Origin of the sequence: Veillonella parvula, from assembly GCF_032472435.1 — a bacterium.
Taxonomy (GTDB): Bacteria; Bacillota; Negativicutes; order Veillonellales; family Veillonellaceae; genus Veillonella; species Veillonella parvula_N.
Genome location: NZ_JAWEGM010000004.1, coordinates 230,687 through 272,245, shown reverse-complemented (window position 1 = coordinate 272,245; position 41,559 = coordinate 230,687). Strand labels below are relative to the sequence as shown.

General features: G+C 40.4%; 39 protein-coding genes (1 of these 39 running past the window's edge). 34 read left to right on the top strand and 5 right to left on the bottom strand.

Annotation, left to right across the window (positions count from 1 at the left end; translation table 11 throughout):
- Positions 1-230: IS3 family transposase (locus E7A03_RS07450; protein ID WP_287509817.1), on the top strand; the 230-nt coding region annotated here is incomplete at its 5' end.
- A 171-nt stretch (positions 231-401) separates the two neighbouring features.
- Here the strand turns inward: E7A03_RS07450 and E7A03_RS07445 are convergent.
- From E7A03_RS07445 to ygiD, 3 genes are all read right to left on the bottom strand, one after another.
- Entirely contained in the window at positions 402-668 is a 267-nt protein-coding gene (locus tag E7A03_RS07445) for a hypothetical protein (RefSeq protein WP_287509815.1), read from the bottom strand.
- Positions 669-708: 40 nt separating this feature from the next.
- Positions 709-909 (bottom strand): hypothetical protein, encoded by a 201-nt coding sequence (locus tag E7A03_RS07440; protein ID WP_008602123.1) that lies wholly within the window; start codon positions 907-909, stop codon positions 709-711.
- 582 nt (positions 910-1,491) lie between these two features.
- Complete coding sequence (gene ygiD / locus E7A03_RS07435; protein WP_008602125.1) at positions 1,492-2,283, bottom strand: 4,5-DOPA-extradiol-dioxygenase; 792 nt, start codon at positions 2,281-2,283, stop codon at positions 1,492-1,494.
- A gap of 340 nt (positions 2,284-2,623) precedes the next feature.
- On the opposite strand from ygiD, the gene E7A03_RS07430 reads away from it, so the two are divergent.
- From E7A03_RS07430 to E7A03_RS07415, 4 genes are all read left to right on the top strand, one after another.
- Positions 2,624-2,980, top strand: coding sequence for a winged helix-turn-helix transcriptional regulator (locus E7A03_RS07430; protein WP_008602127.1), 357 nt, complete (start codon positions 2,624-2,626; stop codon positions 2,978-2,980).
- Positions 2,981-3,170: 190 nt separating this feature from the next.
- On the top strand, positions 3,171-3,872 hold the full coding sequence (locus E7A03_RS07425; protein ID WP_039965200.1) for an MBL fold metallo-hydrolase: 702 nt from the start codon (positions 3,171-3,173) through the stop codon (positions 3,870-3,872).
- A 96-nt stretch (positions 3,873-3,968) separates the two neighbouring features.
- A complete protein-coding gene (locus E7A03_RS07420) occupies positions 3,969-5,204 on the top strand; it encodes a DUF445 family protein (protein ID WP_287501676.1) in 1,236 nt (411 codons plus the stop codon).
- On the top strand, positions 5,201-6,514 hold the full coding sequence (locus E7A03_RS07415; RefSeq protein ID WP_058948265.1) for a DUF445 domain-containing protein: 1,314 nt from the start codon (positions 5,201-5,203) through the stop codon (positions 6,512-6,514). Before E7A03_RS07420 ends, E7A03_RS07415 begins: the two co-directional genes overlap by 4 nt.
- Positions 6,515-6,681: 167 nt before the next feature.
- On the opposite strand, the gene E7A03_RS07410 is transcribed toward E7A03_RS07415, so the two are convergent.
- Positions 6,682-8,097, bottom strand: coding sequence for a sensor histidine kinase (locus tag E7A03_RS07410; protein ID WP_004694649.1), 1,416 nt, complete (start codon positions 8,095-8,097; stop codon positions 6,682-6,684).
- Positions 8,075-8,749, bottom strand: coding sequence for a response regulator transcription factor (locus tag E7A03_RS07405; protein WP_004698139.1), 675 nt, complete (start codon positions 8,747-8,749; stop codon positions 8,075-8,077). The genes E7A03_RS07410 and E7A03_RS07405 overlap by 23 nt, the downstream gene beginning before the upstream one ends.
- Positions 8,750-9,635: 886 nt before the next feature.
- Between E7A03_RS07405 and E7A03_RS07400 the strand changes: the two genes are divergently transcribed.
- The 29 genes from E7A03_RS07400 to E7A03_RS07260 all read left to right on the top strand — a co-directional run.
- Positions 9,636-11,354 (top strand): FAD-binding protein, encoded by a 1,719-nt coding sequence (locus E7A03_RS07400; RefSeq protein WP_287509813.1) that lies wholly within the window; start codon positions 9,636-9,638, stop codon positions 11,352-11,354.
- Position 11,355: 1 nt separating this feature from the next.
- Positions 11,356-12,318: a succinate dehydrogenase/fumarate reductase iron-sulfur subunit gene (locus E7A03_RS07395; protein ID WP_008714753.1), complete on the top strand. Its 963-nt coding sequence runs from the start codon at positions 11,356-11,358 to the stop codon at positions 12,316-12,318.
- Complete coding sequence (locus E7A03_RS07390) at positions 12,318-13,193, top strand: CoB--CoM heterodisulfide reductase iron-sulfur subunit B family protein (protein WP_004698224.1); 876 nt, start codon at positions 12,318-12,320, stop codon at positions 13,191-13,193. Before E7A03_RS07395 ends, E7A03_RS07390 begins: the two co-directional genes overlap by 1 nt.
- Positions 13,194-13,654: 461 nt before the next feature.
- Complete coding sequence (locus tag E7A03_RS07385) at positions 13,655-14,401, top strand: BUD32 family EKC/KEOPS complex subunit (protein ID WP_221741182.1); 747 nt, start codon at positions 13,655-13,657, stop codon at positions 14,399-14,401.
- Positions 14,402-14,626: 225 nt separating this feature from the next.
- Positions 14,627-14,833, top strand: coding sequence for a DUF1659 domain-containing protein (locus E7A03_RS07380; RefSeq protein ID WP_316073944.1), 207 nt, complete (start codon positions 14,627-14,629; stop codon positions 14,831-14,833).
- A 220-nt stretch (positions 14,834-15,053) separates the two neighbouring features.
- A complete protein-coding gene (locus E7A03_RS07375) occupies positions 15,054-15,275 on the top strand; it encodes a DUF2922 domain-containing protein (protein ID WP_221741183.1) in 222 nt (73 codons plus the stop codon).
- 305 nt (positions 15,276-15,580) lie between these two features.
- Positions 15,581-16,192, top strand: a complete 612-nt coding sequence (locus E7A03_RS07370) for a MotA/TolQ/ExbB proton channel family protein (protein WP_278618274.1) — start codon at positions 15,581-15,583, stop codon at positions 16,190-16,192.
- Positions 16,189-16,593, top strand: coding sequence for an ExbD/TolR family protein (locus E7A03_RS07365; protein ID WP_004698134.1), 405 nt, complete (start codon positions 16,189-16,191; stop codon positions 16,591-16,593). The genes E7A03_RS07370 and E7A03_RS07365 overlap by 4 nt, the downstream gene beginning before the upstream one ends.
- An 8-nt stretch (positions 16,594-16,601) precedes the next feature.
- Entirely contained in the window at positions 16,602-17,405 is an 804-nt protein-coding gene (tolA, locus tag E7A03_RS07360) for a cell envelope integrity protein TolA (protein WP_287509811.1), read from the top strand.
- Positions 17,406-17,571: 166 nt separating this feature from the next.
- On the top strand, positions 17,572-19,635 hold the full coding sequence (locus tag E7A03_RS07355; RefSeq protein WP_316073942.1) for a TonB-dependent receptor plug domain-containing protein: 2,064 nt from the start codon (positions 17,572-17,574) through the stop codon (positions 19,633-19,635).
- Positions 19,636-19,778: 143 nt separating this feature from the next.
- Positions 19,779-20,762 (top strand): ABC transporter substrate-binding protein, encoded by a 984-nt coding sequence (locus E7A03_RS07350; RefSeq protein WP_128114115.1) that lies wholly within the window; start codon positions 19,779-19,781, stop codon positions 20,760-20,762.
- Positions 20,746-21,747 (top strand): FecCD family ABC transporter permease, encoded by a 1,002-nt coding sequence (locus E7A03_RS07345; RefSeq protein ID WP_077707770.1) that lies wholly within the window; start codon positions 20,746-20,748, stop codon positions 21,745-21,747. Before E7A03_RS07350 ends, E7A03_RS07345 begins: the two co-directional genes overlap by 17 nt.
- Entirely contained in the window at positions 21,744-22,532 is a 789-nt protein-coding gene (locus E7A03_RS07340; RefSeq protein ID WP_128114116.1) for an ABC transporter ATP-binding protein, read from the top strand. Before E7A03_RS07345 ends, E7A03_RS07340 begins: the two co-directional genes overlap by 4 nt.
- 252 nt (positions 22,533-22,784) lie before the next feature.
- Positions 22,785-23,372: a DedA family protein gene (locus E7A03_RS07335; RefSeq protein ID WP_004694680.1), complete on the top strand. Its 588-nt coding sequence runs from the start codon at positions 22,785-22,787 to the stop codon at positions 23,370-23,372.
- A gap of 11 nt (positions 23,373-23,383) precedes the next feature.
- Positions 23,384-25,015: an ArnT family glycosyltransferase gene (locus tag E7A03_RS07330; RefSeq protein ID WP_316073939.1), complete on the top strand. Its 1,632-nt coding sequence runs from the start codon at positions 23,384-23,386 to the stop codon at positions 25,013-25,015.
- A gap of 322 nt (positions 25,016-25,337) precedes the next feature.
- The gene (locus tag E7A03_RS07325; protein WP_287509806.1) at positions 25,338-26,291 is read left to right on the top strand and encodes an ABC transporter substrate-binding protein; all 954 of its coding nucleotides are present in this window, start codon (positions 25,338-25,340) and stop codon (positions 26,289-26,291) included.
- Between the two features lie 10 nt (positions 26,292-26,301).
- A complete protein-coding gene (locus E7A03_RS07320) occupies positions 26,302-27,054 on the top strand; it encodes an ABC transporter permease (RefSeq protein WP_195394719.1) in 753 nt (250 codons plus the stop codon).
- Positions 27,055-27,065: 11 nt separating this feature from the next.
- Positions 27,066-27,839: an ABC transporter ATP-binding protein gene (locus E7A03_RS07315; RefSeq protein WP_004698211.1), complete on the top strand. Its 774-nt coding sequence runs from the start codon at positions 27,066-27,068 to the stop codon at positions 27,837-27,839.
- A 416-nt stretch (positions 27,840-28,255) separates the two neighbouring features.
- On the top strand, positions 28,256-29,053 hold the full coding sequence (locus tag E7A03_RS07310; protein WP_316073938.1) for a uracil-DNA glycosylase: 798 nt from the start codon (positions 28,256-28,258) through the stop codon (positions 29,051-29,053).
- A 51-nt stretch (positions 29,054-29,104) separates the two neighbouring features.
- Positions 29,105-30,181, top strand: a complete 1,077-nt coding sequence (locus E7A03_RS07305; RefSeq protein ID WP_287509993.1) for a DUF805 domain-containing protein — start codon at positions 29,105-29,107, stop codon at positions 30,179-30,181.
- 395 nt (positions 30,182-30,576) lie between these two features.
- Positions 30,577-32,745 (top strand): ribonuclease J, encoded by a 2,169-nt coding sequence (locus E7A03_RS07300; RefSeq protein ID WP_083791382.1) that lies wholly within the window; start codon positions 30,577-30,579, stop codon positions 32,743-32,745.
- Positions 32,746-32,938: 193 nt separating this feature from the next.
- Positions 32,939-33,898 carry a DUF2232 domain-containing protein gene (locus tag E7A03_RS07295; RefSeq protein WP_120054991.1) on the top strand — a complete coding sequence of 320 codons (960 nt, stop codon included), beginning with the start codon at positions 32,939-32,941 and terminating at the stop codon, positions 33,896-33,898.
- 16 nt (positions 33,899-33,914) lie between these two features.
- Positions 33,915-35,936, top strand: a complete 2,022-nt coding sequence (locus tag E7A03_RS07290; RefSeq protein WP_316073936.1) for a DHH family phosphoesterase — start codon at positions 33,915-33,917, stop codon at positions 35,934-35,936.
- 2 nt (positions 35,937-35,938) lie between these two features.
- The gene (gene rplI, locus E7A03_RS07285) at positions 35,939-36,385 is read left to right on the top strand and encodes a 50S ribosomal protein L9 (protein WP_004694699.1); all 447 of its coding nucleotides are present in this window, start codon (positions 35,939-35,941) and stop codon (positions 36,383-36,385) included.
- A 69-nt stretch (positions 36,386-36,454) separates the two neighbouring features.
- On the top strand, positions 36,455-37,813 hold the full coding sequence (gene dnaB / locus E7A03_RS07280; protein ID WP_008714774.1) for a replicative DNA helicase: 1,359 nt from the start codon (positions 36,455-36,457) through the stop codon (positions 37,811-37,813).
- Positions 37,814-38,022: 209 nt separating this feature from the next.
- Positions 38,023-38,442: a hypothetical protein gene (locus tag E7A03_RS07275; protein WP_287531515.1), complete on the top strand. Its 420-nt coding sequence runs from the start codon at positions 38,023-38,025 to the stop codon at positions 38,440-38,442.
- A 224-nt stretch (positions 38,443-38,666) separates the two neighbouring features.
- Positions 38,667-39,950 carry a Y-family DNA polymerase gene (locus E7A03_RS07270; RefSeq protein WP_316073935.1) on the top strand — a complete coding sequence of 428 codons (1,284 nt, stop codon included), beginning with the start codon at positions 38,667-38,669 and terminating at the stop codon, positions 39,948-39,950.
- A 56-nt stretch (positions 39,951-40,006) separates the two neighbouring features.
- Positions 40,007-40,333: a YolD-like family protein gene (locus tag E7A03_RS07265; RefSeq protein ID WP_316073933.1), complete on the top strand. Its 327-nt coding sequence runs from the start codon at positions 40,007-40,009 to the stop codon at positions 40,331-40,333.
- 167 nt (positions 40,334-40,500) lie between these two features.
- Positions 40,501-41,559 carry the 5' portion of an ABC transporter permease/substrate-binding protein gene (locus E7A03_RS07260; protein ID WP_316073932.1) on the top strand. 474 nt of this gene lie beyond the right edge of the window, so 1,059 of the gene's 1,533 nt are visible here — the first part of the coding sequence; its start codon is at positions 40,501-40,503; the stop codon falls past the right edge of the window.

Sequence of the window (41,559 nt, the reverse complement as noted above, 5' to 3'; positions counted from 1 at the left end):
TCATCCAAAGTATGTCTCGAAAAGGAAACTGTTTGGATAATAGCGTGATGGAAAACTTCTTTGGCTTACTAAAATCAGAGTTGTTATATTTAGAGGAATTTACTTCCTATGAAGATTTTATCAACAAATTAAGAGATTATATTGATTATTACAATACAAAACGTATTAAGCTCAAATTAAAAGGAATGAGTCCGGTAGAATACCGAACTCATTCCCAAAAAGTAGCTTAATTATATCTGTCCAAGAAAATGGGTGCAGATCATAAAACCGCATTCTGTTACAGCTCTCTTTTTGTGCATCTTTGATTACAGGTTGGAAAGAAAATCGTCACCTTGATTAATAACCAATTCGTGCGTTGGCGAGGATAATTTTCGTTTTGACATAAATCTCTTATTGGCAAATTAATAATACAGACTTTGGTTATATTCGTCTATTGTGTTTTGTCTGTTGTAGTATTCAGACTGTCCATCATAATATCCGTCATTGTACCCTTCGATATAATCGTAGTTACGACCATAATTAGATTCTGCCCAACGTCCAAACGAACCATGTATATATCCAGAGTTATACCCTATGTCATAGGCATAACTACCATTTGGATTATTGTAGAACGCATTGGATGAAAAAGCACAAGATAATAACACAATTAAAGCAACTAAAAATTTCATAATACAATACCTCCTTTTAAGGCCAGTATAATACGTATTATTATTTAGTGCAATATATTGCTTGTGCTAGGATGATATTAATATTGCCTTTTTTACCGATTTTAAAAATTTTATCAGAATCAGGTTCAGATGTATGAGTTAGGGCAATATATTCTGTAGTATTTAACTTAATAGTATAAATATTTTGTACATTATCTACATCATATGTAACTATACTAACAACTTTACCTCTAAGTTCCATAGAATCATCTATAAACCACTAACATCTAAAATAACATGACTATAGGTATTAATATTGCCAGAGCTTTTTATCTTGTCCTTCTGTACCATCTATTGGTAATGATAAGCAACTTGAGGATGGATCATTAATCTCATTGTCGTCTGCCTAAGAGAATGTTTGTCATGTATTAGTATATATAGATTTTATTTTTATATCGCCATTTATTAAATATGGAAATTTTTTGTCGATTTTAGTCACGCTATGTATTTCCAAAATAGCTATAGTTTTCCAAACTGTTTCTTGTCTAGATACGTTATTCGTAATCCATCTAGACGCTAATCTAGTTTTGTGATAGAGTCTAATGCTTGCTTAGTTATAGTGACAGGAACTATGTATGGTCTAGTAATCCACATTGGTATTCGTATTTACCATTTACAAGTTTATTTTCGCAAACGCTATACGATATATTCCAGCAATACGACTATGATGATTTTATATTTTGATATACAACAACTAGATATACATTTGATAATATTCGTTAGTCCTAAAAACAAAATGTCAAAGCACGATTATAAAGAATGCTTGCATACGTTACACTGACTTTTATTTTTCTCTATTCTCATCCTCAAAAATAAAGCCCGTCATGGATAGGGAGCCTAAATTATAAGTTTGATTAAATACAGTCGGTTTTGCACTTTCACTCGCACCCATAATATAAATTAATGGCAGATAGTGATCTGGTGTAGGTGCTGCATAGCTAGCCTGAGTATGTCGAGTGTAATTAACAATAGCATTTATATCGTTTTCTAAGACTGCCTTAGAAATGTATTGATCAAACTCAATTGTGGCGGAGGTGCCGGATGGACTGTCCCATTCTATGCGCCTTAGATTATGAACGATATTACCGCTGCCCATGATAAGATAGCCTTCATCGCGTAATGACTGAAGCTTTGTTCCTAGTTGATAGGCTTCTTTTGGGCTCAGGTATTTGTTGATAGATAGTTGGACAACGGGAATTGATGCATCAGGGAACATGTGAACTAACACGGTCCACATGCCGTGATCAACGCCCCAAGTGTCATTTATAGAAACGGAGTTACCCAGTAATTTTTGTACTTCTTTCGTTAAATTGCTGTCTCCTTTGGCAGGATAGACAACCTCGTAGAGATCTTGAGGGAATCCATACATATCGTAAATTTGTTTTGGATTCTCTGCACTTTGAACATAGGTACCATCTGCATACCAATGGGCAGAGATGGCAAGTATGGCTTTTGGTTTGCCATAGTTGTTGATTATATTTTGTCCCACACTTTTGAAAGTAGTTGTTGTTTCTGTATGTTCTAAGGCCATCATGGGACTGCCATGGCCTACGAATAATGTTGGCATGCGTTTCATAATACCACCTAATCCTTCAATTGATAATGTGTAATCTGTTTAATGCTGTAAAATTGATACAATTGTTTAGCTATAAATGTTGATGACTAAATCTAATAGTTATTGATTTACCAACCGATAATTGTATTTAGTTAGTGAGTTTATTATATATTGGTGCAAATATTTTGAATAGTAGAATTATTTTAGATAGGTACTATCAAAAGTGATAGAATTATGATAAATACTGATTAAAATTTTTTCAAAATAATTTGTACCCTAAAAAAAGATACTGTAAAATGCTTGCAATATGATAAATTTGTGATATGATTTGAACTAAATTAGAAAGAAAAGGAGAATGACAATGGCAGAGCAACTCGTAAATGTTCATGATTTAGTAGGCCGCTGTCCTTTTGCGACAAGCCAAAAGTTATTGGCTGGCAAATGGTCTTTGTTGATTATGCATGAACTATCTGAAGGTCCCGTGCGCTTTCGTGAATTAGAACGGAGATTATATCCAATCACACAAGCCACTCTAACTAGAGCTTTACGCCAATTAGAGGATGATGGTCTTGTACATCGTGAAGTATATGGTACCATTCCACCAAAGGTTGAATATAGCCTTACCGAAGTGGGAGCTGGTTTTAAAACTGTGTTAGCTTCCCTCGAAAACTGGGGTAACCAATATATTGACTATATGAAAGCCGCTGGTCGCATCTAAGAAATGCCAGCGGCATTTCTGCCCTTATTATGATTATACATATGGGGCCCTATATATTTGATAAGACTTAAAAAAGGCCTTTCTATGTGTTATGAATAGCTATTTGTTTATGCCATGTATTTAGAAAAATATGATATAATAAAAAATACGAATGATATAAATTCTCAATAATTTAGAGGTATTGATAATAATGTTACATGTTACTTTCTTAGCGCATAGCGGATTCCTCGTAGAGGATGGTAAGCGTTGCTATGTGTTTGATTATTATAAGGATCCTAATAATATTGTTTGGCAGTTGGCTAAACGAGGCCGTGAGCTTTGGTTCTTTGTCACACATACTCATGGCGACCACTTTAATCCGTCCATTACGGAATTTGATGGTCCTCAAACGCGCTATATTTGCCATCAAGATGTGCCGTTAGAGGGCAAGGTGAAAAAATGTATTACCATGCGCCCTGGCCAAGATGCGTCGTTAGATGATGTAGGCATCCATATGTATGGCAGCACCGATGAAGGTGGTTCTTTTTACGTAAAGACAAATACGGCGAATATCGACTCTGACTCTATCTTCCATGCAGGCGATCTTAACTGGTGGCATTGGCTTGGTGATACGCCGGAAAATAATGCGGATGCAAAGCGCATGGCTTGGCGTGAGTTCAAGGAATTAGACGGTTTGTCCGTAGATGTAGCGATGTTCCCTGTAGACAATCGTTTGGAAGACGCTATGGAATGGGGCAGTATTGAATTTTTGCGCCGTGTACAGGTGAATAAAGCCTTTATTCCAATGCATTTGAATGGTCCATTATGGACACCGTCTGTATACTTTAAAGCTCTCTTTGGGGAGGTGCCGATTTGGGAACCTCAAAAAGACGGCGATGAGGCTACTTTTTAGATTATAGATATAATTTGTGAAAGTCCGTAGACCTCGAGGTCACTACGTTATATAGGGATAGTCTATATGCGTAATTGAGTAAGTTAGGATCAAGTGATGATGAAAACTAAACCAGTGGCAACCACCCTGTTGGTTGTCATGGCTATTATATTTTTAATTTCATATCCGCAGCGACATGATACATTTTGGGCCTTTATCATGCATATCTCTGGGGCAGCTATGATAGGTGGCCTCGCGGACTGGTATGCAGTAACGGCTCTCTTTACGAAGCCTTTAGGCATTCCTTTCAAAACGGCAATCTTGCCGCGCAGTAAGGAACGATTAATTCAGATAGGCCGCACTATGCTCAGCGAAGAGCTATTGCGCGTGCCACAGATGTATTATGCTATCAAAAAAGAACGCGTTATGGTCCGTATCGTTGAATACGGCATGAGCGATGTGGGACAAGTTCAAATTAGAAATCTCTTGTACGGTGTGGGCAATCAAGTTTTATCTCATATGGATATTGAACCGATGCGCCAAGAGATTAATAAGGCCATTTATAAGGGGGTTACAAACTGGAAAGCAACACCCCTTGTTATTCTCTTTGGCCGTTGTATGCTAGAACGTCACACAGCAAGCGTGTTTTGGCTTTATTTTAACCGCACATGTCAGCGTGTTATCGCATCAAATCAGGTATATCCGTATTTGTATCGCGTCATGCTAGACATTATGAAAACTTATACAAAGGATTCTTTCTTTCGTGAATTGGCCATCGCCTTTGGTGGAGATGGACTTTCACCAGAACGATTGGTAGAAACGGTACAGAAAAAAGCCGTTCAATTCTTGAAGGAAAATGAATCTATTGACTCTGCATTGGGGCGCTATGTATGGGGCCAAGCCATTCGCTTTTTCAATAATTTGGAAACTAATACAGAGTGGCAAGCTTTCATCGAAGAACATAAAAATCAGTGGATTAGAATGGTTCTTGAAGAATGGGAAGGCAAACTTATCGATGGGGATACATTGGATTGGAAACGCCTCATGGACATCGTTATGGAGCGCTTTAATGTGCTCGGCACCGAAATTTTGTTGAATCCAGACAAGCAGGCGCCGTTTGAGCGGTTCTTCTTGTTGCGTAGTATTCCGTGGTTGCAGAAATTGAACCCCCTCATCGACAGTGTGGTAGGTCAGGAATTATCTCGCTATTCGCCTGATGAAATCACTCAAATTGTGCGCGGCAAAATGTACTATGACCTTCAAATGGTGCGTATTAATGGTTCCCTCATAGGGGCTGTCCTTGGGGGCACCTTATACGGTTTGACCATCATTGTAGAGGGGGTGCTCAAATGATTAGTTATTTGAAATCCCTTACCTTGAAACAGCGTGCTAATGGCATTTTAGGCTTGACTGCCGTATTGTATTGTTTTGCTTTTGTAGGACAATTTTTCTTTGGTTATGAAAGTTGGTATCAACCGTTGTACTGGGCTGTCCAATCTGCCCTCATCGGTAGTGTGGCCGACTGGTTTGCTGTAACGGCATTATTCCGTAAGCCACTAGGTTTCCCATATCATACAGCACTAATTCCTCGCAATAAAGATCGCCTCATTAATGGTGTTATTAAACTTGTAGAGACGAAGATGCTTACCAAGGAGCGCTGTAAAGTATTATTGAAAAATGTGCAATTTGTGCCATTGTTTGAGAAGTTCTTGTTGTCTCCTGAGGGGCAGCGAGCAGCACGCCTTGTGATTCATCAAGGACTACACCTTTTATGGAAATCTCAAACTAATGAAGAATGGGCACAATGGGGGGCAAAACGCATTCGTGGATTGCTTCAACAACATTCTCTCGTGCCCGTTTTGAAACACGTATTACTTGATTTATGTGAGCATAATCGCTATGAAAGTATGGTTGTGCAAGTTCTAAACGTGATTCAAGAACGGATTAATCATCCGGCTATGGTTACTTGGCTTACCGCTGTCGTAGCAGAAGAGGCACATAAGAAAAAGCGAAAAGGCTTCTGGTCTGATTTCCTTATTTCTATGTCCGAAGCTACCGATGTAGTAAACTATCAAGAAATGGCAGAGGCTATTGTTCAAGAGGCCTATGCGATGCTGGAAAGTTGGAAGCGTCCAAATAGCCCCGAACGAACTGCTTGGTTGCGACAATGGGTAGAACCTATTCGTAATATTGAAGAGAACCATGAAGTCTGCGATGCTCTTAACGAAGCGTGGGAACGCTGGATTCGCGAACAAGATTGGGAATCTGTTATCGAAAACCATTTATGCCCTTATATAGAAGAACTATTGCTCGTAGGGGATGAAAACGGAGAAACTCCGGCTCAGGTTTTAGTTAATATTGCTCTTGAATTATGGAATGTATACGGTCAATCGGAAGATCTTAGAAATCGTATTGAAAAAACCTTACACGATATTGGCGACTACGTACTTGAACAAGGGTATGACCTCATTGAAACTATCATACGTCAAGTATTAGGTGGCCTCAGTACAGATAAATTTATTTACTTTATTGAATCTAAGGTGGAGGACGATCTCAGCTGGATCCGCATTAATGGTGCTATCGTTGGTGCTGTAGCGGGTCTGCTTGTATGGACCTTCTTAGAATATGTATATATGCCGTTTTGGCAACAATTTGTAGGCTAAAGTTAATTATCTATAATAAGTTGCTTTAAAATTAAATACACAAAAACTAGCATATAGAAGGAGCTTCTATATGCTAGTTTTTTATGGTTTAATTAATTCTACATTATGGGCTTTTGGATTAAAATTGATATAGAAACGGGACTGACCATTGGTCAGTCCCGTTTATGTTATTCTTCCCTTGTATTGTACGGCAATCGCACGGTAAATGTAGTTTTTACTTGTGGTTCACTCGTGGCCGTTACTGTACCATGGTGTAAGTTAATAACTTTATTTACAAAGTATAGGCCTAGGCCGATGCCGTGATTAGACTTTTTATTTCGCGATTGTTCCGTCTGATACATACGATCCCAAATATGATCCAGAGCTTCAGGTTCGATGCCAATACCATTATCTGTTACGGTAATGACTAAGTCTCTGCCTACGAGTTTAGCCGAAATATCAATAGTAGAGTTTGTAAACTTAATAGCATTGTCCACTAGGTTTGTGATAGCTCGACGTAATGATACTTCGTGAGCATTCATATGTAAATTAGGTTCAATATGAGATGTAATTGTAATCTGTTTATCTGTATTTTCTGTACAGAGTCTTGTATAGTCGTGGACCATATTGGATAACATCAATGATACATTGACAGGTGCAAAGCTTAGACCTTGTGCATTTTCAAGGCGGGCTACATCAAGCAGTTGACTTACGAGGTTAGTCATGAACTTAGCTTGCTCTAAGATATGTGTTAAACCTTCCCGTAGATCTGCTTCCGTACGACCGTATTTTAAAGCAAATTCACTTTCTGCTTTAATAACGGCAATTGGTGTACGTAGCTCGTGAGATACGTCAGAACTAAATTGTCTTTCACGATTGGAAGAATCCTCAAGACCTGAAATCATACGGTTAAATGTTGTAGTTAGTTCGTAGATTTCATCTCTCGCTGTGCGAGCAGGAATGTCGATACGACGGCTCAAGTCGTTGTTCTTACCGATGACTTTAGCTGTTTTCGTCAAGGTTCGGACCGGTTTAAGTCCTTTTTTGATGAAAAGATAACCGCCTAGGGAGGAAATTAGTAAGAATATGATATTCCCTAACAGTAAACTGTATAAAAGGTTTTCCGTCTTTTTAGAGGCTGTTTTTACTTTTGTAACAGCACGCAAAATACCACGATAGTTTGGTTCGTTAACCGGTGTATCGTAGTAGTAGAAGGTATCATCACCAGCAGCAATTTCACCAACTTGCCCTAAGGAAAGGATTGTTTGGTTTGGAAACCCATCTGGCAAGGCGCCTTTAATAATATAGCCGTCTTGAGTTGATACAAAGAAGAATGTATTATCTTGGTACGGTTTAAACTTGCGGATATCCGTAGCCATAATCATCGCTTGTTGTTGTAAGCGTTCGCGCACTTCTTTGTTGTCGGATTCATGTGTATATGCGTAAATCCATGCGGATGCAACCATCAAAATGATAAGCAAAAAGATGGTATACCAAGACATAATTTTAAAGGTTAGGGGCAGCCGATTAAATAAATCGGTGGCTGCCCCAGACATGGTATCTAGATCTCGGTGAGGATCATTAGTTTTCTGTTTTGAGGACATACCCTACTCCACGAACCGTTTGAATGAGTTTTACATTCTCATCAGTATCAATTTTCTTGCGCAAATCTTTAATGTATACGTCGATAAGGTTAGAGTAGCTTTCATAATCGTATTCCCAAACATGGTCAAGGATTTGTTGACGAGATAATACGATATTTTCGTTACTTGCTAAATAGAATAATAGGTCGAATTCTTTTGCAGTCAATGTAATTGTTTCGCCGTCGCGTTTAACTGTACGTTGAGGAACATTGATGGTAAGTGGACCTACATGGATATCGTTTTGTGCATGACGCGCATTACGACGAGCCAATGCATAAATACGAGCGGTTAACTCCTCAAGATCGAAAGGCTTTACAAGATAATCATCTGCACCAGTGTTAAGGCCTGTAACTTTATCTTGCAAGGAATCCTTTGCTGTTAAAAGCAATACAGGTGTTGTATTACCGTCGTTACGCATTTGTGCAAGAGCACTGATACCATCGAGGATTGGCATCATAATATCCATTACGATAACGTCATAGCTAGATGTGTTAACGTAATCGATCGCTTGTTGCCCATTGAAGCATGTATCAACTGTCATATTTTCTGCACGTAAATATTTAGCCGTGATACCATTCAGCATTTCTTCGTCTTCTACAAGTAAAATTTTCATTCTCTGTTCTCCTTATGTATGATTTAAAAATATAGCTCTCCAACTACATTAATTATAGTCATTATATATATATAAACTTTCTTTTTTTGAAAGCCACAACACCATATAAGGTGACTATATATATAATATTATATAACTTATTTATCTATTATCATACCTTATACAATAGTAATGAGCAAAAGATGAATGTACATGCGAGTTTACAAGACTTTTCTTCATCTTTAAAAGCCTTAAAAATGGTGAAAGACAGAAACTTAATGAATTCTGCTAATGAATAAAATCTAACTATATCGAAGATTGCCGTATGCGCATAGATGAGGATGATTTTATCGATTTTAGATGATGTGCGATAAATCACTAAAAAAACTTATGATAATTATTATCACAGGAATAAATACTTGTTATGAGCGTAGAAAAACGATAATTTTCGATAATTAAATTCTAGGTGAATTTGGTAGGAATTTAATGGATATTAATTATTATAAACTATTAGTAATGATTAAAAAGCTAGTTTTTATGCGGATTATATAGATACCAAAGGAAATAAAAAAGTAGAAAAATTTCGGAACCGAATTACTTTCGTAAAATTCTTAACTTCTTGTAAAAATTATTCATATAGGTATTTTTTTGACTCCTCTTTTTACCTTAAAAATACTAAGTGAAATAAATTATCAATTAGATTAATCAAAATTAATTATGCATAATAGGGTTTAGACATGACCTGAAATGCTCTCTATAATTATAGGTAAAGGAATAAGAAAAATCGCATAAGTATGGGGTTTTTCTTGAAAGAAAAATGATTAGGTTATCAAAAATTTTTATAAGTTTTTGAAATGAGATAGTCTAACAAGTTTTCTTATTAATAGGTAGTTATGAGGAGGTCATTATGGAACAGTTTGATGTTCTAGTAGTAGGTAGCGGTGGCGCTGGTCAACGCGCGGCTCTTGAAGTAGGTCGTCGCAAAGGCTTAAAAGTAGCTCTTATTACTAAAATTTTCCCAACTCGCTCTGCAACAGCAATGGCGCAAGGCGGTGTAAATGCATGTTTGAACAACGTTGCAGCTGAAGATACAGTTGAAACTCATACTTTTGATACTGTAAAAGGCTCTGACTATCTTGGCGACCAAGATGCAATCGAATTCTTCTGCTCTCGTTGCCCAGAAGGCGTACTTGAAATGGACCACATGGGTGCTCCATTCTCCCGTACTGAAGAGAATAAAATTGCGCAACGTAACTTCGGTGGTCAATCCTATCCACGTACTTGCTACTCTGCAGATAAAACTGGTCATGTTATTTTGCACACAACTTACGAACAATGCTTGAAAGAAGGCGTACACTTCTTACAAGAATGGTACCTTTTAGATCTTGTTAAAGACGCAAATGGTCACGTTGGTGGCGCAGTTGTGTGGAACATGAAAGAAGGTAAAGTAGAGCAAATTAAAGCAAAAGCAATTATCTTGTCTACTGGTGGTGCAGGTCGTATTTTCTGGACTCGTACTACAAACCCATTCCTTTCCACAGGCGATGGCATGGCAGCAGCATTCCGCGCTGGTAATGGCTTAAAAGATATGGAAATGATCCAATTCCATCCAACAGGTCTTGGTCGTACTGGTATCTTGATGTCTGAAGCGGTTCGTGGTGAAGGTGGTTACCTTCTTAATGCTGAAGGCGAACGTTTCATGAAAAAATATGCGCCTAATAAAATGGAATTGGCATCCCGTGACGTTGTAGCGAAAGCCATCGAAGATGAAATCGCTGCAGGTCGTGGTTTCGGTTCTGGTCTTAACGCATACGTAGTAGCTGACCTTCGTCACTTAGGTCCTGAAGTTATTATTGAAAAACTTCATGGTATCCGTGACTTGGCTATGACTTTCGAACATTGCGATCCATTGACTCAACCGGTACCTATTCGTCCTACATGTCACTATACAATGGGCGGTATCGACGTAGTGGATTACAAAACTTGTGCATGTGAATTGCCTGGTTTGTTCGCTTCTGGCGAAGCATCTTGTATCTCTATCCACGGTGCGAACCGCTTGGGTGGTAACTCCTTGGCAGACGGCGTAGTATTCGGTAAAGTATCTGGTGCTGGCGCAGCTGATTATGCTGAAACACATGAACAACCTAACGTAGATGCGGAACTTGCTGCAGCTGCAAAAGCTTGGGAAGCTCGTTTCACAGAAGTAACATCCCGTGAAGGCGGTCGCCCGGTTGTAGAAATCCGCGATGCATTGGCTGATGCAATGTGGAATAAAGTAGGTATCTTCCGTAATGAAGAAGGTATTACTGAAGCCTTAAAAGAAATCGAACAATTGATTGAAGATTATAAAACTTGCTATGTAGGTGACCCTGAACGTACTTACAACATGGCATTCGTAAACTATTGTGAAATCGGCTCCATGTTAACAGTAGCAAAAGCTATTGCTATGGGCGCTTTACACCGCCGTGAATCTCGTGGTGCTCATATACGTGAAGACCATCCTAAACGTAATGATGAAAGATACTTAAAACATTCTTTGATCAAATTAGGTGCTGACGGTCAATACGAATTAACAGAACGCGACGTAGTGTTCACTAAATACGAACCACAAGAAAGGAAGTACTAAGATGAGACAAATCACCTATCATATTCACCGTTACCAACAAGGTCGCGCGTTTGTACAGACTTTCAAATTCGATTACGAACCTGACCGTACAATCCTCTGGGGCCTTCAAAAAATTAAAGATACACAGGATCCAACTTTGACATTCTTGGCAGCTTGCCGTTCCGCAGTTTGCGGCGCTTGCTCCATTCGTGTAAACGGCGAAGCGATGCTCGGCTGTGAATCTAAAATCGATGAATTAACAGAACGTTATGGCACAGACGAATTGACAATCGCTCCGATCGGCAACTTCCGTGTTATCCGTGACTTAGTTGTTGACTGGGAATCCAAAGTTGATCGTTTGAAAACAGTTGCTCCTTGGATTTTCCTTAAAGCTGAATTCAACGAAGGGGACAAAATCGTTCGCCAAACTCCAGCTGACTTCAAAAAATTCGTTGCTGGTACAGAATGTATCCTTTGCGGTTGCTGTGCGTCTGAATGTAACAAATTGACTGCTCGCGAAGACGACTTCTTAGAACCATATGTATTCACAAAAGCTAACCGTTTCGTATTGGATAGCCGTGATGATGCACCTATGGCTCACATTCAACCTGCATTCGACAACGGTCTTTGGAAATGCGTTCACTGCATGAACTGTATCTCCCGTTGCCCTAAACACTTAAAACCTGCTCAAGACATTTCCAACTTGCGTAAAGAAGCTACAAAAGCTGGTCTTACTAATAGCAAAGGCGTTCGCCATGCAGTTGCTTTCAAAGAGGATCTTTACAAAACTGGTCGCTTGAAAGAAGTTTCTATGAGCTTGAAATCTGATGGTGTTGTAGATTCCGCTAAACAAGCATTCTATGCATTGCGTTTGTGGAAACACAGCAAAATCAACCCATTTGAACTTGTAGTACCTCAAAAACCTGTAAACGGTATTGATGGTGTTCGCAGACTTATGAAAGCAGCTGAGGAGGTAAGCAAATAATGAAATACGCATTTTTCCCAGGTTGCGTTCTTGAAAGCGCTGCCAAAGAAGATTACTTAGCAACAGTTGCTGTAGCTAAAAAATTAGGTATTGAGTTGGAAGAACTTGACGGCTGGACTTGCTGCGGCGCTTCCCACGTTCAAGATATCGCTCCAGAAGTTACACTCGCTACAAACGCACGTAACATTGCATTAGCAGAAGAAAAGGGTTTAAACCTTTTAACTGTATGTAATACTTGTACTTTGATGCTTCGTGAAGCTAAAAATGAACTTGATGCAAACGAAAAAGAAAAGAACGAAGTTAATAAAAAATTAGCTCAAATCGGTAAACAATACCGCGGTACAACTGATATTACTCATTTCTTATGGGTATTGATCCGCGATTACGGTTTGGATAAATTGAAAGCTAAAGTTGTTAAACCGTTAACTGGTTTACGTGTAGCTGAATACTATGGCTGCCATATTCTTCGCCCTCAAACTGAATTGGGCTTCGAAGATTATCAAATGCCTACATCCTTAGCAGATTTGATTTCTGCTATCGGTGCTACACCAATCGACTTCTCCCGCAAACTTGATTGCTGCGGTTTCCATGCAGTATACCCTGCACATGATTCCGTAATGCAAATGACTGGCTCCATCAATAAAGATGCGGCTACAGAAGGCGCAGATTGCGTAGTTACTCCTTGCCCACTTTGCCAAATGCAACTTGATATGTTCCAAAAAGAAGCTAAAGAAGTTGTAGGCGGCGGCAAAGATATGCCAATCTTGCACATGTCCCAATTAGTAGGTCTTGCTCTTGGCATTTCCCCTGCTGAAATGGGTATGCCTAAACGTCACTTAACTGATACTGCAGCAGTGACAAAATTTGTAGGTTAATTCGTTTGATTTGGACATGATCAGAGTTGGTCTATATAGTAGTCTGAATCTAAACCTATTATCATAATTACCAGAAGAACCCCCTAGCTTAGGCTAGGGGGTTCTTCTTTTCTATAAATAGATTTTTAGTAATGTTAATGGTAATAGGTTTGGATTTAATTGTACTGAATTATAAATCGTGAAATATATATAAATCGATAAATGTAAAATAAATACAGTAAAATACTAACTTTATAAATAAATTTGATTTTGATATCGATTGATAATTGTAGTATAATAAGTACACAAATTGTATACACTTATATGAGTAATAGCTAATATGTTGTAATTCATAAATTATTATAATGTTATATATACTAGATTATACAATATAAATTTGGGAGATATTATATTGGAAATACTAGTTATTATGCTTTGAGAGGGTGATTAGCATTATAGAGTGTATATACGGGGGGAAAATAATGAATGATATGCTATTAGAATATATCGATCGAATGATTGATCAAGAGACAGAACATCGTGTTTTTTCTGTGGATTTTAACAACAAACAGTACTTTGTAAAACAGGATATAAGTAACCATCGCTCTAGTTGGATTAAGCCCGCACCTAGAGCTTCTTTTGATTATGAGTTTTACAAGATTTCTTTTGTGAATACGCAATTACCAGTAGCTCCTGTTATTGCTGGTTTTAGAGAACATTATTTTGTTACAGAAGATTGTGGCAAAACGTTAACATATTATAGCCAATTGCCTGCTCAACATCCAGAGGATGATAGTTTGCAAGATATGTTAAGTCATATTTTTTATATGTTTGGCAAGACATTGGGTCGCTTGCATGATTATGGTTTGAGTCATGGTCGTCCTGCTATGCGCGACATTACATATGAGCCTGAACTAGATAAGATCACATTACTCGATTGGGAGAATACTCGCCGTTGGCCTGAGTTAACACCACAAGGATGGGATTTACTCATCTTTGTTCACAGCTTCTTTCGAGAGGATAATTTACCTATTTCTTATCTATATGCTATGATGAATGGCTATAGCTCAGCCTGTACAGCCCGTGAGACAGTGCTACATATAAAAGACATTCTGGGTAGACATGAATATCTTTTTAAATTCTGTCGTATGTTAAATCCTCTACATTTTGTGGACACTGAAGCGGCTGTTAAAGCATATGACTTTATGTTGGCTTTGAAAACTGAATAATATGTATATGGATAGTACTCGTAGTAAGAGCACTTTATAGACCTTTACCGGTGTTATCTAGATTGATAAGCTTCTAGATAACATTAGGTAGAGGTCTTTTTCTATTTCAATTCATAGTATTACAGTCAGAGTTCAGCTACTTTCACTATAAGTACCTTAAATAACAACAAGGGGGTTGTCGAATGAGGACTTCAGGAATATAAGAGGGTGAAAGGAGGTGATACGATGGCTAACATTAAACGCACTAAATTGGTGTTGCGTTTTAACATCGGTACCGAAGATGCGCCGAAATACAAAGACGTAACCTATACTCGTGTTGCAGAAGACGCATCTGACGATAATGTGAAAACCGTTGGTAATGCGCTAGCAGCCTTGTATGACCACAGCTTGTCCGATGTGGTCCGCGTCAATGAAGTATCCTTAGGACATTAAGAGTAGGGCTTCTACCATTTTGTTTTAGGTGATCCAAACACATTTTTATTGCTGGTTTCGTACATTCTCACATAGTCGTAAAGAGGTGTAGAAATAGCAAGTCCACACATTCCCATCCTTATTGATATGAATCGAAGATAGGCATATTTGTAATCTAACATGTTTATAGCCTATCTAGATTCGATGAACTTGTTTATGAAACGTGAAAGGAGGCGCCCACATGGCGGAAAAACGCGTTGTATATCTTACATTTTCTACGGTCGGTGGTAAAAGCACATCAGTCACAATTAGTGCTCCTCGTGCTGGAATTACTTTACAAGATGCTAAAACAGCGGCTAATGCGTTAGTGGCTAACAAAGTCATTCTTGGTGCTGGTGATGCAGAATTAGCAACATTTACTACAGCTCGTGAAGTAAAGACACAAACTACTGAATTGCAATAGTACTGATTATGTACGATGTGATTTTGTTAGTGGAAATATAATTTAATAAAAAGAGACCTTGATCAAAGCAAGGTCTCTTTTTGCGTTGCAATTGAGACGTAAGTTCAAATTTATTTCAGGTTTATAATTTATAATATCCTTTATAATGACTGGTATTTATATGATGTTGGAAAATATAGTATGATATGGTAGACTTATTAAGTGATTTTGATTATCGTTTCGACGCAACTTGATTTATTTAAAACTAGTTTAGTAGGGGAGAAAATAAGTTTATAGAATTAAGCTGTTAATAAAGGAGGTTTACGATGAAAGAGGCTTGGGAATTATTCTTACATGGTGGATTTGTTATGTGGCCGTTACTAGTGGCCCTTATCATTGCCGTAGCTATAGCGATTGAACGTATAGCTTATTATCGACAGTTGAAGCGGGAAATGTTTGCTCTGAATGATGCATTAGAAGAGAGCGAAATGAACTGGCAATCCTTATTAACTACCTTAGAATCTAAATATACAGCTAATATTTCGTATAATCTACCTCGCGTGCTTGGACAGTGTCAGGATCGCAATGTATTGCAGTCTAAAATGGAGGATATGGTGGCTCATGTTTATACGCACGCTTCTCGTGGCCTTGATTGGCTCTCTACCATTGTTACGATAGCACCATTATTAGGCTTACTTGGTACTGTAACGGGTATGATTGGTGCCTTTCAGGTATTCGGTGCTGACGGTGCGGTACCTACTGCTATTACCGGTGGTGTGGGGGAAGCCCTTGTCGCAACTGCTTCTGGGCTTTGCGTGGCTATTGTAGCATTATGTTTCCATGCTGCATTTACCCATCATGTACGTATGACGATATCTCGTTTAGAGGATTCATTTTCTCGTGTTTTAGATTCTTATGATCGGGGGCATGCTGCATGAAACGAATGAGTCGTATGGAGGGAGAAAAGCCTACTTTAATGGTTATTCCTATGATTGATATCATCTTTTTCTTGCTCGTATTTTTTATGATTAGCACCATATATACAATTCCACAACAATCCTTATCTATTATGCTGCCAAAAACGAAAACGCAGCAGTCCGCTGAGTTGCGCCCGGTTTTAATTGATTTTGAAAAATCTGGGCAGCTGATGATAGATGATGGGTATGTGACGAAAGAACAGCTTATTAGCTCTGTGAAAGCCAAGATTGGAGAGAATAAAAATCAAAATTTCCTTATTCGTGCCGATAAGGATTTGAGCTATGGCAAGGTCGTGGAGTTAATGGATGATATGAAAGTAGCTGGCGCTGCAAGTATTAGTATTGCCACTGTTAATAAATAGGTGATGCTATGCCGAAAAAATATGTAGATGTGTGGAAATATCCACATATGACCTATAAAAAAGCCTTTGTTATTGCTACTATTATCAGCATTATTACAGTTGGTGTTGCTTTTATTTCCTTTTCTGATTACATCGAATCTCAAATGACCGGATCTTTGCAAATTAATTTTCTAACGGAACAGGAAGCGGAGAAACAAGTAGAAGAAATTAAAGAGCAGATTAAAGAAGAGAAGGTTCATGAACTTCAATACCAAAAAGAATTGGAAAATAATAAAGTTCAACCTGATAACGGTGGAGCCGGTCACGGAGGACAAAATGGGAACTCTGCTGTTCCTACAAAAAGTGATGTAAGTCCGTCTAGTCAACAAGCGCGTGCTGGTGAAACAGGTACTATTAAACAATCTTTTGTCGGTAGCAATACGGGGAGTGGACTTGTCGGGCCTGAAGGTCCTGGAATTGGGTATGCATCAACAGGAAGTGGAGAAGGGCTTAGCGATCGTGAAGGTACCGGAGGCACTGAAGCAGATGTCGGCGGTGGTGGCGTATTTAGCTATGATGGGTATTGGAGTAATTTACAAAGTGCAATTAATAGTAATTACCCTACAGATGCATATACTATGGGGATTCAAGGTGATGTAACACTAAGAATTTATTTTGCCCCAGGTGGCAGTGTTGCCAGTGTGGAAGTTCTTAATTCTGATGATCCTATATTATCAGAACATGCTATGGAATATGCTCATAGTGTGGGTGGTGCTGAAAATTCTACAGGTACACAACAATATGCAGATATCACAATTCACTATAATTTATGAGTATAATGAAAAACTAGTATCTTTATGGATACTAGTTTTTTTATATGTATATATATTACTTTGATAACATAAAATAATATTGATAGTTATTCCTGATGAATATATAATTGAGATTAGATATCGTTTTATACTATTAGAGCCCTAATATATTTTCTGGAGGTGTGTGATGAAAAAGTCATGGGCAGCACTATTGTGTGTTGTATATCTAACGTCTGTTGCAGGTGTGGTAGGTGCAGAAAATAATAGTTCTATAAGTGTAGATAGTGTGAATGAATCTCAAAATACTGTGAGTGATGAGCAGTCAAGACGCATGAAAGATATTACGGTTACGGCTACTCGTACGGAGGCTTTAGTTCGCGATGTGCCAATTGCGACAACGATTATTTCACAAGAAGAAATTAAAGATCGCCAATATCGTAATTTAGAGCAAGCCTTACAAAGTGTGCCAGGCGTTGCTTTCAGCACCGATGCCCACGGTGGACAAAATATTACGATGCGTGGTGCCGAATCTCGTCATACATTAATTCTTATTGATGGACGACGTGTTACGGGAGAGTTGACGAAAACGAGAGCTAATGCCATGGGCTGGCTTCGTCAAGGCATGGATAATGTGGAACGCATCGAAATAACGCGTGGTCCGTCGAGTGCACTTTATGGTTCTGAGGCGAACGGTGGGGTTATTAATATTATTACAAAGCAATCCAGAAAGCCAAGTGTAGAGGTTAATACTGAAATTTCCCGACGTGATGCATCGAGTGCGACAGGATATAACTTTAATGTATTGGCTCGTAGTGGACAACAAGGAAAGTGGAACGGATCGATTGGGGCTGGAATTCGTAGGAATATAACGGGAAATAATGATTCTGGATCGGATAATAACTATCATGGTGACCGAATACCGCTTCATTTTGACGTATCTTATCAAGCGGGAAAAAGGGATAAATTTTCCTTCTTTATAGATCGAGAAACTGAAGATTTGGATATGAATACGAAAAAGGGTAGCGCATTAACTCAATCGGTTGATAAAAATACGACGACTACAAGCACAGGCCTTCGTTGGAATGGCCGTCGCGGTCGGTCATCGCTTATGGTGCAGTCTTACTACAATCATTACAAAGACACTTATGATCAATATAAGCGCACGGGTGGCATAAAAAAACTATCCATTTGGGATGAATATTATAATAAAGAATGGATTACAGATGCACAGGTTAATACGGCAATTGATAAGAAGAATCTCTTGACGTATGGCGTTCAATTCCGCCGTCAAGAAGCGATTAGTACGCGTATTAATAATGGCTCCATAGCATGGTCAAGAACTCGAGAAGGCATTACAGATACTGCGGGTAAGGCAACCATTAATTACGGTAGTTACTTTGTGCAACATCAATGGAAACCTAGTCGTAAATGGGTAATTATTCCTGCTGTTCGCTACGATACGTCAAATGCATTTGATAGCCATTGGTCGCCTAAGATTGGTGTTACCTATAAAGCAAATGATAGTCTTCGCTTTAAAATGAACTATGGTGCAGGCTACTCCACACCTGGTATGACGGAAATGTATCATCATTGGCTTATGGCATCTAATGTGCCAAGAGGGCGATTAGGGGCTTTCGATATATATTTGCAAGGTAATCCTAATTTGAAACCTGAAAGCTCTTATAACTTTGATTTCTCTGTCGAAAAAGATTGGAAACGGACAAATGTTAAGGCGTCCTATTTCCACAATGTTATTAAAAATTATATTGAAAGCGGTGCCAATCGTATTGATATGGCGAATCGCCGTATTTATGTTTCGTATTCCAATTTACCTCGTGCTGTATTGCAAGGTGTGGAATTATCTGTAAATCATAGACTCAATGATAAATGGGATGTATTCGGTAACTATACTTATTTGGATGCGAAGAATGACGTTACCCATAATCGTCTGTTAAACCGTGGTCGTCATGTATTCAGTGGTGGTGTTAATTATCATCAAGGTCGCTGGACTGGCGCGTTCTGGGGTAATTATTATATTAACTACCTTGATGGCATTGATGCTATCGTTGTTAACCCACGTCTCAGCATTCCGAAGAAGAAAAACATTCAAACTTGGAATGTTATGGTGACTCGTCAGTTGAATGATAATGCATCCATGTATGTAGGGGTTGAAAATATATTTGGCGAAAAACAAGACTTACGGGATATTCATGGCGCTACTTATCGCATGGGCCTTAACTTGCGTATATAATAGTGAGATATTAATGTACGCATGAAATGCTGAGGCTTTAATGTATGAATGAAATACATGCATATGTATTGGTGTATGTAATATAGTGGCATTAATTTGAAACTATAATGTATGAGGTTTAGCTTGCATAAGTAATCTGCGAGGTGATCATTATCAATAAGCCATTATTATGTTTATTGGGGATTGTTACTGTTGTGGGGGTTTTCACTACGGCTACAAGTTTTGAAGGCAAGCGAGAGGTATTCAGCGAGGCTGGTGCTATTCAGATTGAAGATGATACGAAGCAAATTGTGTCGTTGCCAAACATAGCAAGTCGTGTAGTATCTATTTCTTCGGCGGATAGTGAATTGCTTATCACTTTAGGTGTTAGCCCCGTAGGCGTAGTAAATTCAAGGGAATTACCGGCAGATGTGCAGGCTAAAATTGCACAGTATCCGAATATGAATAGTGCTGTATCTCCAAGTATTGAACGAATTATTATGTCCGACCCGAATCTCGTTATCGGCATTGCCATGCCGTTTCAAACGGCGTTGCGCAAAGCTTTTAATGCGAATCATATTCCTAGCTTTTACCACTTGTCCTCCAATTATGATGACATCATGGACCATATTCGACATGTGGGCACCATGACTGGTCATGATAGGGAGGCGGCTGCGTTGGTCCAGAAATATAATGATATCCTAACGGAAATCATACAGCGTCATAAAGATGAGTCTGCACCGCGTGTCCTCATCGTTTTTGGGACGCCTACGAGTTACCAACTAGCCTCCAGTAAAACATATGTGGGAGATATTTTCCAAAGATTAGGGGCAAAAAATGTGGCTGATGTATATTTGCCGCAGGATGTATCGGAGAATGCTTTGGATGGATATATTCCGCTTAATCTGGAGACGATGGCCGTTCTTGATTGTGACAAGGTTATCTTGATTAATCATGGCAGTAGCGGTGAGAAAGATATAGCAGCTTTTAAAAAGGCTTTTAAAACGCCGGCATGGCAGAATGTACCTGCTGTTGCTAATGGGAATATAGAGGTCTTGCCGGGTCCTTTGTTTGCGTCGGTGCCGACCGCTCGAATGGATCAAGTGTTATTATATGCGGAAAAGGTGTTATATGGACAATCTCATTAATGTGCAGGAACGTCGTGGCTTACGCATTTTTGTGGCTGCGCTGATTCTGTTAATAGCAGGGGTGTTGCTGAGTATGAAACTGGGCGCCGTTCCATTAACTTGGGGCGAATTATACCAAATCATAACGGGGGGCGACACATCGAAAATTGGTCAAATTATCATGACTATACGCTTACCACGTGTTGTAGTGGGCTTTTTAGCCGGCATGAATCTTGCCTTAGCCGGTGTGATTTTACAAGGTATCTTGCGAAATCCTTTGGCAGACCCCGGAATTATCGGCATTACCTCTGGCGGTGCTTTGGCGGCTATGATTATCATGATTCTCATGCCTACTTACGTTATGCTTGTTCCTATTGGTGCTTTTGTTGGTGCATTAGTGGCATCGTTTTTGGTTTACGGGATTTCTTGGCAAGGTGGGCTCAATCCGTTGCGCCTTATCTTGGCCGGTGTGGCGGTAGCTGCTTTCTTCGGCGGATTTAATACGATTCTATCCGTGTTTTATCCGGATCGTGTTCAAGGAACGGTGAGCTGGATGGCAGGTGGTTTTGTAGGGCGCAGCTGGGACGATGTAATGATGATCTGGCCTTATACGGCTATAGGAATTATTGGATCTATGATATCTATCAGATGGCTTACATTGCTTAGTTTAGGCGATGATACGGCGCGCACTTTAGGTGTGCATGTTGAAAGATGTCGATTGTCCTTACTCGTATTAGCTTCTTTATTAGCCGCATCAGCGGTGAGCGTGTCGGGAATGCTGGGCTTTGTAGGCCTTATCGTGCCTCATGTGGCGCGTCTCATTGTAGGTGTGGATTATCGCTATTTGATTCCTACGTCTATGGTTTTTGGTGGCATATTAATTGTTTATGCCGATACTTTGGCGCGCATGATGATTGCGCCTGGTGAAATCCCTGTAGGCGTACTGATGAGTTTTTTGGGTGCTCCATTCTTCTTGTATCTATTGAAAGGGGTGGGGCGAAGATGAGTGTGTTAACAGTCGATAATATAACGGTAGGTTATGGAAAACGATTGATACTGGAAAATCAATCCATCGTCTTTGATAAACCGGAAATAATATCTATTATCGGTCCGAATGGTTCGGGAAAATCAACGTTTTTGAAAGCTTTGGCCCGACTTATTAAGCTAAAACAAGGCACCATATCGCTGGATGAAAAATCTTTACATTCGTGGAATACAAAGGAATTAGCGCGCCATATAGCTTTGTTACCGCAAATTACGACAGCCCCTGAAGGAATGTTAGTTGAGCAGTTGGTTCGATCCGGACGAAATCCGTATGTATCTATTTTTAAGGAACTATCTGATGCGGATTTAGCTGCTGTGGAGCAGGCGATGAAATGCACAGATGTATGGAAATATCGGTATCGTCACATAGGGGAACTATCCGGCGGTGAACGGCAACGCGTATGGCTTTCATTAAGTTTGGCTCAAGAACCAAATATTTTACTCCTCGATGAACCGACTACTTATCTCGATAGTCGTCATCAAATTGAATTGATGGAACTGGTTAAACGGACACAGCGGGAACGAAATATTATGGTCGTTATGGTGCTACATGATTTGAATCTAGCTTTGCGCTATAGCGACCGCATTATTGCCATCAAAGAGGGGGCTATCGTCGGTGATGGAGCTCCGCATATGATGATGACTGCAGAGAATCTAGCAAATTGGTTCGGCATTAAAGCGGATATTTTACAAAGTCCTCGTAGTGAAGAAACATGTCCTATATGTGTACCATATGGTCTTGCTTAAACAGAGGAGGTTAGATGCCGTATAGCTAGTTAATTGTTAGTTGCTTTTAATGAGCTGTACACAATAGCAAAAAAAGCTATTGCGAAAATCGCATACTGTTTATACCTTAAAGAGGCCCCACTTGTGGTGAGGGTCTCTTTATTATGGTAAAATATATGGTATACCAAATGGTTGGGTGAAACTTTCACGAAACGATGTACAAGAATAAGTACATTATAGAACCCGGATGGGGATTTTTAGTGAGGTAAAATAGTGGAATATATTATTTCGTTTATGGAAACATATGGCTATACGGCCATGTTTATTGCAATGGTTCTAGAAAATGCTAACGTGCCTATTCCGAGTGAAATCGTACTTGGTTTTGCGGGGTATTTGATAGCTCAAGGCATATTTGATATGCATACGACAATGGTGGTAGGTATCTTAGCAGGGATTGTTGGTTCTATAGTATCCTACTGGATGGGTGAGCATGGTGGGCGCCCTTTATTATTGAAATATGGTAAATATATATTTTTTAATGAACATAAATTTGAACTGGCAGAAAAAATGTTTAATAAATATGGCGGTGTAGCTGTATTTTTTGGTCGACTTTTACCCGGTGTTCGTACCTTTATCTCCTTCCCGGCAGGAATGGCACGCTATCCCATGTGGCATTTCATCATCTGGACGGTACTCGGTACGATTCCTTGGACGATTTTGCTCGTTTACTTAGGCAAGGTACTTGGTGAAAATTGGCAAGACCTTATCGAGTACAATCATGAGTTCTTGATTGGTATGATCGTTGTATTTGTCATTATAGCTGCAGTACTGGGCTTTAGATACTATCGTAATCGTCGATAAGGAGACCCCTTATGAAACTCTCTCGATTAACACCAGTCGTATTTATTGTGTGGCTAGTGTTTTATATGTTTGGCAATAATATGTTGCCTGTTACAGATCCCGTTGAATCTAATTATGCGTTAACGGCAAAGGAAATGGTTCTTTCTGGTGATTGGCTATCTCCGCAGATTTATGGTACTTATTGGTACGATAAACCAATCATGATTTATTGGCTCATTGCTCTTGGCTTTAAAATTTTTGGAATTGCTGATTGGGTGGTGCGCCTACCGAGTGCTATTTTCGGTGCTTTGTCGGTGGCGACCATGTATCAATCTACGCGTACCATGAGCGGTAAGTGGGCGCTTGGTCTCATTGGGGCATCCGTTCTAGGCACATCTCTTATGTTCTGGACCGTAGCTCATGGCGTTATTACGGATATGGTGCTCCTCTATACGACGTTGATGGTCATGATTTACTCCTACAAGGGACTGGTGGAACAGAAACCGTATGCCATGATTGTAGCCTATGTATTTGCTGCGTTAGGCGTACTCACTAAAGGTCCGGTAGCGATTGTGTTGCCTGGTATGATTCTGCTTGCCTTTGCAGGTATTAATCGTTCTTGGTCTATGGTGAAAGCCATCTTCGATTGGCGTGGCATTTTAGCTTTTTGTATAGTTTGTTTGCCGTGGTATGTATACATGTACAGTGTTCATGGTCAAGACTTTATCAATGGCTTCTTAGGGCTTCACAATGTGACTCGCGCTACTCAATCGGAACATCCAGAAGATAATGTGTGGTGGTATTATCTTGCTATCTTTTTTGGTGCATCCATGCCGTGGACGGGTGCCGTTATTTACGGTATAATTGATGGCTTTAAACAACGCCACACAGGTTTTATCTATAATATGACTTGGGGTGTTGGAATTGTGCTATTCTACACCTTGATGGCAACAAAATACCCTCTATATACCTTTGTTAGCTTAGTCCCATTTAGTGCTATCGGTGCTTTGGGCGTTATGAAGCTTATTCGCAAAGGCAAATCTAGAGCCTTAAAATGGATTATTATGGGGCCGACGTTGCTTCTGTGGATTGCTTATGTAGCAGGCTCTTTCTTCGCACCATGGGGCTTCTATTTCTTACTCTATGTAGTGGTTGCTATGGCAATATTGGCTATGTTCTATACATGGTATACGAAACGAGGATATCGTTTAGTTGCAATTATTGTCCTTGGTACGATGGTTATATCTTCTATAGTTGTTATGGAAGGCCTAGAGCCATTCGTTAAGCAACGTAGTAATATTGATGTTGTTCCAGTAGTGGATTCCTATGAAGGGGATGTCTATTACTATAACGGCTATAGTACGGCTGTTGTGTATTATACGGGCCATAAGGTTATCAAGATTAATGGTGATGAAAGCCGCTGGGATGATCGAGATAAATTAAAAAAACGTAGCGCTGAATGGCAGAAGAAATATCTTATGGAACAAGTAAGTGAAGAGGAATTTAACAAGATTATCGAATCTGGTAAGCCACTTATGTTAATCGTTCCTAAAGGGGAAATTAAGCATTTCCGTCAGTCCTCCATTTATTCACATGTATCTGAGTCTAGTGAAGCGGGTACATCAGAAGTTTACATATTAAATAAAAAGACTCTATTCAAATAATTGTGAAAACTTAATAAATATTAAAAGCAGGTAGTATTCAACGGATGCTACCTGCTTTTTGTTATGTTTGTCATTCTTAGTTAAATGCTTGTTTAAAGAGAATATGATTCTGTGCATATTGATATTTTTCGTACATAAATAATAACACCTACAATATTAATATGATTTATTGACATAATTAATACATATTGATATAGTAGGTTATATTAAGTTTAAAAGACGAGGTGTTCTAAAGCCTTATTTCATCTAAGGTTTAGAAAAATGCGAAAAAGTGACATGAGTCATAAACGCCCCTTGTTGTGAGGTAGAAAGAGGGGACACTATGAAAAAAACTTGGTATCTAATCACTGCTATCGTGCTGTTGGTAGTAAGTGGGTTGGTGTATGGTTATTATGAATACAGTAAACCGAAGACCGCCCAAGAATTAAAAACTTTACGTGTTGCGTATTTACCGATTACTCATGCGCTGCCCGTATTTGCTACGAAGGAATTGGAGACAGCGGATGGTCCTGTCCATGTAGAGCTTGTTAAATACGGTTCCTGGCCGGAACTCATGGATGCGCTCAATACCGGTAAAGTAGACGCTGCAGCCGTTCTCGTTGAACTTGGAGTAAAGGCTCGTGAACAGGGAATTGATGTGCGCGCAGCGGCATTAGGCCATACGGAAGGCAACATTATTGTTGTAAATAACGATATTAACTCTGTACAGGATCTGAAAGGTAAATCCTTTGCTATCCCTCATAAGCAATCAACTCAAAAGATTCTCGTAGACCTCATGCTTGAACGGGCTGGTCTTAGTGAGAAGGATGTACAGATAGTGGAGATGAGTCCTCCCGAAATGCCGTCTGCGTTGTCGGTCGGTCAAATTGCTGGCTATAGCGTGGCGGAGCCATTTGGTTCTCTTGCTATAGAAATGGGAGCTGGGAAGGTCTTTGAAGACCCTGATCACTTATGGCATGACAATATTTGTTGCGCCCTCGTGTTCAACGGTCGATTCGTCGATGAACACCACGACTTGGCGAAGGCTTTCACAAAAGCCTATCTCGATGCAGGTACATATTTAGACGAGCATCCGGAGGCGCAAAAGGAGATTTCCTTAAAATACATGAAGTTTAAGGATCCTGTTATTGAACGTTCCCTCAAAGTGATTGGGTTTAAAGATTTAGCCCTTACAGAGGAGCGTTACAATGCGCTCGTGCATCACATGACACATATTGATTTAATCAAAAACGTGCCGAGCTATTCGGAGTTTGTAGATACATCGTTGTTGCCATAGGGGGTAGACCATGAAGAAATACACATATGTGCCGGGCGCGTTCGTCGCGGTCTGGTTGATTTGGGAGCTGGTTGTCCGCATTGGCGGATTTAACGAAGCCTTGTTGCCGACGCCGTACAAAGTGTTGCTCGGCTTTGGGGAGCTCATCGGAGACGGCGTGTTATTCAAGGATGTTGCGGACAGTTTGGTGCGCTTTTTCATAGGCTATGTCATTTCCGTCGTAGCCGGCGTGTTTTTAGGCCTTATTTTAGGCTGGTATAAAGGCATTTGGAACTATATAAATCCCATCGTTCAGGTGATTCGTCCTATTTCACCGGTGGCATGGTTGCCGTTTATCGTACTGTTTTTCGGTATCGGACAGGCGCCGGCCATCGTTATCATCTTTATCGCGGCGTTTTTCCCGGTTCTATTGTCCACGGTGTCCGCGATTCAGAATATCGACCCCGTATACATCAAGGTGGCTCGAAATTTTGGTATCAAGCAGCCGGAACTGTTGTTTAAAATTGTATTGCCTGCCGTGTTTCCCGGTATTGCATCGGGACTTCACATCGCGCTCGGAACGGCGTGGATCTTCCTGGTGACGGGGGAAATGGTAGGTTCCCAGACGGGGCTTGGATTCCTCATCATCGATATGCGGAATAATTTGCGTAACGATCTTCTGATGGTGGCGATTTTGACGATTGGCTTTGTAGGACTTTTGCTCGATTGGGGCGTGTCCCTCATCGAAAAATGGATTTATAGACGTTGGGGCATTGAAAAATAGGAGGTGGACGCATGGGTTACATTTCGGTGCGCAATGCACACAAGGAATTTATGAAAGATGGAGAACCGCTCACCATCCTTGAAAATATTAATCTGGACATTGAACGAGGTGAATTTATTTGCCTTTTAGGTCCTTCCGGGTCCGGTAAAAGCACGCTTTTAAATGCTATGGCCGGCTTTGAGCTCGTTACTTCGGGCTCTATTACCATCGACGGCGCGGAGGTGAAAGCACCTCAACTGCGGTATGTAACGGTCTTTCAAAATTACGGACTGTTGCCGTGGCGAACGGTGGAAAGCAATATTGAACTGGGCCTTGAAAGCAAGAATGTACCTAAGGAAGAGCGACCTGCTATCATCGACAAATACGTGAAAATGGTGGGGCTCGACCATGCGCGCAATCGCTATCCGGCGGAGTTGTCCGGCGGGATGCAGCAACGTGTATCCATTGCGCGGGCGTTGGCGGTCGATCCGGACATTATCTTCATGGATGAACCGCTAGGGGCCCTCGACGCGTTGACACGCATTAATTTACAGGACGAAATCTCTCGCATCTGCCGTGAAGAGGGTAAAACGGTCGTATTTGTTACGCATGATATCGAAGAGGCTGTAGTCCTTGCGGATCGTGTCGTAGTGCTCGCCGCTAATCCGGGACGGGTGCAAACGATCATCCCCGTCAATCTCATCGATAGGACGGACAGGACCTCCGCATCCTTCGTCAATATTCGAAATCACATATTTGAACAATTCCAACTCGCCAAAGAAGACAAAATCGAGTTTTATATATAAATGTGATATTGTATATATTAGTAGCAACAGAAGCCCAACAAAAACTGTAGTTTCAAAGATAGTAGGATCGTTCATTACCATCAAGGCTGTTAAATGAGGCCTGTCGTTTTGATGGTAGAGAATCTAAAGTCGCTTTGAAATTACAGTTTTTTATATTTTGTTGCATGTGGATATTTTGAATATTAATTTCGCATCAAACTTTCAGAAATGGATGCTATTATAATATAGTAACGGTATACATTTTATGTAGTGCGTGATTATCAGATATATTATCACATATCATGATTGGATATCGTAATATATGAATTGTATTATTATGGGTTTTAGTGTATAAATACAGTATATAAAGGATTGATAATCATGATATACAGCATTATTTATTATATGGTTCGGTAGTATAAATTGGGGGAGAGCCTATGTCCTTATTTACATCAGAGGAAGAGAAAACGCTGTCTTTTGATGAATATATGATCTCGTTTGATACGAATCAGATTGCAAAAGTACAGCAGTTTATAGACTGGCTCGGTCAATATAGGGACGAGCTTGTTCATAATCCATGGGGCGAGGTGAATCCTGACCTCGAAATTGTTCGGCCTGATTTTGATGCGGCTCAGGTGCGTCGTAACAATTTGATGGCGTATTTGCTGCCGCGGTTGGGACGCTCCAAGATCTTTGTGGTGGCGGAGGCTGTCGGATATCAAGGTGGGCGCTTTTCGGGCATTGCCATTACCTGTGAGCGCATGTTGCTGGATAAGCATAAAACGATTCGGGCGCATCAGATAACGCCTGTTACATTACAAAGAACCAGCTCTCCTGTGAGCCCTATGCTAAAACGGACCCAACAGGAACAGGGGTTCAACGAGCCTACGGATACGGTAGTATGGAGTGCTATCATCGAACAGGAAATTGATCCGTACGATGCGTTGCTGTGGAATATATTTCCCTTTCACCCTCACAAGGCGGGCGAACCGCTCACTAATCGGACGCCGACCGAGTCGGAGCAGCAGCTGGGGTGGGAATATACGAAAAGACTGTTGGCATTGCACACCGAATTAGGTGGACCGGAGCCGCTCGTGCTCGCTGTCGGTCAAAAATCGGCGGACACGATGGGGCGATTCGGCCTTTCAGCCATCGGTCTTAGACATCCGGCTAACGGTGGGGCTAATTTATACCGTGAAGGTTTTGCTAAAGCTATAGGCCAATTTATACCGTGAAGGTCTTGCTGAAGCTATATAGAGAGAGTTTTGAGATAGAAGGTATTACATATGAAACGATATTGTGAATCCTGCCGTCAGTATTGTGACGAGGCTGCCATGTTCTGTCCGCATTGCGGGCAGTATACGACTGCGGTGGAGGTTGAGAGAATCGCACCGGAAGGGGATATTATCTATCCGCTGGCGCATTATCGGTTGAGTTACAAGGATACATTTCTTTATGTGGTAGGCCGCAAATTTATGAATTCAGATGGCCGCGCGTCTAAAGGGGAATTTTTGCGGTTCTTTTTGTTGTGGCTATTAGTTATCGTTGGAATTCTGGCGCTTGCTTATGGACTTACGGCGGTGCTTCATAGGGGTATTTATTTAATCCTGTTGGCATGGATGTTACTGACAATCATCGGTCTAGTCTCGCTAATTCCGTTGGGGGCTCTATGTATCCGTCGCCTTCATGATACCGGTAAAAGTAGTGAACATCTATTTTTTGTTTTAATACCTTTTATAGGGCCAATAATTCTATTTGCTCTACTGTGTAAGAAGGGTGAACCGAAGGCCAATCAATATGGTGAGGCGTTAAGGAACATCGTCATTGACAAACGGTTGGCATCTATTATGAAAGTATCGCCTACGAGCAGTGCTTTCACCACTCGAATTCTCGTTGCATTGCTGGTGAGTGCTATCTGCGTATGCAGTGTTTCGGCTCGTTATATGGGACCGGAAAGTGAACTGGAGCTGGGCGGATGGTTTACGAACATCATTGTCGGTCAAGGCAGTGATGAAGCTGCACGGGATGCGATACACGATTATTTTGATGCCGTCAATGAAAAGAATTATGATAAGGCTTTCACCTATGTTATCAATCAGACTAAGACGAATCCCGTAGAAAAGCAAAAATGGATGGAATCTATGAAGTCGGCGCCGAAGGTGGTTGTCGGGTCCTTAGGTGCGAGTCGTATCACTCGTATAAACAGCATGAAACGCATCATTTACGAAGCGGATCTGCAAGTCACTAAACCCGGAGATGGCGCGGTTGAGGCTGCGCACATGACACGCTACATATCTCTGGTCGAAGAAAATGGCGAATGGCATATTGAAGGATTTTATAAAAGTATGCCAGATGATAAATAATGAAATGCTTTGGGGTGGTTCGGTTTGAGCCGCCCTTTTAAGTAGTAGTAAAATTTTATGTTACTTTTGATGAATCAAGCGTAGAACTCTTTTGTTTATGTTGTTTTTATGTTATAATGAGCACAACGTATGAAAGTGAGGCTTTCATCAAAACAGATCGGACTATATTGCACTGCGTATCGGATTGAGATAAAAATAGAAGTCTCTTGCGGTTGAAGCATCTGATAGTGCACTATACTCATTTGCTACGGCAAATGGCACACAAACTAGGAACGGCAAAATTTGATAGCGCATTTTTGCGCCCATTTGACGAGACGCTAGTATAATAGCGCCTTTTTCTTTGTGTGACATTTCCTCGTGGCATAGATCAATTCAAGTGATAGGTGAGAAAAACTATGTTAAATAAATTAATGAACAAAATTTTAGGAGGAACTGTGAATACAACAGATAATCAGGTTACTGCGCAAGTGAAAGCAGAACCAACAGTAGCAAAAACTGCTACTCTTACAGCTGCGGCTGAAGGCGAGCAAAAACAAACGCGTCGCCGTACAAATACACGCCGCCCTGCTGGCGAAGGTCGTACGCGCCAACAAACAGCTGGTGAAGGTGAAGGTGCAACACGCCAACGCCGTTCTACAAATACTCGCACAAGTGCGAATGGTGGCCGTACTAATACGACTCGCCGTACAAATACACGTCGCAATGCCGAACAAGGTGAAGGTCAAGAACGCAAAACTCGTCAAACTCGTGCACCGCGTGGTGAAAATACACGTAATACGCGTACTAATAATGGTCGCAATGGTCAAAATGGTCAGAACCGCAATAATAACCGCTCAAATAATCGTTCTACAGGTTGGAACAATCAAGAGGAACAAGTGGAATTAGTCGGTCGCACACCAAATGGCGCCAACAAGGGAAAATTCCAAATCATTCCATTAGGTGGTCTTGGTGAAATTGGTAAAAATATGACTATCTTCCAATACGAGGACGAAATCATCGTTCTTGACTCTGGGCTTGCATTCCCTAGTGAAGATATGCTTGGCGTAGATATCGTTATTCCTGATATGAGCTATATCATCGAGAATAAAGACCGCGTGAAAGCTGTCGTAATTACTCATGGTCATGAGGATCATATCGGTTCTTTGGCATACCTTATGAAAGAAATTAGTTGCCCAGTATACGCAACAAACCTCGTTTGTGGATTAATCGAAGGCAAGTTTAAAGAACATAAGGTATCTCCAAAATGTCTGCGTACGATTGCTGCCGGCGATGAAGTTCAAATTGGTCAAGTGACTGTTGGTTTCATCCAAACAAATCACTCCATTCCTGACTCCTGCGCTGTATACTTTAATACACCAATCGGGACGGTTCTTCATACAGGGGACTTTAAAATTGACCAAACCCCAGTTGATGGCCGTTTGATGGATATGCACAAATTTGCTGAGCTCGGTAACAAAGGCGTATTAGCGCTATTATCGGACTCTACAAATGTAGAAAAACCAGGTACTACTGGTTCTGAAAGTTCCGTAGGTCCTGCGATTAAACAAGCTGTTGGAGAAGCAAAAGGCCGCGTTGTTTTGGCAACATTCGCATCCAACGTATCCCGTATCCAACAAGCTATTGATGCGGCGGTTATGTTCAACCGTAAGGTTGTAGTTATGGGCCGCAGCATGGTCAATGTTACAGAAATTGCCCAAGAACGCGGATACTTGAATATTCCACCAAATACAATCATCGATGTAGATGTAATGCACAACTACACAGATGACCAAATCATGATCTTAACGACTGGTTCTCAAGGTGAACCGATGGCAGGCTTGTCCCGTATGGCAACAAGCAATCATCGCACTGTAGAATTGGCACCGAATGATACTGTTATCATCTCCGCTACACCAATTCCAGGCAACGAAGGTGCTGTAGGTAGAACTATCGATAACTTACTTCGTTTAGGTTGTAATGTGGTATATGGTAAAGACCGTGGTATCCACGTATCTGGTCATGCGAGCCAAGAAGAGCTTAAAACAATGCTTAACCTTGTTCGTCCAGAATACTTTATCCCAGTTCATGGTGAGTACCGTATGTTGCGTCGTCATGGTGAACTTGGTGTGGCTATGGGCGTAGATCCTAAGAAAGTCCTTATCGGCGATAATGGTCAAATTTTTGAATTTGATAAAGATGGTGGTCGTAAAGGTGGACGCGTACAAGCTGGCGCTATCTTCGTTGATGGCCTTGGCGTTGGTGACGTAGGTAATATCGTTATCCGCGACCGTCAACAATTGGCACAAGAAGGTATGGTTATCGTTGTTATGGCGATGGACAAAGCGTCTGGTACTATCGTAGCTGGTCCAGACCTCGTATCTCGTGGCTTCGTATACGTTCGTGACGCAGAAGAACTCATGCTTGCTGCGGAGCGCCGCGTAGAACAAGTTCTTGAAGATTGCGAAATGCAACGCATCAAAGACTGGACAACCATTAAGCAAAACGTACGTGACGCATTGGGTAAATTCTTCTATGATAAAACCCGTCGTCGTCCTATGATCTTGCCGATTATTCAAGACGTATAATCTTATATAATACAGAAAAGTACCGCACCTCATGGTGTGGTACTTTTGACATTCTAAAAGAGCAATAAAAACTACCATTAATAGCATTGCTATCGCATTCGTCTACTATATGGGGTATTTGAAGTTACCCTTTTAAACTGTTATAATTAAAAGATACCAATTAATATATCTTCTTATGTAAGAATGGTGATTTATGAAACAAACAAATACAAGAGCGATGGTAGAAACTGCCTTTGTATCGACCATTGTTGCTATGTTGACTATAATTGGGGCAGTCATGCCGTTTTCAGCTTTTCTAGCAACTATGGTAGCTCCAGCAGGTATTTCTATCATTGGTATCCGTTGGGGTAGTAGATATAGCTGTACTTCCTCAATAGTAGCCTTTATATTAGTAACACTCTTTCTTGGACCATTAATTGCTATGTCTACCATTTTAGTATATTCATTGCCTAGTATATTTTTGGGGGAAGCTTTTAGAGCAAACTGGTCTTTTAGAAAGTTAATATTAGTGCCTGCTGCTGTATTGCTTGGTATGGGCCTCTTACAATTAGTGGTTGCTAATAGTTTTGCATCTGTAGATTTTATTAGCTTAGGACAAAATGTAAATAATGAGTTAAAAGAAGCTATGATTGAGTCTATACGACAGCAATCAGCACCGCAAGAACAGATTGATACGATGATTCAGCAACTTAATTATTCATTTGCTCAAGCAGAACGTATGATGTTGTCATTATGGTTCTGTGCATGCTCTATCATAACGTATATCATGGCTAAGTTAGTATCTTATATTGGTCGTCGAACTAATACAGTTCATAGAGAATTACCTCCCATGGCTACTTGGCGTATGCCGATTTGGGGTGCTGGAGTTCTAGCCATAGGGATTATTATTATTTATGGCTTATCCTATATTGGATATGATAATAGTTTACTTAAAGATATCGGAATGAATGTTGCTTTTGTGGGGGCTTTCATTTGCTTAGTTAATGGTATTACCTGTTTAATGGCAGTTATGAAAAACTATGGAGTAAATGGATTCTTTCAATTTATAATTCTTTTCTTCTTATATACAATGAGTCCGTATGGTCTTGTTTTCTATGGTATTTTTGATATGTTTTTAGATATGAGAGCACGTTTCGAAAAACGTAGCTCATAATAGAAAGGAGGCCGTTATGAAATCCTTTCAACGGAGATGGAAAGGTTTAGAAATTACCATTGTTGCCGTTCTCGTATTATTGTTATTATTGCTGGCCTATTTAAATTGGGCTATTGCGATTTTAGCATTAATCATTGTAGTAGCGGCGTATTTGGTTAATTATAATACCCTTCATAACCGGCGTCGTTTAGCAAGAGAACAGTTTAGTGCGATGATGAAAAATGTCACACAAGCTTCTAATTTTGCTTTACAAAATTTGCCAATGGGGATTGTTCTTGTTAATAAACAAGGCACATTGGTGTGGAATAATAGTGTTTTCGCTGACTGGGTTAAGGTCGACTGGAATAAGCTCCAAAAAATGTCTGCCTTGTTACATGGTTTCCGTATCGATAAAATCTGGGGTAAGTCCGGATATATGACGGAAAAATATGAAAATCGATATTTTCAAATTATTTATAAATTTATCGATCCTCGGGATACGCGATCAGATATTGATAGTGAAGATGAACTGGCAGAACATGCAGTGATGGCATTGTACTTCAAGGACATTACAGACCTAGAAAAAGCCCGTATTAAAGCCGAAGAGGGGCAACCTGTATGGGGTATGATTCAAATCGATAATCTCGAAGAATTGACAAAAGGCCTTAGTGATCGTGAGTATACTAGTATTTGGACAGATATAAATAATATCATTATGGATGAAATCGATCGCTACGAAGGTTTTATTCGTAACTTCCAAGATGATATGTATACCTTTGCCATTTCTCGTGGTGCGCTTCATGAGATGGAGGAAGATGGTTTTAAAGTGCTCGAACGAATCCGTAAAGTACCATCTCCACGTCAAGTACCAGCTACGATTTCCATTGGTATTAGTGAAAATGTAGGCTCTGTGAAAGATGTATCTGGTCGTGCTCGTGCAGCCTTAGATATCGCCTTAGGTCGCGGTGGTGACCAAGTCTGTATTATGGATGGTGAAAGTACACGTTTCTTTGGTGGTAATACGGCAGGCGTTGAAAAGAATACGCGCGTTCGTGCTCGTGTTGTATCTCAAGCAATACATGAGCTTATGATTGATTCTGATAAGATTCTTATCATGGGGCATCAACGTGAAGACTACGATGCATTAGGTGGTATTATCGGTGTAGCCGCCATTGCTCGAGCACTTGGTAAAGACGTGCGCATTGCACTTTCAAAAGAAACTAGCGCCATTGATAAAATGGTGAATGTTCTTAACGAGTCAGAGTTCTGGAAAGAGAATATTATCACTGCAGAAGCTGCAAGAGTATGGGTAGATGCGAATACGCTCACTGTCGTGTGTGATACGCATCGTCAGGAAATGGTGGCAGCTCAAGAGGCGCTTGAAATTTCTGAGCGACGCATCGTTATCGACCATCACCGTCGCGCAGCGGACTTTGTAGAAAATCCATTGCTTACCTATTTGGAACCAACTGCATCGTCCACATCTGAGCTCGTAACAGAGCTTGTACAATATGCAGGGGTTCCTGTGAAGCTTTCAAAAGCGGAAGCTACAGGTATTTATGCAGGTATCGTATTAGATACGAAGAACTTTGTTCAACAAACTGGGGCACGAACCTTTGAGGCTGCAGCATTTTTGCGTCGTGCAGGGGCGGATATCGACAGAGTCAAACAATTGTTTATTGAAACCTTCGATTCTATCCAATTGCGTGCTAAAATGGTATTTGAAGCAAGTCGTACTGAAGGAATTGCTATTTCTGTAGCGCCTGAAGGCTTGAAGGATATGATGGCGTTGGCTGCACAAAGTGCGGACATGCTCATCAGTAATGAAGATATTGAAGCTGCCTTTGTACTATATTCCCTAAATGATGGCGGTATCGGCGTTAGTGCTCGATCCAAGGGCAAGGTAAACGTACAAGTTGTAATGGAAGCCTTGGGTGGTGGCGGTCATAGAACTGTGGCTGGTGCTCAATTACAAGGTATGACCATAGAGGAAGCGAAGCAGGCCATTTTGGAGCATGCTCTTGAGGCGCTTCATTCCGCAGAACAAGAGGAGGAATAACAATGAAAGTAGTATTGTTAGAAGACGTTAAAAAAGTTGGTAAAAAAGGCGAAATCGTTGAAGTTAGTGACGCATATGGCCGTAACGTGTTGATCAAGAAAGGTCTCGGCCTTGAAGGTACAGCAACTAACGTAAATAATGCGAAACAAAAACAAGAATCCATTGCTCATAATAAAGCCGTTGCAAATGACGAAGCTAAGATCTTGGCAGCTCAATTGACTAAGGTTGAAGTAACTGTAAAAGTTCGCATGGGCGAAGAAGGCCGCGTATTCGGCTCTGTTACTGCTAAAGATATTTCCGATGCTGCTAAAGCTCAATATAAAGTAGATATCGATAAAAAGAAAATCGAAATCAAAGAACCATTGAAAACATTGGGCGTACATGACGTACTAGTTCGTGTTCATCCTGAAATTACAAGTACTATCAAGGTTAATGTAGTAGCCGAATAATAGTATTCACCATGCTCTTGGAGTATGGTGAATTCTTTTATCCATAGTGGTTGTGTGAAGGGGATTATCATGGATGTACGCATTCCACCGCATAATCTAGATGCGGAAAAGGCCGTTTTGGGGGCTTTATTAACTAATGGATCCAATATGGGCGCCGTTGTAGATACGGTGACAAGTATTCTTAAATCTGAAGATTTTTACCGCGATGCACATCGTATTATTTACGATGCCATTTTAGAAATCGTGCATGCCAATAAGACAGCTGACTTTATTACCGTTGGTGAAGAGCTAGATCGTCGTAAGCGCCTCGATGCGGTAGGTGGTCTTGCTTATATTACATCTCTTGCGAATGAATCTGTTTCCTACAATGTTGAGGAACATGCGAAAATCATCAGCGAGAAAGCTCAGTTGCGGCGCCTCATCGATGCAGGAAATAAAATCGTTGGCATGACGTATGCTGGCGAAGATGAGCCGACGGCTATCCTTAACAAGGCAGAGCAAATGGTATTAGACGTAAGCGGTCAAACCCAGTCTGAATCATCCTTTGCTGCCATTGGGGAAGTGGTTTTATCTAATTTAGATAAACTTAATGCATTGCAACAGCATGATGGCGCTATTACAGGCGTGCCAACAGGCTTTAAAGATGTAGACCATATTTTTAATGGCTTACAAAAATCTGACCTCATCCTCGTAGCAGCTCGTCCTGCGATGGGGAAAACAGCTTTCACCTTGAACATTGCTCAAAACGTAACGATGTTGTATGACAAGACGGTGGCGTTCTTCTCCTTGGAAATGGGTAAGGAACAGCTCGTTGGTCGTATTTTGTCCTCCGTGGCAGGTGTGAGCTCTGAAAAACTGCGCCGTGCGAATATGGATCCTGCTGACTGGGAAAAGGTCATTGCCGCAGCGGACCGCATGAGCAAATCCAAGCTATTTATCGATGATACGCCGGGCCTTACCGTACAAGATATGCGCTCTAAGTTGCGCCGTCTCAAGGTTGAACATGGCCTCGATCTCGTTATCGTCGATTATATTCAGTTGATGCAAGGTCGAAATGCTGGTAAGGGTAGCGAAAACCGTCAACAAGAGGTGTCCGAAATCTCTCGTAATCTTAAATTGATTGCTCGTGAATTTAACGTGCCGGTTATCGCTTTATCGCAGTTGTCTCGTAGTGTTGAAAGCAGACCAGATAAACGGCCTGTGCTTTCGGACCTTCGTGAATCTGGCTCCCTTGAGCAGGATGCGGATATTGTTATCTTCTTGTACCGCGATAAATATTACGATGAAAACTCTGAAAAAGGGGACAATGCAGAAGTCCTCATTCGTAAACACCGTAATGGATCCATCGGTACCGTGGAACTCCAATTCGTTGGGGAATTAACACAATTTAGAGACGTAGAATTCCGAGACCTAGGGCCGGAACAATAATGAAAACTATCGTGGGGTGCCCTATATTGATGGGGCCCCATAACATAGCTACATTTTGATTAAAAAGAAAGGACTATACTTCTTTGCTCCTCGTGACCTGATGTCGCTGCATAAGTATAGTCCTTTCTTTTTATCACTGTAGTTATGAAGGTGTCCCATCAATATAGTGGCACTAGATAGTTTTCGTTGTATTGTTGGGAGAGGAGCGTATGATGGTTAGAGGTACTGAGTTTTTTGTGTTTTACTTCTTTTGTGTGGCTTTTGGGTTAATAATTAGTGGGTTGTATTTAATTATCAAACGTTTTTTATTACGTCGCAATGGAACTCCAGTAACGATTGTGTCTATACTTCCACGAGTTACAAAGGAAATACCATTTAGAGTGATTGGTGCGGATAGATATATTTATGGTTATGATATTAAGTATATTTTGAATGGTGAAACTCATACTGCTGAGAGTGTAGAGTTTTATATTCCTTTTGCACCAACCAGTGGACCTATGGTTCAATTTAGTCGGACAGGTGTGCTTGCAAAAAATGGAGAAGTAAGTATAGATAATGTGACGATAACTATTGAGTATGGCGCTGTTTCAATTGTATTAGGGGGATTAGTGTTATTAAGTTTGTTTTGATAGAAATAAATTAGCTATCTTTAATAGTTTGTTAAACATATAGGCATCTAACATTAGATTATATATCTAGTGTTAGGTGCTTTTTATTTTTCTATAAAATTACCTCTATAAAAACAAACATATGTTTGAAAATACTTTGTTTTTTTGTTATACTAATCATACAAATTCTTGTGTTCTTAATTTTTGTAAAAGCCAGTTGTTTAGCGATTTAGGGAGGTGTTTGTATGGGTTCAGCTGATACGGATCGGCTGTATATGTGCATTGATTTGAAGTGTTTTTACGCATCTGTAGAATGCGCCGATTTGGGACTGGATCCGTTTATGACGTCTCTGGTGGTGGCCGATGGTTCTCGTGGCAAGGGGGCTATTACGTTGGCTATTTCTCCAGCCTTAAAAAATTTAGGTGTGAAAAATCGCAGCCGATTATTTCAGATTCCACCGCATATTGAGTATTTGACGGTGAAGCCACATATGAAGCGGTATATGCAGGTGTCTGCTGAGATTTATGGAACCTTGCTCAAGTATGTGGCGCCCGAAGATGTACATGTGTACTCTATTGACGAGTATTTCATCGATATCACACCCTATTTGCCACTATATAAGAAGACGCCTCGTCAGCTGGCGCAGATGTTACTTGATGCGGTGCTAGCGACAACGAAGATTTATGCCACCGTTGGGATTGGTACAAATCTGTTTCTCGCCAAGATTGCCCTCGATATTTTGGCGAAACATGCGCCTGATTTTATAGGCTATCTTGATGAAAGCCTCTTTAAAGAGAAAATCTGGTATCATCAGCCCTTAACTGATATATGGCAGATTGGTAAGGGCATAGCTAATCGCTTGCATAAGTACGGTGCTTATGATTTACATGGTATTACCATGATTCCAGAGGCGAAGTTGTACAAGGAGTTTGGCGTTAATGCAGAGCTCATTATTGATCATGCTTGGGGCCGTGAACCTTGTACGATTGCGGATATTCAAGCATATCGCCCCATTAAGCACTCTATCTCGCACAGTCAGATTTTGTTGCGCAATTATACCTATGAAGAGGCATACGTGCCTATGCGCGAAATGGTAGAGTCCTTGGTGCTAGAGCTTTTACAAATCAAAGGGGTTACAAATCATATCCATGTTCATATCGGCTATGCTGATGAAATGGTGCGCTCTACAGGAGGTTCTAAAAAGCTTAAGCAGTACACAGATTCTCTACAGACCTTGACGGCGGCGGTTATTAAATTATACGAGCAGCATTGCCGTAAAAATGAGCTCATTCGGCGTATAGGGGTCAGCTTTGAGGATTTAGTCAATCGTTCCACCATACCGCAAGAGGAAGACTTATTTAGCGCTCTTGCTACAGATACAGAGGAAAAGGAACGACAAGTACAAGAAGCAATGCTATCTATTAAGGAGCAGTTTGGTAAGAACTCTATCTTGCGTGCCTCTAGTTTACAAGAAGAAGGAACTATGCGATTTAGAAATACCTTGGTAGGCGGGCATAACGGGGAATAAATAGTGTAATGGATATATTGGGAATAGATTAGTCGTATAAGGGGAGGTATACATTAATGAAACATCGTATGTCTCGTTTACAACGGGCAAAACAATTTATGCCCTTTGCGGCATTGAGGGGCTTTGAAGCTTTATTAGCTGCTGTGGCAAGACCAAAAGAAGCTTGGGTAGAGTTATCAGAGGACCAAATAGATGAGTTAAATACAGTTTTACAATCTATACATTGTGGGGAATGGGTACGAATTGTTTATTACAACAAACAAAAATATACAGAGCTTATAGGTGTTGTTGATATGATCAGTGAGCAGTTACAAATTTTATCTGTTCAAGGAATCGTTATTCCTTTTAGATATATTAAAGAGCTGAATATGTATGATATATAAATGATGGTTTTTACTGTGTATGGTAAATAGACTAGAGTTAAGAAATAATTAGGTATACAATAGTATCATGGGTAAATATAGCTTGATAAAGATTTCTTAAATTTTGTTGACTCTAATATACCTATATAATTTTTCGTATTTCTTGACTTAGAAAGGCGGTGTATGTAATGCATGATGTCATATCATTACTTATCAATCGCTATGATTTTTTCCTCCAGCTATTATGGGAGCATATAGAAATTTCAGTATTAGCTTCTGTTGTTGCGATCATTATCGGCGGATTGTTGGGTGTTCTTATATACGAATATAAAAGGCTAGCTGCGCCAGTTATGGTAATGGTCAATTTCCTATATACGATTCCTTCTATATCGATGTTAGGTCTCTTATTGTATGTATCCGGTGTCGGTAATACGACCGCTATTATTGCATTGGTTATATATGCTTTATTACCGATGGTACGAAATACATTTACTGGTCTTAACCAGATTGATAAAGCCATGTGTGAAGCGGGAATTGCGTTGGGACTCACGCGGATTCAACGCTTGTGGAATATAGAGATTCCTTTGGCTATGCCGACCATTATGGCTGGTATACGGACCATGCTCGTTATGACCATTGCCTTAACGGGTATTGCATCCTTTATTGGTGCTGGTGGTTTAGGTGTGGCGATTTATAGGGGGATTACAACAAATCAAAGTGCTTTGACTATTGCAGGTAGTCTACTGATTGCCCTATTAGCCATTACGGTTGATGCGCTATTTTCTCTAGGTGAAAGAGTAACGCGTATTAGCCCTCATATGAAGCGTTATACGATTATATTTGTTTCGATTATGACGCTAATTGCAATGGGTATAGGTGGCTGGGCTATGTATTGCCGTCATGTGAAGACCGATGTTATTCATATTGCAACGAAACCTATGACGGAACAGCTTATTTTGGGGAATATTTTAAAAGAATTAATCGAGAAGCAGACTGATTTAACTGTAGAGGTTACAGAAGGTGTAGGTGGTGGTACATCAAATATTCAACCAGCTATGCTTTCTGGCCAATTTGATATATATCCTGAATATACTGGTACGGCTTGGTCTGCTGTGCTGAAACGTACAGATGCGTATGATGAAAGCCTATTTAATGAGCTTTCACAGGCCTACAAAGAGAAATATAATTTTGAGTGGGTCGGCATGTACGGCTTTAATAATACCTATGGCATAGGGGTGCGTAATGAA

Coding starts and splice junctions, on each gene's coding strand:
- E7A03_RS07445 (WP_287509815.1), bottom strand. CDS start 668: ATGAAATTTTTAGTTGCTTTAATTGTGTTATTATCTTGTGCTTTTTCA.
- E7A03_RS07440 (WP_008602123.1), bottom strand. CDS start 909: ATGGAACTTAGAGGTAAAGTTGTTAGTATAGTTACATATGATGTAGAT.
- ygiD (WP_008602125.1), bottom strand. CDS start 2,283: ATGAAACGCATGCCAACATTATTCGTAGGCCATGGCAGTCCCATGATG.
- E7A03_RS07430 (WP_008602127.1), top strand. CDS start 2,624: ATGGCAGAGCAACTCGTAAATGTTCATGATTTAGTAGGCCGCTGTCCT.
- E7A03_RS07425 (WP_039965200.1), top strand. CDS start 3,171: ATGTTACATGTTACTTTCTTAGCGCATAGCGGATTCCTCGTAGAGGAT.
- E7A03_RS07420 (WP_287501676.1), top strand. CDS start 3,969: ATGATGAAAACTAAACCAGTGGCAACCACCCTGTTGGTTGTCATGGCT.
- E7A03_RS07415 (WP_058948265.1), top strand. CDS start 5,201: ATGATTAGTTATTTGAAATCCCTTACCTTGAAACAGCGTGCTAATGGC.
- E7A03_RS07410 (WP_004694649.1), bottom strand. CDS start 8,097: ATGTCCTCAAAACAGAAAACTAATGATCCTCACCGAGATCTAGATACC.
- E7A03_RS07405 (WP_004698139.1), bottom strand. CDS start 8,749: ATGAAAATTTTACTTGTAGAAGACGAAGAAATGCTGAATGGTATCACG.
- E7A03_RS07400 (WP_287509813.1), top strand. CDS start 9,636: ATGGAACAGTTTGATGTTCTAGTAGTAGGTAGCGGTGGCGCTGGTCAA.
- E7A03_RS07395 (WP_008714753.1), top strand. CDS start 11,356: ATGAGACAAATCACCTATCATATTCACCGTTACCAACAAGGTCGCGCG.
- E7A03_RS07390 (WP_004698224.1), top strand. CDS start 12,318: ATGAAATACGCATTTTTCCCAGGTTGCGTTCTTGAAAGCGCTGCCAAA.
- E7A03_RS07385 (WP_221741182.1), top strand. CDS start 13,655: ATGAATGATATGCTATTAGAATATATCGATCGAATGATTGATCAAGAG.
- E7A03_RS07380 (WP_316073944.1), top strand. CDS start 14,627: ATGGCTAACATTAAACGCACTAAATTGGTGTTGCGTTTTAACATCGGT.
- E7A03_RS07375 (WP_221741183.1), top strand. CDS start 15,054: ATGGCGGAAAAACGCGTTGTATATCTTACATTTTCTACGGTCGGTGGT.
- E7A03_RS07370 (WP_278618274.1), top strand. CDS start 15,581: ATGAAAGAGGCTTGGGAATTATTCTTACATGGTGGATTTGTTATGTGG.
- E7A03_RS07365 (WP_004698134.1), top strand. CDS start 16,189: ATGAAACGAATGAGTCGTATGGAGGGAGAAAAGCCTACTTTAATGGTT.
- tolA (WP_287509811.1), top strand. CDS start 16,602: ATGCCGAAAAAATATGTAGATGTGTGGAAATATCCACATATGACCTAT.
- E7A03_RS07355 (WP_316073942.1), top strand. CDS start 17,572: ATGAAAAAGTCATGGGCAGCACTATTGTGTGTTGTATATCTAACGTCT.
- E7A03_RS07345 (WP_077707770.1), top strand. CDS start 20,746: ATGGACAATCTCATTAATGTGCAGGAACGTCGTGGCTTACGCATTTTT.
- E7A03_RS07340 (WP_128114116.1), top strand. CDS start 21,744: ATGAGTGTGTTAACAGTCGATAATATAACGGTAGGTTATGGAAAACGA.
- E7A03_RS07330 (WP_316073939.1), top strand. CDS start 23,384: ATGAAACTCTCTCGATTAACACCAGTCGTATTTATTGTGTGGCTAGTG.
- E7A03_RS07325 (WP_287509806.1), top strand. CDS start 25,338: ATGAAAAAAACTTGGTATCTAATCACTGCTATCGTGCTGTTGGTAGTA.
- E7A03_RS07320 (WP_195394719.1), top strand. CDS start 26,302: ATGAAGAAATACACATATGTGCCGGGCGCGTTCGTCGCGGTCTGGTTG.
- E7A03_RS07315 (WP_004698211.1), top strand. CDS start 27,066: ATGGGTTACATTTCGGTGCGCAATGCACACAAGGAATTTATGAAAGAT.
- E7A03_RS07310 (WP_316073938.1), top strand. CDS start 28,256: ATGTCCTTATTTACATCAGAGGAAGAGAAAACGCTGTCTTTTGATGAA.
- E7A03_RS07305 (WP_287509993.1), top strand. CDS start 29,105: ATGAAACGATATTGTGAATCCTGCCGTCAGTATTGTGACGAGGCTGCC.
- E7A03_RS07300 (WP_083791382.1), top strand. CDS start 30,577: ATGTTAAATAAATTAATGAACAAAATTTTAGGAGGAACTGTGAATACA.
- E7A03_RS07295 (WP_120054991.1), top strand. CDS start 32,939: ATGAAACAAACAAATACAAGAGCGATGGTAGAAACTGCCTTTGTATCG.
- E7A03_RS07290 (WP_316073936.1), top strand. CDS start 33,915: ATGAAATCCTTTCAACGGAGATGGAAAGGTTTAGAAATTACCATTGTT.
- rplI (WP_004694699.1), top strand. CDS start 35,939: ATGAAAGTAGTATTGTTAGAAGACGTTAAAAAAGTTGGTAAAAAAGGC.
- dnaB (WP_008714774.1), top strand. CDS start 36,455: ATGGATGTACGCATTCCACCGCATAATCTAGATGCGGAAAAGGCCGTT.
- E7A03_RS07275 (WP_287531515.1), top strand. CDS start 38,023: ATGATGGTTAGAGGTACTGAGTTTTTTGTGTTTTACTTCTTTTGTGTG.
- E7A03_RS07270 (WP_316073935.1), top strand. CDS start 38,667: ATGGGTTCAGCTGATACGGATCGGCTGTATATGTGCATTGATTTGAAG.
- E7A03_RS07265 (WP_316073933.1), top strand. CDS start 40,007: ATGAAACATCGTATGTCTCGTTTACAACGGGCAAAACAATTTATGCCC.